Origin of the sequence: Janthinobacterium algoris, from assembly GCF_051380935.1 — a bacterium.
In the GTDB taxonomy this organism is placed as follows: Bacteria; Pseudomonadota; Gammaproteobacteria; order Burkholderiales; family Burkholderiaceae_D; genus Janthinobacterium.
Map to the genome: position 1 here is coordinate 56,734 of NZ_JBNYXZ010000013.1, position 57,671 is coordinate 114,404.

At 59.7% G+C, this 57,671-nt stretch carries 45 protein-coding genes and 1 tRNA gene (1 of these 46 running past the window's edge); 44 read left to right on the plus strand and 2 right to left on the minus strand.

From position 1 onward, the window contains the following. Nucleotides 1–390 precede the first annotated feature (390 nt). The 6 genes from ACQ4W7_RS19225 (at nt 391) to ACQ4W7_RS19250 (ending at nt 8,522) form a co-directional block, all read left to right on the plus strand. The gene (locus tag ACQ4W7_RS19225; protein WP_436532546.1) at nt 391–1,680 is read left to right on the plus strand and encodes an extracellular solute-binding protein; all 1,290 of its coding nucleotides are present in this window, start codon (nt 391–393) and stop codon (nt 1,678–1,680) included. Between the two features lie 7 nt (nt 1,681–1,687). Continuing rightward, on the plus strand, nt 1,688–2,683 hold the full coding sequence (locus tag ACQ4W7_RS19230; RefSeq protein ID WP_436532548.1) for a carbohydrate ABC transporter permease: 996 nt from the start codon (nt 1,688–1,690) through the stop codon (nt 2,681–2,683). Further along, the gene (locus tag ACQ4W7_RS19235; RefSeq protein ID WP_070282696.1) at nt 2,680–3,498 is read left to right on the plus strand and encodes a carbohydrate ABC transporter permease; all 819 of its coding nucleotides are present in this window, start codon (nt 2,680–2,682) and stop codon (nt 3,496–3,498) included. Before ACQ4W7_RS19230 ends, ACQ4W7_RS19235 begins: the two co-directional genes overlap by 4 nt. A gap of 26 nt (nt 3,499–3,524) precedes the next feature. After that, on the plus strand, nt 3,525–4,898 hold the full coding sequence (locus tag ACQ4W7_RS19240) for a GH1 family beta-glucosidase (protein ID WP_436532550.1): 1,374 nt from the start codon (nt 3,525–3,527) through the stop codon (nt 4,896–4,898). A 1-nt stretch (nt 4,899) separates the two neighbouring features. Then, nucleotides 4,900–5,952 (plus strand): ABC transporter ATP-binding protein, encoded by a 1,053-nt coding sequence (locus ACQ4W7_RS19245; protein WP_426072756.1) that lies wholly within the window; start codon nt 4,900–4,902, stop codon nt 5,950–5,952. A gap of 107 nt (nt 5,953–6,059) precedes the next feature. Then, nucleotides 6,060–8,522, plus strand: coding sequence for a TonB-dependent receptor (locus ACQ4W7_RS19250; protein WP_436532553.1), 2,463 nt, complete (start codon nt 6,060–6,062; stop codon nt 8,520–8,522). A 93-nt stretch (nt 8,523–8,615) separates the two neighbouring features. Here the strand turns inward: ACQ4W7_RS19250 and xseA are convergent, their stop codons facing one another. Then, nucleotides 8,616–9,977, minus strand: a complete 1,362-nt coding sequence (gene xseA / locus ACQ4W7_RS19255; protein WP_436532675.1) for an exodeoxyribonuclease VII large subunit — start codon at nt 9,975–9,977, stop codon at nt 8,616–8,618. A 1,328-nt stretch (nt 9,978–11,305) separates the two neighbouring features. Here xseA and ACQ4W7_RS19260 point away from each other — a divergent pair. The 7 genes from ACQ4W7_RS19260 (at nt 11,306) to ACQ4W7_RS19290 (ending at nt 17,607) form a co-directional block, all read left to right on the plus strand. Beyond that, nucleotides 11,306–11,911: a MotA/TolQ/ExbB proton channel family protein gene (locus tag ACQ4W7_RS19260; RefSeq protein WP_436473959.1), complete on the plus strand. Its 606-nt coding sequence runs from the start codon at nt 11,306–11,308 to the stop codon at nt 11,909–11,911. Continuing rightward, nucleotides 11,908–12,348, plus strand: coding sequence for an ExbD/TolR family protein (locus tag ACQ4W7_RS19265; protein ID WP_436532555.1), 441 nt, complete (start codon nt 11,908–11,910; stop codon nt 12,346–12,348). The genes ACQ4W7_RS19260 and ACQ4W7_RS19265 overlap by 4 nt, the downstream gene beginning before the upstream one ends. 85 nt (nt 12,349–12,433) lie before the next feature. Further along, nucleotides 12,434–13,489: a tetraacyldisaccharide 4'-kinase gene (gene lpxK / locus ACQ4W7_RS19270; protein WP_436532557.1), complete on the plus strand. Its 1,056-nt coding sequence runs from the start codon at nt 12,434–12,436 to the stop codon at nt 13,487–13,489. Beyond that, nucleotides 13,470–13,646 carry a Trm112 family protein gene (locus ACQ4W7_RS19275; protein ID WP_010395789.1) on the plus strand — a complete coding sequence of 59 codons (177 nt, stop codon included), beginning with the start codon at nt 13,470–13,472 and terminating at the stop codon, nt 13,644–13,646. The genes lpxK and ACQ4W7_RS19275 overlap by 20 nt, the downstream gene beginning before the upstream one ends. Before the next feature lie 2 nt (nt 13,647–13,648). Beyond that, nucleotides 13,649–14,404 (plus strand): 3-deoxy-manno-octulosonate cytidylyltransferase, encoded by a 756-nt coding sequence (gene kdsB, locus ACQ4W7_RS19280; RefSeq protein WP_436532559.1) that lies wholly within the window; start codon nt 13,649–13,651, stop codon nt 14,402–14,404. Nucleotides 14,405–14,648: 244 nt separating this feature from the next. Next, nucleotides 14,649–15,305: an adenylate kinase gene (gene adk, locus ACQ4W7_RS19285; RefSeq protein WP_436532561.1), complete on the plus strand. Its 657-nt coding sequence runs from the start codon at nt 14,649–14,651 to the stop codon at nt 15,303–15,305. A 178-nt stretch (nt 15,306–15,483) separates the two neighbouring features. Then, a complete protein-coding gene (locus tag ACQ4W7_RS19290; RefSeq protein ID WP_426072763.1) occupies nt 15,484–17,607 on the plus strand; it encodes a sodium-translocating pyrophosphatase in 2,124 nt (707 codons plus the stop codon). Nucleotides 17,608–17,658: 51 nt separating this feature from the next. On the opposite strand, the gene ACQ4W7_RS19295 is transcribed toward ACQ4W7_RS19290, so the two are convergent. Then, entirely contained in the window at nt 17,659–19,716 is a 2,058-nt protein-coding gene (locus tag ACQ4W7_RS19295) for a TonB-dependent receptor domain-containing protein (RefSeq protein ID WP_436532563.1), read from the minus strand. A 290-nt stretch (nt 19,717–20,006) separates the two neighbouring features. Between ACQ4W7_RS19295 and ACQ4W7_RS19300 the strand changes: the two genes are divergently transcribed. The 31 genes from ACQ4W7_RS19300 to ACQ4W7_RS19450 form a co-directional block, all read left to right on the plus strand. Beyond that, nucleotides 20,007–20,441: a hypothetical protein gene (locus ACQ4W7_RS19300; RefSeq protein ID WP_436532565.1), complete on the plus strand. Its 435-nt coding sequence runs from the start codon at nt 20,007–20,009 to the stop codon at nt 20,439–20,441. Nucleotides 20,442–20,618: 177 nt separating this feature from the next. After that, nucleotides 20,619–21,377, plus strand: a complete 759-nt coding sequence (locus tag ACQ4W7_RS19305) for a 3-hydroxyacyl-CoA dehydrogenase (protein WP_436532567.1) — start codon at nt 20,619–20,621, stop codon at nt 21,375–21,377. Between the two features lie 84 nt (nt 21,378–21,461). Next, nucleotides 21,462–23,246, plus strand: coding sequence for a gamma-glutamyltransferase (gene ggt / locus ACQ4W7_RS19310; RefSeq protein WP_436532569.1), 1,785 nt, complete (start codon nt 21,462–21,464; stop codon nt 23,244–23,246). A gap of 51 nt (nt 23,247–23,297) precedes the next feature. Then, nucleotides 23,298–24,467 carry a patatin-like phospholipase family protein gene (locus tag ACQ4W7_RS19315; RefSeq protein ID WP_426072768.1) on the plus strand — a complete coding sequence of 390 codons (1,170 nt, stop codon included), beginning with the start codon at nt 23,298–23,300 and terminating at the stop codon, nt 24,465–24,467. An 81-nt stretch (nt 24,468–24,548) separates the two neighbouring features. Then, the gene (locus ACQ4W7_RS19320; protein WP_436532677.1) at nt 24,549–28,745 is read left to right on the plus strand and encodes a hybrid sensor histidine kinase/response regulator; all 4,197 of its coding nucleotides are present in this window, start codon (nt 24,549–24,551) and stop codon (nt 28,743–28,745) included. A gap of 93 nt (nt 28,746–28,838) precedes the next feature. Continuing rightward, complete coding sequence (locus tag ACQ4W7_RS19325; RefSeq protein ID WP_436532571.1) at nt 28,839–29,549, plus strand: response regulator; 711 nt, start codon at nt 28,839–28,841, stop codon at nt 29,547–29,549. A gap of 93 nt (nt 29,550–29,642) precedes the next feature. Next, nucleotides 29,643–31,262, plus strand: a complete 1,620-nt coding sequence (locus ACQ4W7_RS19330) for an AMP-binding protein (protein WP_436532573.1) — start codon at nt 29,643–29,645, stop codon at nt 31,260–31,262. Beyond that, nucleotides 31,259–33,655: a bifunctional salicylyl-CoA 5-hydroxylase/oxidoreductase gene (locus tag ACQ4W7_RS19335; RefSeq protein ID WP_436532575.1), complete on the plus strand. Its 2,397-nt coding sequence runs from the start codon at nt 31,259–31,261 to the stop codon at nt 33,653–33,655. The genes ACQ4W7_RS19330 and ACQ4W7_RS19335 overlap by 4 nt, the downstream gene beginning before the upstream one ends. 1 nt (nt 33,656) lies before the next feature. After that, nucleotides 33,657–34,457, plus strand: coding sequence for an SDR family NAD(P)-dependent oxidoreductase (locus ACQ4W7_RS19340; protein WP_426072772.1), 801 nt, complete (start codon nt 33,657–33,659; stop codon nt 34,455–34,457). A 13-nt stretch (nt 34,458–34,470) separates the two neighbouring features. Beyond that, nucleotides 34,471–34,983, plus strand: coding sequence for a MarR family winged helix-turn-helix transcriptional regulator (locus ACQ4W7_RS19345; RefSeq protein ID WP_436532578.1), 513 nt, complete (start codon nt 34,471–34,473; stop codon nt 34,981–34,983). Between the two features lie 2 nt (nt 34,984–34,985). Beyond that, nucleotides 34,986–35,840, plus strand: a complete 855-nt coding sequence (locus ACQ4W7_RS19350; RefSeq protein ID WP_436532580.1) for an enoyl-CoA hydratase family protein — start codon at nt 34,986–34,988, stop codon at nt 35,838–35,840. 1 nt (nt 35,841) lies between these two features. After that, nucleotides 35,842–37,002 (plus strand): acyl-CoA dehydrogenase family protein, encoded by a 1,161-nt coding sequence (locus ACQ4W7_RS19355; RefSeq protein ID WP_436532582.1) that lies wholly within the window; start codon nt 35,842–35,844, stop codon nt 37,000–37,002. 17 nt (nt 37,003–37,019) lie between these two features. After that, nucleotides 37,020–37,412: a RidA family protein gene (locus ACQ4W7_RS19360; protein ID WP_426072776.1), complete on the plus strand. Its 393-nt coding sequence runs from the start codon at nt 37,020–37,022 to the stop codon at nt 37,410–37,412. 122 nt (nt 37,413–37,534) lie between these two features. Next, nucleotides 37,535–38,269, plus strand: a complete 735-nt coding sequence (locus ACQ4W7_RS19365) for a PEP_CTERM-anchored TLD domain-containing protein (protein WP_436532584.1) — start codon at nt 37,535–37,537, stop codon at nt 38,267–38,269. Between the two features lie 65 nt (nt 38,270–38,334). Beyond that, a tRNA-Arg gene (locus ACQ4W7_RS19370) sits at nt 38,335–38,409 on the plus strand. A 172-nt stretch (nt 38,410–38,581) separates the two neighbouring features. Then, nucleotides 38,582–40,474 carry an ATP-binding cassette domain-containing protein gene (locus ACQ4W7_RS19375; RefSeq protein WP_436532586.1) on the plus strand — a complete coding sequence of 631 codons (1,893 nt, stop codon included), beginning with the start codon at nt 38,582–38,584 and terminating at the stop codon, nt 40,472–40,474. Between the two features lie 147 nt (nt 40,475–40,621). Continuing rightward, nucleotides 40,622–41,311: a CAAX prenyl protease-related protein gene (locus ACQ4W7_RS19380; RefSeq protein WP_426072779.1), complete on the plus strand. Its 690-nt coding sequence runs from the start codon at nt 40,622–40,624 to the stop codon at nt 41,309–41,311. Between the two features lie 115 nt (nt 41,312–41,426). Then, nucleotides 41,427–42,623: an XrtB/PEP-CTERM-associated polysaccharide biosynthesis outer membrane protein EpsL gene (gene epsL / locus ACQ4W7_RS19385; RefSeq protein WP_426072780.1), complete on the plus strand. Its 1,197-nt coding sequence runs from the start codon at nt 41,427–41,429 to the stop codon at nt 42,621–42,623. A gap of 8 nt (nt 42,624–42,631) precedes the next feature. Then, nucleotides 42,632–44,014 (plus strand): undecaprenyl-phosphate glucose phosphotransferase, encoded by a 1,383-nt coding sequence (locus ACQ4W7_RS19390; protein WP_426072781.1) that lies wholly within the window; start codon nt 42,632–42,634, stop codon nt 44,012–44,014. Between the two features lie 621 nt (nt 44,015–44,635). Then, nucleotides 44,636–45,622 carry an EpsD family peptidyl-prolyl cis-trans isomerase gene (locus ACQ4W7_RS19395; protein WP_426072782.1) on the plus strand — a complete coding sequence of 329 codons (987 nt, stop codon included), beginning with the start codon at nt 44,636–44,638 and terminating at the stop codon, nt 45,620–45,622. A 56-nt stretch (nt 45,623–45,678) separates the two neighbouring features. Further along, on the plus strand, nt 45,679–46,467 hold the full coding sequence (gene epsE / locus ACQ4W7_RS19400) for a polysaccharide export protein EpsE (protein ID WP_426072783.1): 789 nt from the start codon (nt 45,679–45,681) through the stop codon (nt 46,465–46,467). 59 nt (nt 46,468–46,526) lie between these two features. Beyond that, complete coding sequence (gene epsF / locus ACQ4W7_RS19405; protein WP_426072784.1) at nt 46,527–47,936, plus strand: chain length determinant protein EpsF; 1,410 nt, start codon at nt 46,527–46,529, stop codon at nt 47,934–47,936. 14 nt (nt 47,937–47,950) lie between these two features. Further along, nucleotides 47,951–48,823, plus strand: a complete 873-nt coding sequence (gene epsG, locus ACQ4W7_RS19410) for a chain length determinant protein tyrosine kinase EpsG (protein ID WP_436532590.1) — start codon at nt 47,951–47,953, stop codon at nt 48,821–48,823. Next, the gene (gene xrtB, locus ACQ4W7_RS19415; RefSeq protein WP_426072786.1) at nt 48,823–49,719 is read left to right on the plus strand and encodes an exosortase B; all 897 of its coding nucleotides are present in this window, start codon (nt 48,823–48,825) and stop codon (nt 49,717–49,719) included. The genes epsG and xrtB overlap by 1 nt, the downstream gene beginning before the upstream one ends. A 14-nt stretch (nt 49,720–49,733) precedes the next feature. Further along, on the plus strand, nt 49,734–50,399 hold the full coding sequence (epsI, locus tag ACQ4W7_RS19420; RefSeq protein WP_436532593.1) for an exosortase-associated protein EpsI, B-type: 666 nt from the start codon (nt 49,734–49,736) through the stop codon (nt 50,397–50,399). Between the two features lie 118 nt (nt 50,400–50,517). Then, on the plus strand, nt 50,518–52,113 hold the full coding sequence (locus ACQ4W7_RS19425; RefSeq protein WP_436532595.1) for a hypothetical protein: 1,596 nt from the start codon (nt 50,518–50,520) through the stop codon (nt 52,111–52,113). Next, nucleotides 52,110–53,378, plus strand: coding sequence for a lipopolysaccharide biosynthesis protein (locus ACQ4W7_RS19430; RefSeq protein WP_436532597.1), 1,269 nt, complete (start codon nt 52,110–52,112; stop codon nt 53,376–53,378). Before ACQ4W7_RS19425 ends, ACQ4W7_RS19430 begins: the two co-directional genes overlap by 4 nt. Further along, complete coding sequence (locus ACQ4W7_RS19435) at nt 53,375–54,121, plus strand: glycosyltransferase family 32 protein (RefSeq protein ID WP_426072790.1); 747 nt, start codon at nt 53,375–53,377, stop codon at nt 54,119–54,121. The genes ACQ4W7_RS19430 and ACQ4W7_RS19435 overlap by 4 nt, the downstream gene beginning before the upstream one ends. 41 nt (nt 54,122–54,162) lie before the next feature. Continuing rightward, nucleotides 54,163–55,356: an acyltransferase family protein gene (locus ACQ4W7_RS19440; RefSeq protein WP_436532599.1), complete on the plus strand. Its 1,194-nt coding sequence runs from the start codon at nt 54,163–54,165 to the stop codon at nt 55,354–55,356. Between the two features lie 199 nt (nt 55,357–55,555). Further along, nucleotides 55,556–56,698, plus strand: coding sequence for an acyltransferase family protein (locus tag ACQ4W7_RS19445; RefSeq protein ID WP_436532601.1), 1,143 nt, complete (start codon nt 55,556–55,558; stop codon nt 56,696–56,698). 432 nt (nt 56,699–57,130) lie between these two features. Beyond that, nucleotides 57,131–57,671, plus strand: the 5' portion of a protein-coding gene (locus tag ACQ4W7_RS19450; protein WP_436532603.1) for a DUF4962 domain-containing protein. 1,718 nt of this gene lie beyond the right edge of the window; only the first 541 of its 2,259 coding nucleotides appear in the window; its start codon is at nt 57,131–57,133; the stop codon falls past the right edge of the window.

The following is a 57,671-nucleotide window of genomic DNA, read 5'->3' on the forward strand; positions in this document are numbered from 1 at the left end:
CAAGATGGCTGGTTGTCGGTGCTCTGAAAACCTTTTCATCGAAAGATTACCATAAATGCCCACCGGGGCCGTAGGTCGGCTTAGCCCAAGGGACGCAAGCCGACATATTGTTGGCCATGCACGTCGGCTTACGCGCTGGCGCACCTCGGCGGCCCCGCTAACCCGAGGTATGTGTGAAAACGTTTTCACAAAAAACAACAGCCAGCTTGGCAGCCTGTATTTTCTCCTTTCTCATAGGAGAACACGCGCCACGGGGGCCATCTCGCCACGCTGGTCTCAATAAAAATGACAACTTTTTCGGTTGACTTGATTTTCTTTGCGGTGTTAAATGGATGCATGGTGTGAAAACGTTTTCAAGATAGAAGACGCTCAATAAACGGAGATGAAATAATGAAGTCAAGCATTCTTGTCGCGGCCCCGCTGGCAGCGCTGACCCTGGCCTTTGGCGTGGCCGCCGCGCCCACCGCCGTCCCGCCGGCTGCAGCCCTGCCGGCGCTGGCCCCCGCCACGCTGACCGTCGCCTCGTTCCCCGACCTGGACCGCGCCGTCAAGACGGCCTTGCCCCTGTGGGAAAAGCTGTACCCGCAAGTGAAGGTCAAGCTGGTCAGCCTGCAGATCGATGACCACCATAACTCGATGACGACGGCGCTAGCGGCCGGTGCGCGCCTGCCTGACGTGATGGCCATCGACTTCCGCTATGTCGGCAGTTTCGCCGAATCGAAGGGTATGGAAGACTTGCTGCAGGCGCCTTACGGGGCCGGGCAGTACCGCGCTCAGTTCGTGCCGTTCACCTTTGTGCAGGCCACCAGTTCGCGCGGCACCCTGGGCGCCATGCCGGCCGATCTGGGACCGGGCACCCTGTTCTATCGCAAGGACTTGATGGACAAGGCGGGCATCAAGGAGGCCGACCTGACGCAGTCGTGGGAGTCGTACATTGCCGCCGGCAAGAAACTCAAGGCGGCCACGGGTACCTATCTGCTGGCCGGCGCCAGCGACCTGGCCGACATTGTTATCCGCGCCAACCTGAAAGACGGCGAAGGCATTTATTTTGGCGACAAGGGGCAAGTGCTGGTCGACTCGCCCCGCTTCGTGAAAGCGTTCGAACTGGCCAAGGCGGCGCGCGTGGCCGGCATCGATGCGCGCACCGTGGCCTGGACGGGCGAGTGGGCTGAAGGCTTCAAGCGCGACAAGGTCGCCAGCCAGATGATGGGATCGTGGCTCAGCGGCCACCTGGCCAAGTGGCTGGCGCCGGCTTCCTCCGGCCAGTGGCGCGCGGCGAACCTGCCGGCCGGCGCGCTGGCATCGTATGGCGGCTCCTTCTACGGCATCCCGAAAAAGGCGGCGAACAAGGCGCAGGCGTGGGAATTCATCAAGTTCATGACCGTGAACAAGGATATCCAGCTGCATTCGCTCAAAGAGATCGGCGCCTTTCCCGCCCTCAAGGCGGCGTATGCGGACCCCATGATGGACGAGCCGCAGCCGTATTTCGGCGGCCAGAAGACGCGCTTGCTGGCGCGCGACACGGCAGCGAAAATTCCCGTCATCCGCGTCGACAAGTTTGACGCCGTGGCGCGCGACATCGTCAACATGGAACTGGAAAGCGTGCTGGCGCAAAACAAGGATATCAAGACGGCGCTGGCCGACGCCAAGGCCCTGATCACCCACCGCGCGCGGCGCTAGGATCAGCATGAGCCACTTGAATCTCCCATCGGCATCGCTGGCGCACGAGGCGCCCGCGTCGGCGCGGTCATCACGCAAACGCTACACCATGAAGCAATGGGCGCCGTATATTTTCATCAGCCCCTTCTTCATCCTGTTCGCCGTCTTCAGCCTGTTCCCGCTGCTGTTTTCCATCTACCTGTCGTTCAACCAGTGGGAAGCGGCCAGCGGCGTGGAAGCCATGCAGTGGGTGGGCCTGGATAACTACAAGTACGCCCTGAGCGATCCGTGGTTTTTGCGCTCGCTGGGCAATACCATCTGGCTGGCGCTGGCCTCGGGCGTGCCGCAGCACCTGGTGGCCATTCCGCTGGCGGCCTTCATCCACAACAGCTTCAAGCGCTCGCGCAACCTGGTGATCGGGATTTACTTTTTACCGTTCATTACCTCCAGCGTGGCTATCGCCATGGTCTTCAACACCCTGTTCTCGCGCGACTATGGCCAGATCAATGTGCTGATCCAATGGTGCGCCAGCCTGCCGCTGGTGGGCGGCCTGTTCCCCGTTGAGTCGATCGACTGGCTGGGCAGCTCGCTGTTCATCAAGCCGGCCGTTGCCTTCGTCATCTTCTGGCGCTACCTGGGCTGGAACCTGGTGTTGTATCTGTCGGCGCTGCAGGTCATCCCGAAAGATTTGTATGAAGCGGCGACCATCGACGGCGCCTCGAAGCGCCAGCAATTCTGGTACATCACGCTGCCGCAGCTGCGCCCCATGATCTATCTGGCCGTCACGCTCACCATCATGGGCAATTTGCAGTTGTTCGAGGAGCCGTTCGTGCTGGTGGCCGAATCGAGTGGCGTGAGCCAATCGGTGATGACGACGGCCATCTTCGTCTACAAGACGGCGTTTTCCTCGGGTGACTTCGGCATGGCGTCAGCCATTTCCTGGCTGCTGTTCCTGATCATTGCCAGCACCACCTGGGTGAATAACCGCATCTTCAGCCGCAACGAACGCAAGGAGACCCGATGAAAACTACCCGCTGGACGGCTTACGCCATGGTGGCCATCGGCGCCCTGATCATGGTCGCGCCGTTCTACTTCATGTTCGTCTTCGCCACACATACGAGCGCCGAGATCTACAGCCTGCCGCCGCCGCGCTGGTTCGGCACAGCCCTGCTGAACAACATCGAGCTGCTGCAGGAACGCCTGCCGTTCTGGCGCAATATCGGCATCAGCCTGTACGTGGCCCTGATGACCACCGCCCTGACGTTGTTCTTTTGCTCGCTGGGCGGCTATGCGTTTGCCATGTACGAGTTCCGTTTCAAGCGGCCCTTGTTTACCCTGGTGATGGCATCGATGATCATCCCGTCGTTCATGAACATGATTCCGACCTTCATGTTGATGGATTTCCTCGGATGGCTGGACCAGCCGCGCGCCCTGTACGTGCCGGGAGCGGCCGGCGCGCTGGGCATTTTCCTGATGCGCCAGTACATCGGCACGGCGATTCCGAAAGACTTGATCGAGGCGGCGCGCATCGACGGCTGCGGCGAATTCGCCATCTACTGGCGCGTCGTGCTGCCGCTGATCGGCCCCGCCATGGGCACCCTGGGCCTGATCACCTTCATTAACTCGTGGAACAATTTCATCACGCCGCTGGTCGTCATGCGCTCTGTCGAGAACTATACGATCCCGCTGGCCCTGCGCAGCATGCAGGCGCCGAACAACACGGAGTGGGGCGCACTGATGACGGGTGCCGCCATCGCCGTGCTGCCGCTGCTGCTGATGTTTTTTGTCGCCTCGAAGCGCCTCATAGAAGGCCTCACGCAAGGCGCCGTCAAAGGCTAGCACTCTCTTAATCCACTCACACTGACATGACCACCATGCATAACGACGATACCGACATCAACTTTCCCGCCACCTTTACCTGGGGCGTGGCCACCAGCGCCTACCAGATCGAAGGCGCCGCCGCCATCGACGGCCGCGGCCCGTCCATCTGGGATACCTTCAGTCACGCGGACGGCAAGATCATCGACGGCAGCAATGGCGACGTGGCCTGCGACCATTACCACCGCTACTTTGATGACGTGGAGCTGATCGCCAACCTGGGCGTGAACGCCTACCGTTTTTCCATGTCCTGGTCGAGGGTGCAGCCGACCGGTTCCGGCGCCTGGAACGAAGCCGGCTTCGATTTCTATGCGCGCCTGCTCGACGCCCTGGCCGCCAAGGGACTCGATGCCCATCTGACCCTGTACCACTGGGACTTGCCGCAAGCCTTGCAGGATGAGGGGGGCTGGCTCAATCGCGCCACTTGCTATCACTTCGCCGCCTATGCGGCCGAGGTGGCGCGCCGCTTCGGCCACAAGGTCGCCAGCATCGCCACGCACAATGAGCCGTGGTGCACGGCCGTGCTGGGCCATGGCACGGGCCAATTCGCCCCTGGCATGGCCGACCCGGCCGCCGCCGTGCAAGTGTCGCACCACTTGCTGTTGTCGCACGGGCTGGCCATGCAAGCCATGCGCGCCGTGAATGCGCCGGCCAAACTGGGCATCGTGCTCAATCAATGGACGGCGACGCCGGCCACCGACAGCGCGCAAGACCGCGAGCTGGCCGAACTTGAATATGCGCGCTCGGTGCAGTGGTATATGGATGCCATCTTCAAGGGACGCTACCCGGCCCTGGCCTTGAAACACGTCGACGTTTCTACTTTATCTATTTTTGAAAACGATTTCACAGATATTAAACAGCCCATCGATTTCCTCGGCGTGAATTACTACACGCGCGCTTTCATGAGCGCCGAGACGCCGCCGCGCAAGCCCGAGTGCAAGCTGGGCGTCAACGACATGGGTTGGGAAACTTACCCGCAAGGCTTGACGGAGCTGCTGGTGGGCCTGCACCGCGAGTACCGGCTGCCGCCCGTCTACATCACGGAAAATGGCATGGCCGTCGCCGACAAGCCCGTTGACGGCAAGATCCATGACCAGGCGCGCATCGAGTACGTGCGGCTGCACCTGGATGCCTTGCGCGCCATGATCGCGCAGGGCATCGACGTGCGCGGTTACTTCTACTGGAGCCTGATGGATAACTTCGAGTGGAATTCCGGCTACGCCAAGCGCTTCGGCATGCTGTACGTCGATTACGCCACGCAGCAGCGCAGCTTCAAGGACAGCGCCCTGTGGTACCGCGACTTCATCGCCGCGCAGCGGGCCGCGCATGCCGATGCGCCGGTTTTGGCAGGGGAGCACTGACATGGCCGCCATTTCCCTGCGCGGCATCCGCAAGACCTACGGCGATGGCCCGGAAATCGTCAAGGGCCTCGACCTCGATATCCATGACGGCGAATTCATGGTCTTCGTCGGGCCGTCCGGCTGCGGCAAGTCGACGCTGCTGCGCATGATCGCCGGACTGGAAGACATCAGCGCGGGCCAGCTGCGCATCGGCGATCTGTTGGCCAACGACGTGGCGCCGGCCGAGCGGGGCATCGCCATGGTCTTCCAGAGCTACGCCCTGTATCCGCACATGACGGCGCGCGACAACATGGGCTTTGCCCTCAAATTGGCGGGCAAGCCCGACGCCGAGGTGCGCGCCGCCGTGGGCAAGGTGGCCGAGATTTTGCAGATCACGCACCTGCTTGACCGCAAGCCCAAGGCCCTGTCCGGCGGCGAGCGCCAGCGCGTGGCCATCGGCCGCTCCATCGTGCGCCAGCCCAAGGTATTCCTGTTTGACGAGCCGCTGTCCAACCTCGACGCATCGCTGCGCGTGCAGACGCGCATCGAGCTGGCCAAGCTGCACCAGGAGCTGGGCACCACGATGATCTACGTCACCCATGACCAGGTAGAGGCCATGACTCTGGGCGACCGGGTGGCCGTCTTCCACGGCGGCCACCTGGAGCAGGTGGGCGCGCCCTTGGACCTGTACCGCCATCCGGCCAGCCAGTTCGTGGCCGGTTTCATCGGCGCGCTGCGCATGAATTTCCTGCCGTGCGCCGCTGTGCCTGCCCTGGCCAGCCAGCTCGGTGGCGAGGCCGGCATGCTGGTCGGCATACGCCCCGAACACCTGCGCCTGGTGCCGCGCAATGAAGGCTACGGCGCTACCGTCACCCTGATCGAGCAGCTGGGTGATGCGCAGATCATCCACGCGACGCTTGACGGCCGCATCGATGGCGACACGCATGCGGTGGCCATCAAGCTGCATGGCGAGGCGCGCCACGCGCTGGCGCAGGGCAGCACCATCGGCTTCGCGCCGGAAGAAGGCCATGCTTTTCTGTTTGACACGGCCGGGCGCGCCGTGGCCACCCATTGACCCCGCACGGAGGCGACATGACTTCAGATTGACACTCAAAAAATGTGCAGCAGTAGCCAAAGAGCTATGTGATCATCATTCAACCAGCGGTACAGGAGACAACAACAATGCAACAGCTCAAATGCAATACCATCGCCCTCAGCCTGGCGCATGCGACATTCGCCCAGTGCATTTTGCTCGGCAGCGGTGCCGCCGTGGCGCAGGAGGCGGCCAGTAGCACGACCACCACTGACACGGCAAAACCGGCAGCCGAGCAGATGGACCGCATCGTCGTCACGGCCACGCGGCGCAACACCTTCGTGCAGGAGACGCCACTGGCCGTCACCGCCTTCAACCAGGACACCCTGCAAAACAATCAAGTGAAAGACCTGGCCTCGCTGGCCACCATGGTGCCGAGCCTGGTCGTCGAGCAGCATGGCGATTCGGGCGGCGTGCACGTCTACATGCGCGGCGTCGGTTCGGCCAACCACACGGAGCTGGGCGACCCGGCCGTCGCCTTTTATGTCGATGGCGTGTATTCGCCGCGTCCGCAGGGCGCCACGGCGCTGATGTATGACCTGTCCCACGTCGAGGTGGCGCGCGGACCGCAGGGCACCCTGAATGGCCGCAATTCGACGGCCGGCGCCGTCAACCTGGTATCGGCCGCGCCGAGCACGGCCAAGTTCATGGGTTCGGCCGGCATCACAGTGGGCGACAAGCGCCATTTGCAGACGCAGGGCATGCTCAATATTCCGTTGTCCGACGACGTGGCGCTGCGCATTGCCGCCATCAAGGATAGCCACGACGGCACGGTGGACTTCCGCCGCGGCTCGAACGTCATGCCGGGCACGGCCAAGTATGGCGCCGGCGACCAGATGGGCGTGCGCGCCTCGCTGCTGTGGAAATTCACGCCGCAGCTGCGCGGCACTTTCATCGCCGACTACTTCCTCGACCAGGGCGCCGGCAACGTCTACCTGGCAGCCGAGCCGAAAGGGGGCGAGAAGCTGCGCTCGGCCCTGATCGACACGCCGGGCACCCTGGACCAGTCGATTTTGACCTACAAGGGCAAGCTCAATTACAAGCCGACGGACGCGCTGGACTTTACTTACCTGGGCAGCTGGAGTCGCTACAAGCGCCAGAACAGCAACGATGCCGATGCGGGCCTGTTCCCCGGCTTCAAGTCGGAAAACCGCACCGACTGGGCGCAGTTCGACAGCTATTCGCACGAGCTGCAGGCGCGCTCGGACGACGATGCGCCGTTCCAGTGGGTGGCCGGCCTGTTCCTCTTCAATGAAAAGAACAAGGTGCGCTTCGATATCGACCGCAGCCAGATTTCGCAGGCGGCCGTGCAGCAGGATATCGCCAACGGCGCCGTGATTTTCGTGCAGCCCACCGTCGGCCAGTACGCCTCGTCGATGTCTTTCATCCAGGGCGACCGCCAGCTCAAATCAAAGGCCGTATTCGGCCAGGTCAGCCAGCAGGTGACGGACCAGATCAAGCTGACGGCCGGCGCGCGCTACACGAAAGACCATAAATTCGACATCGGCGGCAAGAATTGGGCATGCCCGAACTGGCCCGCGAACACGCCGCTGGGCACGACCGTGCTCACTGCCGACCAGCTGCGCCAGTTGGTCACGCCGGGCACGGGCCTGGCCAACACGCACAATATCGGGCCGGGCGGCGCCATCACGGCCGCCACCTGCGGCAATACGCCGGGCGACAATACGGCCGACCTGAAATATGGTCAGGCCACCTGGCTGGGACGCATCGAGTACAAGCTGCGCTCCGATATTTTACTGTTCGGTTCCGTGACCACGGGCTTCCATTCGCCGGCCATCGGCGACGGCGGCGCCACCACCAAGCCGGAAAAACTGACCAGCTATGAAATCGGCTTCAAGTCGGACTTGCTGAACCGCGAACTGACCCTGAACCTCGATGCCTTCCTGATGAAGTACAAGGACAAGCTCGAATCGCAGGTGGTCAACAGCGTGCTGGCCAACTTCAATGCGGCCGGCGCCACCGTCAAGGGGCTGGAAGCGGAGTGGGTGTGGCGGCCAACATCGGTCGACCGCCTGACGGGCAATGCCACCTGGCTGAAAGCCGTGTACGATGATTTCATGTCGTGCGACGTCGATGCGGCGCGCGCGAATGGCCAGTCCTGCGGCTCGACGGCGCCCTTGGTGAACGTGGGCGGCAGCACCATGAAGCATGCGCCGAAGTTTTCCACGACCGTCCAGTACGAGCATGATTTCGCTGTCGCAGGCGGCCAGCTCACGCCGCGCGCCTCGGTGCATTATGAAACCATGTCGTACGTGGGAGCGGGGGCCTTCAATGGCGACGTGCCTGGCCACGCAGGTGTCAAGCGCCAGGAAGCCTACACCACCCTGGACCTGAGCTTGCGCTTCCAGCCGGCGAACAAGGCCTATACGGTGGAAGCGTTCGTGCAAAACGCCACCGACAAAGCGGTCAAGCTTGACGTCAATGAAATCTGCACGGACGTGGGCATGCCATGCCAGCCCACGCAGCAGATCTACGGCGCCTTCTACAACGCGCCACGCACGTTTGGCGCGCGCGTGTCGATGAAGTTCTGATGGCGTAAGGTGCAGTTGCAATAGCAGTAGCAGTTCACTCAGTAGGGCAGGTGTTGGGCCGGGGAGTTTCCCCGGCCTTTTTTACTCTAACGCTTATTCCAAAGTGGCCTGCACGCTGGCGATGCCGATCTGCGCGCTGCCTTCGGCCAGGCGCACATTGACATTCTGGCGTGCCTGCAACTGCGCCGGCGAGCGCACGATGGCGCCTTTTTCGTCGCGCAGGATGGCATAGCCGCGTTCCAGGGTGCGCTGCGGGTTGAGCAGTTCCAGCTGCGCCGCCAGGCCGTCGAGGCGGTGGCGTCGCTGGCCTAGCTGCTGCGCCATGGCCGCGCCGCCGCGGCGCTGGGCTTCCAGTAGGCGCGCGCGCGGCGCCGTGACGTCGGGCCGCAAAGCCGCCCAGCGCGAACGCAGGCGTTCCAGCGCGTACTGCGACTGGTTCACGGGCGCGCGCGCCGCATGCGTCATGGCCGTCGACAGGGCCAGCAATTGGAGGCGCTGCTGCTGCAGCTGCGCCTTCGGGTTGAGCAGGCGGCGGCTGTGGCGGTCCAGGGTTTGCGCTGCATCATCGAGGCTGCGGCGCATGGCGCGGCGCAAGTCGGCCGCATCGGCGCGCAGGGAGGCCAACCAGTCGGCGCGCGGCGTGGCCGCCAGTTCGGCGGCGGCCGTCGGCGTGGCAGCGCGCAGGTCGGCCGCGAAGTCGGCGATGGTGAAATCCGTCTCGTGACCGACGCCGCTGATCACCGGCATGGAACAATCGGCGATCGCGTATGCCACGGCTTCATCATTGAACGACCATAAATCCTCGATGCTGCCGCCGCCACGGCATACCAGCAGCACGTCGCACTCGGCCCTTGTTGATGCCGTGCGGATGGCGTGCGCGATTTTTTCCGCTGCCTGCTGGCCCTGGACTTGTGTGGGATACAGGATGATGGACACATGCGGCGCGCGGCGCTTGAGCGCGATCAAGACGTCGCGCAGGGCGGCGGCCTGCGGGCTGGTGACGATGCCGATGCTGCGCGCGAACATGGGAATGGCGCGCTTGCGCTCCTGGTCGAAGAGGCCCTGCGCGGCCAGCTTTTCCTTCAGGCGTTGGAACGCTTCATACAGGGCGCCCACGCCGGCGCGGCGGATGGCTTCCACGTTGATCTGGTAATCGCCGCGCGCGCCGTACAGAGTGACGAGGGCGCGCACTTCCACCTTGTCACCTTCGCGCGGCGTGAAGCCGGCAAACTGGGCGCGTCCACGGAACATCACGGCGCGCACCTGGGCAGCATCGTCCTTCAAGGTGAAATACCAGTGGCCGGAAGTGGCGCGCGTGAAGTTGGAAATCTCGCCAGCGATCCAGGTCAGGGGGAACGAGCGTTCGAGCAGGCGCGCGACAGCCTGGTTCAGGGCGCTGACGGTGAGCACGGGTGGGGCGGCAAAGCCGCTGTCAGTGGGGTTGTCGATCATCATCAAGCTGGGGGAGGGGAGGAACTGTCCACATATTATCGGCGAGGTCATGCTTATGTCATATATCGCGCAAAACAACAAGTTTTATTTCTAAGTATTTGATTTCATGCAGAATTCCCGTATGCCTGATTTGCGTGCACAGGTAAAAAAACCTTTAATATCAAGTACATCAGTGCAGCCCCTGCCACTTACGCACAAAGTTATCCACAGAAAGTGTGCGAAACTTTTTGCCTTGGACAACGATTGCCCTGCAAGCCAATTTGACCAATAAAAATGCCTTGCTACATTTTTGCGCATGGAAATAAAGTCGATAGGAATCAAGCGCTTAGCATGCCATGCCTGGCCTTGCACACAATCTTATCCACAAAAAATGTGCAGAACTCTGGCGCAGCGCCGGATTTATCCACTGAAACGTCGATGGCATGGCTTGCCTGAATTTTGCGCAGTAAAAAAATAGCCATATAAATCAATGGCGTAGCGTTTAAGTATGGGGCTTGCTCACAATCTTATCCACAGAATGTGTGTAAAACTGCATAAACCGTTGCGTGGTTTGTTCCCGTTTTCCACTGCATGCACAGGCCGCATCGCTGCCTTAATTTTCAGCAGTGAAAGAAATCCCTTTAAAATCAATGCTCTTGCCTGGAGTCAATCGGCTTGCTCACAATCTTATCCACAATTTATGTGTGGAACTGCACTTGGGGTGGAAAAGTGTTGTTTGAGGATGCTTTTTGGCATGAAAAACCCGGCCTTTCCCATCTTGCTACATTTTTATGCAGGGTAATAAAAACGATATAAATCAATGCACTTGGTGTCTATTCTTGCGCTTGCACACAATCTTGTCCACAGATTGTGTGCAGAACTTCGACGGTCATCATGCCACTTGCTTCGCTCCAGCTGCCACTTATTTATGCATTGAGTTAATTTTCTTTAAAATCAATGACTTAATTGAATTCCTCGGCTTTGCGCACAATCTTGTCCACAGTAAATGTGCAGAACTCTTCAAGTATTAATTTATTGACATTGACTACTGTCGATAAGCTGCTATGCCTGTATTTTGCGCAGCACGATAATCTCCATGTGAATCAATGACTTGCGTGCTGGACTTCATGCTTGCTCACAATCTTATCCACACAAAGTGTGCAAAACTGTGTGCTGGCCGCGCCCGCCCGCTGCACCGTGTGGGCAAGTGCGCATGCAGGCGCCACTTGCCGCCGGCGCGGCAACGCGCTACATTGCGCCATTCCTGCGCCGACATGCCATCGGACGCCGGCGCTCGGTACAATACAGGCTGTCCGGGCGGTCCATCGCCTTCCCTTTACCAGGAGTTTCTTTTGCTCGCTATATTTCAAGCCGCTGGCTGGCCCATCTGGCTGTTGTTGATCGCTTCCATCGTCGCCCTGGCCTTGATCATTGAGCGCCTGCTGTATTTGCGCCGTGCCAAGATCCTGCCCCGCAAGCTGTTTGATGAAGTGGTGCAGGTGTATCGCAGCGGTAAGATCACGCCGGACACGCTGGCCAAGCTGGAAGACAATTCGCCGCTGGGCGTGGTGCTGGCCGCCGCCCTGCGCAATGTCGACGCGCCGCGCGAGGTGATGAAGGAATCGATCGAAGAGGCGGGCAGCGGCGTGGCCCACACGCTGGAGCGTTTCCTGACGACCCTGGGCACCATCGCCACTCTCGCGCCGCTGATGGGGTTGTTTGGCACGGTGGTGGGCATGATCGAAATCTTCGGTTCGCAAAACGCCAGCGGCTCGAATCCCGCACAATTGGCCCACGGCATCTCGGTAGCCTTGTATAACACGGGCTTCGGCTTGGCCATCGCCATGCCGGCCCTGGTCTTCTACCGCCACTTCCGCGCACTCGTCGACAGCTTCGTCATTGACATGGAGCAGCAAGCGGTCAAGTTCGTCGATATCGTCCACAGTGGCCGCAAATGAACTTCCGCAAAGGCAAGGGGCGTGAGGACCCCGAAATCAACCTGATCCCGTTCATCGACGTGCTGCTGGTGATCCTGATTTTTTTGATGGTCAGCACCACCTACAGCAAGTTTACGGAATTGCAGATCACCTTGCCGACCGCCGATGCCGAGCAAGCCAAGGACAAGCCGCAGCAGATCGACGTCACCATCGATGCCAAGGGCAACTACACGGTCAACCGCGAACCGGTCTCGTTCCGCGACGTGGCCGGCCTGGCCGACGCCCTGCAGAACGCAGCCAAGGCGGCCAATGGCGGCAAGGCGCCCGCGCAGACACCCGTGGTGGTGGTCAACGCCGACCAGTTCGCCATGCATCAGATGGTCATCCACGTGATGGAAGCGGCACGCCTGGCCGGCTATGAAAAGCTGACGTTCGCGGCGCAGGCTGGCGGCAGATAGTGCTCTAAGCCAGGCAACACCGGGGCCGCATCCTCAGGGGCGACCTCGGATGTTTCTTGGGGTTTCCAACTTTACCCCTCACCGCATGCCCACATCCTCCCCCGCCAAGCTTGAATCGACTCTCACCCGCGCCTGGCTGGCGCGCGGCCCGCTGGCGTGCGCGCTGTGGCCCGTTTCCCTGTTGTTCGGCGCCCTGAGTTGCGTGCGGCGCGGCCTGTACCGCGCTGGCGTGCTGCAGTCAAGCCGGCTGCCCGTGCCCGTCGTCGTCGTCGGTAACATTTTTATCGGCGGCACGGGCAAGACGCCGCTGACGATCTGGCTGGTGCAAGCCTTGCGCGACGCGGGCATGCGCCCTGGCGTCATTTCGCGCGGGCATGGCAGCGCCGACCGTTCGCCGCGCGCCGTCACCGCTGCTTCCACGCCGCAGCAGGTGGGCGACGAGCCGCTGCTGATCTTCCAGCGCGGCGGTTGCCCCGTGATGGTGGGGCGCGACCGCGCGCAAGCGGGCAGGGCGCTGCTGGCGGCGCACCCGGACGTCGACGTGTTGGTGACGGACGACGGCTTGCAGCATTACGCCTTGCAGCGCGACGTGGAAATCGTGCTGTTCGACGGTCGCGGCGCCGGCAATGGCTGGCTACTGCCGGCCGGTCCCTTGCGCGAATCGCCGCGCCGCCGGCGCGATGTAACGGTGATCAATGCGCCGGAGCTGGCGCCGGATCTCGTTGCCGGGGTCGCGCCCGCGGGTTCCTTGGTCGTGCAGATGCTGCTCGATGGCGGCGTGGCCGAGCGCCTGGTCGACCGCAGCGAGCGGCTGCCTTTGGCAACACTGGCAGCTGGCGGCCAGCGCATCGTGGCGGCGGCCGGCATCGGCAACCCGCAGCGTTTCTTTGCCATGCTGCGCGGGGCCGGATTGGACTTCATGGAACTGCCCCTGCCCGATCATCACGACTTCCTCGACCAGCCATTTGCGGCACTGGACACGGATGTGATCTTGATCACCGAGAAGGATGCAGTAAAATGTGCGCAAAGTGAACATCTCAAAGATGACCCGAGACTGTGGGTCGTCCCCGTCAGTGCGCGCATCGATAGCGCGCTGGCCCAACAAATTGTGGAGAAATGTCGTGGACGCTCGACTGCTTGATATCCTGGTCTGCCCTGTTTGCAAGGGTCCGCTTGAACACGATAAGAAGGCGCAGGAACTGATTTGCCGCGCCGACCGCCTGGCCTATCCTATCCGCGATGGCATCCCCATCATGTGGGCGGATGAAGCGCGCACCCTGCAAGACGCAGTGGAATAACGATGGCCTTCATCGTCATCATCCCGGCCCGCCTGGCCTCGACGCGCCTGCCGGGCAAGCCGCTGGCTGACCTGGGCGGCAAACCGATGGTGGTGCGCGTGGCCGAGCAGGCGCGGCTCTCGGGCGCCGCGCGCGTCATCGTCGCCACCGATCATGAGAGCATCCGCGCCGCCTGCGCCGCGCATGGCGTGGAAGTGTGCATGACGCGTGCCGACCATCCGTCGGGCACGGACCGCATCGCCGAAGTGGCGCGCACGCTTGATTTGCCACCCGACGCCGTCGTCGTCAACCTGCAGGGTGACGAACCCCTGATCGATCCGTCCTTGCTGGCCGCCTGCGCTGCGCTGATCAGCGCCGCCGTTCCCATGGCCACCTGCGCGCATCCGCTGCACGAGGTGGCAGATGCATTCAACCCGAACGTGGTCAAGGTCGTGCTGGACAAGAATGGCCGTGCCTTGTATTTCTCGCGCGCCACGATCCCCTGGCACCGCGACGGCTTCGCGCAGTCCCGTGAAAACTTGCCGCAAGATTATGTACCGCTGCGCCATATCGGCTTGTATGCGTACAGCAATGCGTTTTTGCAGGAATATCCGCAATTGTCCGCTTCGCCGCTGGAAGCCATCGAGGCGCTGGAGCAGTTGCGCGTGCTGTGGCACGGTGTTGCCATCGCCGTGCATGTCACGGACTCGGCCCCTGCTGCCGGTGTCGACACGCCGCAAGATCTCGAACGCGTGCAAGCGCATTACGGCGCCCTGTAAGCGCTACCCGCAAAACGGCAGGCGTGCAAATATAGTTTTGTGCGTCTGCAGTAAAAACCACATTTTGAAACGTCCGTCTCGCCAATTGCTGGCTTTGATCAATCAGGGCATAGCAAATCGACAGCAAACTGGCGTTTCAGGGATTTTTTGTGGTAAGTTTCGTAGGGAAAGATAGCCATAGCAACATCATCTAAAAATAATTACACATACCACCATCCAAAATCTGCTTTTTAGGAAATTTTCAATGCGTCTGATACTTTTAGGAGCACCCGGTGCCGGCAAGGGCACCCAAGCTAATTTCATCAAAGAAAAATACAACATTCCACAAATCTCCACGGGCGACATGCTGCGCGCGGCGATCAAGGAAGGCACGGAACTGGGCATGGCGGCGAAAAAAGTCATGGATGCGGGCGGCCTCGTGTCGGACGACATCATGATCGGCCTGGTCAAGAACCGCCTGCAGGAAGCCGATTGCGCCAATGGCTACCTGTTCGACGGTTTCCCGCGCACCATCGCGCAAGCTGACGCCATGAAAGATGCCGGCATCAATGTCGACTACGTGCTGGAAATCGATGTGCCTGACGCTTCGATCATCGAGCGCATGGATGGCCGCCGCAGCCATCCCGGTTCGGGCCGTGTGTACCACGTCAAATTCAACCCGCCCAAAGTCGATGGCGTCGATGACATCACGGGCGAACCGCTGATCCAGCGCGACGACGACAAGGCGGAAACCGTCAAGAAACGCCTGGATGTGTACCATAACCAGACCAAGGTCTTGCTCGGTTACTACAACGACTGGGCCAAGTCCGGCCTGCCAGGCGCACCGAAATACCGCCGCATCGCCGGCGTCGGTCCGGTCGAGCAAATCCGCGACAGCGCATTTGCTGCCCTGGCGGAATAAGCAGTTTTTGAAAAGCGGACCTCGGTGTCCGCTTTTTTTGTGCCCGCGCTTCAGCCGGGCGCCGTATCGTTTTCGAGTAGAAGTTTTTTGCAGGTCGTGTTTTCCTGGCTGCGCGTGCCTACCCGGTGCGGTCTGCAGCTGTTGGCAATGACGTCGGATAAAAACAGAAGGGGACGATATGGCAGCCAGTTTGTGGTTTGCGGTAGCCTGCGGCGTGGTCGCAGTCATTTACGGTTTGGTCTCGCGTAGCTGGATACTGAGGCAGGATCCCGGCAACGCGCGCATGCAGGAAATCGCCCTGGCCATCCAGCAAGGCGCGGCCGCCTACCTGGCGCGCCAGTACCGTACCATCGCCATCGTCGGCGTGGTACTCCTGATCGCCATCTATGTGCTGCTTGGCCTGCACACGGCGCTGGGCTTTTTGATCGGCGCCGTGCTGTCGGGCGCCTGCGGTTTCATCGGCATGAATGTCTCTGTGCGAGCCAATGTGCGCACGGCGCAGGCGGCCACCCTGGGCATCAACCAGGCGCTGAACGTGGCCTTCAAGGGCGGGGCGATTACCGGCATGCTGGTGGTGGGATTGGGCTTGCTGGGCGTGACCCTGTTTTACTGGCTGCTGGTGACGACGGGCGCGCCTGGCCTGACGCAGCATGACTTGATCAAGCCCCTGATTGGCCTGGCCTTCGGCGCCTCGCTCATTTCCATCTTCGCGCGGCTCGGTGGCGGCATCTTCACCAAGGGCGCCGACGTGGGCGCGGACCTGGTGGGCAAGGTCGAGGCGGGCATTCCCGAGGATGATCCGCGCAACCCGGCCGTCATCGCCGATAACGTGGGCGACAACGTGGGCGACTGCGCCGGCATGGCGGCCGACCTGTTCGAAACCTATGTCGTGACCTTGATCGCCACCATGCTGCTGGGCGCACTGCTGATGGCCGAAGCCAGCGGCACGGCTATCATCTATCCGCTGCTGCTGGGCGCCGTCTCCATCCTCGCTTCCATCGTCGGCTGCTCGATGGTGAAGACCAAGCCGGGCGCGAAGATCATGTCGGCCTTGTACACGGGGCTGTGGTGGGCGGCCGGCCTCTCCTTGGTCGGCTTTGCCGTGGTGACGTGGCTGCTGTGGCCCGACGACGCCATGCGCTACAAGATGCTGGGCGCCACCGTCGTCGGCATTGTGCTCACGGGCCTGATGGTGTACATCACCGAGTACTACACGGGCACGGATTTCAAGCCCGTGCGCCATATCGCCGAAGCGTCGACGACGGGCCACGGCACGAATATCATCGCCGGCTTGGGGGTGTCGATGAAGTCCACCGCCTACCCGGTGCTGGCCGTCTGCGTCGCCATCCTTGTCTCATACCAGTTGGCCGGCCTGTACGGCATCGCCATCGCCGCCACGGCCATGCTATCGATGGCGGGCATCATCGTCGCACTCGATGCGTATGGCCCGATCACGGATAACGCGGGCGGCATCGCGGAAATGTCGGGCTTGCCCGATTCCGTGCGCGCCATCACCGACCCGCTCGACGCCGTCGGCAACACCACCAAGGCCGTCACCAAGGGCTATGCCATCGGCTCGGCCGGCCTGGCCGCGCTGGTGCTGTTTGCTGACTACACGCATGCACTTGAATCCGTGGGACAGCACATCACCTTTGATTTGTCGAACCCCATGGTCATCGTCGGCCTCTTCATCGGTGGCCTGATACCGTATCTGTTCGGCGCCATGGCGATGGAGGCAGTCGGCCGCGCGGCCGGTGCCGTGGTGGTCGAGGTGCGGCGCCAGTTCCGCGATATCAAGGGCATCATGGAAGGCACGGCGCGGCCTGAATACGACAAGGCCGTCGACATGCTGACGGCGTCCGCCATCCGTGAAATGATCGTGCCGTCCCTGCTGCCCGTGGTGGTGCCCATCGTCGTCGGCATGCTGCTGGGGCCTGCGGCGCTCGGTGGCCTCTTGATGGGAACCATCGTCACGGGCCTGTTCGTGGCCATTTCCATGACCACGGGTGGCGGCGCCTGGGACAATGCGAAGAAATACATCGAGGATGGCCATTTCGGCGGCAAGGGTTCCGAGGCGCACAAGGCGGCCGTCACGGGCGACACGGTAGGCGACCCGTACAAGGATACGGCCGGTCCGGCCGTGAACCCCTTGATCAAGATCATCAATATCGTGGCCCTGCTGCTGGTGCCGCTGTTGCCGGCTACAGGCTGGCTGGCCGTCAAGGCACCGGCGCCCATCCACGCGCCCGCACCGGCCATTCTGGCGCCAGCGACGCCGGCGCAAGTGTTGCCGGCCCAGTAAGGCCAGGCACTCCCGACAGCCCCGCGGCACATGCTGCGGGGCTGTGTCAGGTCAGAAGCGCGACGTCAGGCCGACAAACATACGGCGTCCCGGCACGTAATAGTCGACCAGGCCATCGGCCATCGGCCCTTTCTTGAACAGGTTTTGCACGCCGCCACGCACGGTCCACTGTGGCGTGAGCTTGTACGACACGACCGTGTCGACGATGGTGTAGGCTTTGTCGGCCAGCTTGCCCGCATCGAGTTCCTTGCCCGTGTACTGGGCCGATACTTCGCCGAACAGCTGGTCGTTGACTTGCCAGCCCAGCGCCGAGTACCACGACAGTTTTGGCGTCGACAGCAGGTTGGCGCCCGTGGTCAGGTTTTTCGCTTCCGCCATGTAGGTCACGTTGTTACGCCAGTTCAGGTTTTTGCTCAAAGGGATGGTCAGCGTGCCTTCCAGGCCGCTGGTGCGCGCCTTCTGGATATTCGTCATCTTGGTCCACCAGCGCTGTTGGTAAAAGCCCAGCGGCGCATAGTCGATCTTGTTCTTGAAATCCGTGTGGAAATAGGTCAGGCCCACGTCCCAGCCATTCTGTTCCCACGCCACGCCGATCTCGCCTGCCGTGCTCGTTTCCGGCTTCAAGTCCGCATTGCCCGCCATGTAGCAGCCGCCCGTGATGTAGCCCAAGGGCCGCAGGCCATTGCAGCCACCGCCGCGCGACTGGGTGGCGGCACCCGGTGCATTTTCCTTCAGGCTGGGGGCGCGGAAGCCTTGCGAGACGCCGCCCTTGATGGTCCAGGCCGGCGCCGGGTGGTACACCAGGTACAGGCGCGGGCTGTAGTGGTTGCCGAACTTGCTGTGGTGGTCCAGGCGCAGGCCCGCCGTGGCCGTCAAGTTGTCGCGCAGGAACAGCTGATCTTCCGCAAACAGGGCCGAGGTGGTGCCGGACAAGGTCGCGCCGCTCACGGGATTACCCAGGTAATCGGTGGGAATCGTGCCGATGGTGTCGGTATTCGTCAGTTCCTGGTGCTTCCACTGGCCGCCCATCACCAGCATCTGCTCGATGCCGCCCCAGCCGACCCGTTTTTCCAGGTTCGCGTCCAGCGTGCTGTCCTTGGACTTGGCCACCGTGCCGATGAACTGGTTGTCGAAATCATTGTGGTACAGATTGACCTTGGCCTTGCCGAAATCAAAACGGCCTTCATAGCCGAGGCCGATGCTCTTGCGTATCAGCTTGCTGGCGCCCCAGCCGGAGATCACTGCCTCGCCATCCGCATCGCGTGCGGCCGAATCCATCGCTTGCTGCTTGCCATAGCTGGCATCCAGCGACAGGTTCTGTTTCTTGTCCAGCGCCCAGGTGAGCTGGCCCGAGACAGTCTGGTTGCGTTCGCCGCCGATGCCACCCGCTTTGTCGAATTTTTCATCGGGATTCTGACGCGACTGGCTCACGCCCAGGCGCATGCCGACCGTGTCCGACAGGGGGCCGGCCAGGTTCACGCCCAACTGGTGCGCCGTGCCGCGGTCGCTCTCTTGCGGTTGCGTGTAGTTGGCCGTGGCCGAACCGTTCCACTTGCCCGGCACCTTGCGCGTGATGATGTTGATCACGCCGCCCATGGCGTCCGATCCATACAGCGAGGACATGGGTCCCCGCACCACTTCGATGCGCTCGATCATGTCGGGCGAGATCCAGTTCAAGTCCTGGCGGCCCAGGTCCGGGCGGTAAGCCGTGTCGGCCGAGCTGCCCACGCGCTTGCCATCGACCAGGATCAAGGTGTATTTGTCGGGCAGGCCGCGCAGCTTGATCTTCGATTCCTCGCCCACGGGGCTGGTACCGCCCGTCACGCCGGGGATGCGGCGCAGCAGGGTATTCAAGTCATACACGGGCTGGCGTTCGATTTCCTCGCGCGTGATGACGCTGATACTGGCCGGTGCATCCTTGATGTCGATGGCCGTGCCGGAAGCGGTGACGACCACCGTGTTCATGGTGGGATCGGCGGCCACATTGCCTTCGGCCCAGGCGTTGCTGACGGCCAGCGAGAGCAGGCAGGGCAGGAGCAGGGCGGCGGAATGCATGGCGCGGGAGGGAGTGGACACGGGGGCTACGAAGGCGGGACTACGCTTGGTCATGGTGAACTTTCCGGATGTTGTTATTTCCTGGCTGCCTTCCGGGTGGCTCGGGTATAAATGAATGAAAAGAAAATAAACTGCGCTCGAATTCTGGCAATGAGAATAAGAATCGTTCTTATTGTAATGCCATACTGGCAAGAAGGAAAGTGCTGAAAGGAAATAAAACACCGTTGCAGTGTCCGCACCTGCGATGTGTATCACGTGCAAACGTGAAAGTGTTACCCCCGCTGGCATCTGGGCCGGCGTGTGCCAATAATGAAAGCTGTGCGATGGATACTGGAGGAAGCGGCATGCTCGAGATGATAAAAACGATACCGGCGCTGGCCTGTGCCCTGCTGCTACTGGCTGGTGGTCATGCCGGGGCGCAGCGGCAGGCGGCTCCCGAGCCATTGCCCGTCTGTCAGCTCGACCCGCGCGACAGCGGCAAGCTGGCCGTGGAGCCATGCCGCCCGGCGCCACCCGTGCAGCCGCGCCGTTCCGTGGCGCAGGTGATTGGCCGCATGCCGGCCCAGCCTGTGCCGCCTATTGTGCCTATTGTGCCTATGGCGCCGTTGCCGCCCAGCCAGGCCGTGCCGATGCCGCGCGCGCCGCAGCCCATCGGTGCCTGCGACACAGGCGGTTGCCGCGATGCGGCCGGCGCGCGCTATAACGGCGCGGGCAATGCCACGCTCGATGCCAACGGCCGCATCTGCCACCGCAACGGCGCTTTCATGCAGTGTTTTTAGCCCTGCCATTCGCTGCCGCTGCAAGTTTTCGCTCGGTGGCTACAAAAGTGGCTACAATTGTCGCCGACATTACGTTTACGTAAACGTAATGATGCGTAATGATGCGTAATGCATGACACCATGCACCATGCAAGCAACGGGCGCCGGGAACACGGCTCTTATCACTCAGGAGATTTCATGCAGATTCAGGACAATGTATTCATCATCACGGGCGGCGCATCGGGTTTGGGCGCGGCCACGGCGCGCATGCTGACGGCGGCGGGCGGCAAGGTCGTGCTGGCCGACGTGCAGACCGAGGCGGGCCAGGCGCAGGCCGCTGAATTGAACGGCGTATTCGTGCAGTGCGACGTCACCTCGGAAGAAGACGGCATGGCCGTGGTGGCCGCGGCGACCAAGCTCGGTCCCTTGCGCGGCCTGGTGAACTGCGCCGGCGTGGCGCCTGCCGTGAAAACAGTGGGCAAGGATGGCCCGCATCCGCTGGCGCTGTTCCAGAAAGTCGTCAACATCAACCTGGTAGGCACTTTCAATATGTGCCGTCTGGCGGCCGATGCCATGGCCAAGCAGGAAGCCACCGCTGAAGGCGAGCGCGGTATTATCATCAACACGGCTTCCGTGGCGGCCTACGATGGCCAGATCGGCCAGGCCGCGTATGCGTCGTCGAAGGCGGCCGTGGTGGGACTGACCCTGCCGATGGCGCGCGACCTGTCGCGCAACGGCATCCGCGTCATGACGGTGGCGCCTGGCATTTTTGAAACGCCGATGCTGCTGGGCATGCCGGCCGAAGTGCAGGACGCGCTGGGCAAGATGGTGCCGTTCCCATCGCGCCTGGGCAAGCCCGGCGAATATGCGCAACTGGTGAAAGCCATCGTGGAAAACGTCATGCTGAATGGCGAAACTATCCGCCTGGACGGCGCCATCCGCATGCAGCCGAAATAAGCCCGGTGTGATTTGATGTAGGATACCCCCGTATGGGGCGTACAGCCTTGCTCGGCTGTGCGCCCTTTTTTTATCGGAGAATCCATGATCACATTGAAGCCGCTGGTGCTGAGCTTGACCTTGCTGGGGGCTCTGGTTGCCATTCCCGCCACCTTTGCCTTTGCCGAAGTGCCGCAAAAGGCGCCGGAAATCGCCACCGCGTATGCGGAAAAATCGGGTTGGGCGGCGCAGAAATTCATGGTCGCTGCGGCCAATCCACTGGCCGCCGATGCCGGCTACCGGATGCTGAAAAAAGGCGGCAGCGCCATCGACGCGGCCATCGCCACGCAGCTGGTGCTGACCCTGGTCGAACCGCAATCGTCGGGCATCGGCGGCGGCGCCTTCCTGCTGTACTCCACGGCGAAGGGCGTGCAAGCGTTCGACGGGCGCGAAACGGCGCCCGCCGCTGCCGACGAACACCTGTTCCAGAATGCCGACGGCAGCCCCGTCTCGCGTGCCACCGGCGTGGTGGGCGGGCGTTCCGTGGGCGTGCCGGGGGTGCTGCGCATGCTGGAACTGGCGCACAAGGAACATGGCAAGCTGCCGTGGGCGACTCTGTTCGGCCCTGCCATCCGCTTGGCGCACGGCGGCTTTCCCGTCAGCCAGCGCCTCAACGGCCTATTAAACTGGGACCAGGCCCTGAAGCGCGACCCCGTCGCCGCCGCGTATTTCTATGACCCGGACGGCAAGGCTTGGCCCGTCGGCCATGTGCTGAAAAACCCGCAACTGGCGCGCACCCTGCGCGAGATCGCCGGTGGTGGCGCCGACGCCTTTTACCAGGGCCGCATCGCGCGCGACATCGCTGCCAAGGTGGCGTCGCATCCCACCAATCCGGGCAAGCTGACGGCGACCGACATCGCCGGCTACCGGGCCAAGGTGCGTGAACCCGTCTGCAGCGACTACAAGGCCTGGACCGTGTGCGGCATGCCGCCGCCATCGTCGGGCGGCATCGCCATCGCGCAGATGCTGGGCATGCTGGAAGTGAAGGATATCCGCCCGTATGCGCCCGTCGACGGCGTGCTCGATGCGCAGGCCATCCACCTGTTCTCGGAAGCGGGGCGCCTGGCTTACGCGGACCGCAACCGCTACGTGGCCGACACGGACTTCGTGCCGTTGCCGGGCAAGGGCATCGCCTCCATGCTGGATAAAACCTACCTGGCGCAGCGCGCGTCCCTGATCGGCGACAAATCCATGGGCCGCGCCTTGCCCGGCACGCCGCCCGGCATGCAGGTCGCGTGGGGCATGGACAACGCCTTGCAGCGCCCGTCGACCTCGCACCTGGTGGCGGTGGACGCCTTTGGCGGCGGCCTGTCGATGACCACCAGCGTGGAAGACGCCTTCGGTTCGCGCCAGATGGTCGACGGCTTTTTGCTGAATAACCAGTTGACGGATTTCTCTTTCGATTCGCGCGATGCGGATGGCCCGATCGCCAATCGCGTACAAGCTGGCAAGCGTCCGCGCAGCGCCATGTCGCCCACGCTGGTGTTTGAAAAGGGCACGCACAAGCTGGTGCTGGCGACGGGATCGCCGGGCGGCTCGTCCATCATCAATTATGTCGCCAAGGTGCTGGTCGGCACCATGGACTGGGGCCTGAACGTGCAGCAAGCCATCAGCCTGCCGAACTTCGGCAGCCGCAATGGCCCGACGGAGCTGGAAAAGGGCCGCGCGCCGGCAGCCCAGGTCGAGGCGCTGCAAACCATGGGCCACGAGGTGCGTGTCATCGAGCAGAATTCCGGCTTGCAGGGCATCATGCGCCTGAATGCGCACGGCAAGGATTTCTGGTTTGGCGGCGCGGACCCACGGCGTGAAGGCATGGTCAGAGGCGATTGATTCACCCCGAAACTTTTCCACAAAGTATCAAGACCCTGCTAATCTGCCGGCATGGGAATGCAAAATAAAACAGGCTTGATACTCACGGGAGGGGGCGCCCGTGCCGCCTACCAGGTGGGCGTGCTGCAGGCGATTTCGGCGATACTGTGGGAAGCGGGCTGGGCGCCTGCGCGCAACCCCTTCGACATCATTTGCGGCACCTCGGCCGGCGCCATCAACGCCACGGCGCTGGCCTGCCGGGCCGACAACTTCGGCGAAGGCGTGCAAAAGCTGCTCGACGTGTGGCAGCACATCCAGGTCGAGCAAGTCTACCGCGCCGATTCGCTGGGCGTGATCCGCTCGGGCGCGCGCTGGCTGTCGCTGCTGTCGTTCGGCTGGCTGCTACGCCAGTGGCATGCCTCGCCGCCCAATTCCCTGCTCGACAATACTCCGCTGGTCAGCCTGCTGCACCGCATGCTCGACCTGCCGCGCCTGGACGCGGCGCTGGCCGACGGTTTGCTGCATGCGCTGGCCGTGACGGCGTCGTCGTATTCAGGCAGCCGCCACATGACGTTTTACCAGACGGCCGCCGAGATCGCGCCCTGGGTGCGCACGCAGCGCCTGGCCTTGCAAGACCAGATCGGCGTGGAACACTTGCTCGCTTCGGCCGCCATCCCTTTTATTTTTCCCGCCGTGCCCCTGTATATAGGTGGCCAGCGCGAGTACTGCGGCGACGGATCGATGCGCCAGCTGGCGCCGATCTCGCCGGCTATTCACCTGGGTGCGAACAAGGTGCTGGTGGTGGGGGCGGGACGCATGACGGAACCGGCGCCTGCCGCGTCCGAAGCGGCGCGCTACCCCAGCCTGGCGCAGATCGCCGGCCACGCGCTGTCGTCGATCTTCCTCGATGGCCTGGCCGTCGACATCGAGCGCCTGAACCGCATCAACCTCACCTTGTCGATGCTGCCGCCTGAATTGATGGGCAAGACGGCATTGAAACCGGTGGAGTTGCTGGTCATCGCACCGTCCGAACGACTCGACGCCATCGCCAGCCGGCATATCGGCAGTTTGCCCCGTCCTATCCGCACCATGTTGTCGGGCATCGGCGCGGCCGAAGCGCGCGGCGCGGCATTGGCATCGTATTTATTGTTCGAATCGACGTATACTAATGAGCTGATCCGTCTTGGACAGCGCGATACGCAGGCCCGCAAGGACGATGTACTGGCGTTTTTTGGTTCTTGAGACGGCCCCCGGAAGAATAACCGGAGTTTTCGCGTTTTTTTTGACAGGACGATTGTGCTGGTATTTCGACGTGCTTGCGAAGTGGTATTGCTGTTGTCTTTACTGCTGCCGGGCGGCCCGGCCGCGGCGGCGCCTGCGCCCACCCTGCGTTTCGACCAGCTCAGCGTCGAACAGGGCCTGGCGCAGGAATCGGTGCTGGCCATCGCCCAGGACCGGCAGGGCTATATGTGGTTCGGCAGCCAGTCTGGCCTGAGCCGTTACGATGGCTACCGCATGGTCGTCTACAAGAATATCGAGGGCGACAAGACCAGCCTGGCCGACAACTGGGTCGGCAAACTGCATGTCGATAGCCAGGGTCAGCTGTGGGTGGGCACCGACAACGGCTTGGACCGCTTCGATGCCGCCAGCCAGACCTTCATTCACTATGTCCCGGCTGAAAAGAGCAAGCGCGGCAACGGCAACCGGCATATCCACGCCATTCTTGACGATGGCGCGCGCGGCTTCTGGATCGCCACCTCGGACGGCTTGCAACATTTCGACCCCGCCACGGGCGCCTTCCGAACCTGGCACCATGAAGAAGGCAATCCGCACAGCCTGGGCGACAATGAAATCAAGGCGTTGGTGCTGGACGCGCAACAGCGCCTGTGGATAGGCACCGTCACGGGCCTGGACATGCTGGCGCCGGGCAGTGACCGCTTCGAGCATTTCGCCGTCGACACGGAGCCCGGTTCGAAGTACAACGTGATCCAGTCGCTGCTGGTGGACCGCCAGCAGAATCTGTGGATAGGCACCATGGCCGGCGCCGAGCGCTGGCGCCTGGGCGGCGCCGGGCAGGCACCGCAGGCACGCCTGCGCCTGAATGAAAAACAGGGCTTTTCCGCCATCCGCGTCGCCAGCCTGTACCAGGATATCGACGCCACCGTCTGGCTGGGCAGCAACGCCGATGGCCTGTTCCGCTGGCTGCCCGAGAGTGACACCTTCCTGCAGTATCGCCACCAGACGGGTGACAAATTCAGCGTCGCCGACAACCAGCTGTCGTCGCTTTACCGCGACCGCGCGGGCACCTTCTGGGTCGGCTCCTGGTACAACGGCGTGAGCCGGGTGGACCTGGGCAGCGGCGGCTTTTCGCGCATGGCGCGTGCTCCCGGCGATGTGGTCGCGCTGGCGGACAAGAAAGTGCGCGCCGTGGCCGATGCGGGCAATGGCAAGTTGTGGCTGGCCACCAAAGGCGGCCTGAAACTGTACGATATGCGCGACGGCAGCTCGCGGCTGTTCGACCTGCGCAGTTCGCCCGGCATGTCGCGCGACGAGCAGGTCACCACCCTGTACAAGGCGCCCGATGGCACTCTGTGGGTGGGCGGCTCGACGGGCTTGCACCGCTTCGATCCGGTACTCGGGCGTTTTTTTACCATGCGCTTTGCCGCCGGCGATCCGAACAGCGACACCATCCGCAATGTCGTGAGTGACCGCAGCGGCATGCTGTGGGTCTCGACGCGGGGCGGCGTGCACCGTTTCGACCCCGTTAGCAAACGCTTCACCACCTACCGTCATGATCCGGCCAACCCGAACAGCTTGTCCGACAACATGGTGCGGCCCGTGCTGGAAGACGGCAAGGGGCGGCTGTGGATAGGCTCCTTCCACGGCCTGGATTTGCTGGACCGCGCCAGCGGCCAGTTCCGGCATTTTCGCCATGATCCGCAAAACTTGCATAGCCTGAGCCACGACGAGGTGCATTTCCTGCACGAAGACAAGGGCGGCGTGCTGTGGGTGGGCACGGCCAATGGCTTGAACCGGATGGACATCGATGCGAAGGGCGAGATCCGCTTCCGGCGCTTCGTGCGCAAGGATGGCATGGCCGATGATGCCGTCGCCAGCATCCTGGGCGACGATAACGAGCAGCTGTGGCTGAGCACGAATAGCGGCATCACGCGGCTCGACATGCGCAGTGGCCTGTTCCGCAACTACGACAGCGCCGATGGCACGGTGGAAGGCTCGTACTTCGATGGCGCGGCCCTGCGCGCGGCGGATGGGACCATGTATTTCGGCGGTTTCAACGGCATGACGGCGTTCGTGCCACAGGATATCCACGACAACCGCGTGCCGCCGCTGGTGGCCATCACGGAGCTGCAGATATTCAACAAGCCGGTGTCCATCGGCCGCGGCGAGTTCGCGCACGTGCTCAGGACGGCGATCGACCATACGCGCAAGCTGGTGCTGACCAGCCGCGAAAGCGTCTTTTCGCTGGAATTTGCGGCCCTGCATTTCGCCGCACCCCAGCGCAACATGTTCGCCTACCGGCTCGAAGGCTTCGACCAGGACTGGGTCATGACGGATGCGGGGCGGCGCTTTGCCACCTACACCAACCTCGATGCGGGCAATTATGTGTTTCGCGTCAAGGCGGCCAACAAGGACGGCGTGTGGAACGAGAGCGGCGCCACCTTGGCCATCACGATCCTGCCGCCATTCTGGAAAACCTGGTGGTTCCGCACCCTGATGGCGGCGCTGCTGCTGGGCGCCGTGTATGGCGCTTACCGCCAGCGCGTGCGCGCGCTGCGGCGCCAGCAGAATGAGCTGGAAAAGCAGGTCAGCGAACGCACGGCCGAGTTGCAGAGCAAGGAAATCGAAGTGCTGGCCCAGTCGGAAAAGCTGGCGCAAGTCAACAGCAGCTTGACGAAAAACGAGGAAAGCCTGCGCCAGGCCAAGCGCAAGGCCGAAGACGCGACGCGCCAGAAGTCGGAATTTTTGGCCAACATGAGCCACGAAATGCGCACGCCGCTGGCCGGCGTCATCGGCATGCTGGGCTTTGCACTGCGCGACGAGCAGCTGCACGACGCCACGCGCGAGCAGATTTTGCGGGGCCAGGCCAATGCCCAGTCGCTGCTGGTGATCATCAATGACTTGCTCGACTTTTCCAAGATCGAGGCGGGCAAGCTGAGTATCGAAAACATCGACTTCGCGCTCGGTGCGGCGATCGAGACGGTCGTCAGCCTGTTCGAGGAGCAGGCGGCAGCGCGCAGCATCGGTTTTGCCATCGATTTCGCGCCGGACCTTCCGCCCTTCGTGGTGGGCGACCCGACCCGTTTGCGCCAGGTGCTGGTCAACCTGGTCGGCAATGCCTTCAAGTTCACCCAGCGCGGCGGCGTCAGTGTGTGCGTCGAGCGGGCCGGCGTGACCAGCGGTAGCGGCGGGCGTCGTGTCAACCTGATCCGCTTTACCGTCAGCGACAGCGGCATCGGCATCGATGCGGACGCGATGGCGCGCCTGTTCCAGAAGTTCGAGCAGGCCGACGCCAGCACCACGCGGCGCTACGGCGGCACGGGGCTGGGCCTGGCGATCTGCCGCCAACTGGTCGAACTGATGGAGGGCGAGATCGAGGTGGCCAGTACGCCGGGGCAGGGCAGCACCTTTGCCTTCACCTTGCCGCTGGCCGATGGCGTGGCGCCGCCGCAGGTGCCACAGGTGGCGCTGGCGCCGCACAGCCACCAGTTGCGCGTGCTATGCGCCGAAGACTTCCCCACCAACCAGATCATCATCCGCGTCATGCTCGAAGAGCTGGGGCACCGAGTCGACGTGGTCGCCAACGGCGCGCTGGCGGTGGCAGCGTGCGTGCATACGCGCTATGACCTGATCCTGATGGACGGGCGCATGCCGGAGATGGATGGCGCCACGGCGACGCGATTGATACGCCTGGGTGGCTGGCCGGACCAGCCCGTGCGTGACCAGGATCTGATGATCGTGGCCCTGACGGCGAACGCCAGCGAAGAAGACCGCAGCCGCTATCTGGGTGTCGGCATGGATGATTTCCTCAGCAAACCAGTGGCCGAGGCGGCGCTGCATGGCTTGCTGGCGCGCGCCATAGAGCGCCAGTTGCAGCGCGGTTTCATGTTGCCGCGCATGCCGTCGAACGTGCCGCACGGCGTCTTGCGGGGGCGGGCCGAGCTCGATGCCTTGTTCGGCATCGCGCCGGCAGTCCCTATCGCGGCGCCGTCCCCATCCGGCAGCAGCGGCGAACTGCAACAGCGCATCCGTGTCGCCTTCGTCGCCGACCTGGAGGGACGCCTGCGCGAACTCGACGCCGCCCTGGCGGCGCAGGACAAGGATAACGCCGGGCGTCTGCTGCATGGCTTGAAGGGCAGCGCCGCCTATCTGGATGAAACGCAGCTGCACATGCTGTGTACGGAACTGGAAGAGGCGGCGGACGGCGGCCGCTGGACGCAGGTGGCCTTGCATTTGCCGCAATTGCGCGCACTGTTGGCGCACATAGCCGTTTCGGGCTAAAAAATGTAAAATAGGCAATGCCGGCAATGGAGCGCGCGGCGAAACTGGGTAGTATACGGCCAGGCCCCGACGCTGCCGGCAATGGAGAAAGCAATGAAAGTACTGGTGGTTGACGATGATGTCGTGTCGCGCATGGTATTGATGCATCTGATCGACAGCTGCGGCGTGCACGATATCGTGGAAGCCGAAGATGGCGCAGCGGCGTGGGAGCAGCTCGAACGGGGGTTGCGCCCGTCGCTGTGCTTCTGCGATTTGCGCATGCCGCGCCTGTCCGGCATGGAGCTGCTGCAGAAAATCCGCGCCGACAGCACGCTTGATGCCATGCCGCTGGTGCTGGTATCGTCGGCGAATGACCAGGGCACGGTGCGTGACGCCGTGCAGGCAGGTGCTGCCGGCTATATCGTCAAGCCCTTCCAGCCGGAGCAGGTGCGCCAGCATATCGATGCCTGTTTTGACGTCTCCGCCTTGCCGGCCGAGGCGCCGCGCGACACGCTGCAGCGCCTCGGCATCGACAGCGAACGCCTGCTGGCCTATCTGACCGGCTTCCAAGGGCAGGTCGGCGCCGCCAGCGAACAGGTCGACGCCTTGCTGGCGCGCGGCGAGCCGGCGCAAGCGCGCAAGCAGCTCGAACGACTGCACCTCGGTTGCCGCACCCTGGGTTTGCATGGCGCGGAAGCTGGAATGATGTCCCTGCTGCAGGCATCGGTGCTCGACGGTGACCAGCTGCAAACGGCGCTGGCCGCGCTGGCGCGCAGCGTGGCGCAGCAGGCGCGCCGGCTGCGACAGCAAGACGGCGCCGACTGAATCTGCTGTTTTCCGCTTGCTGGAAAAATACTTTAGGTTTAAAGTATCTGCTTCCGGGCCTTGTGCACACGCCCGTCACCAGCCAGGATGAGCATGAGCAGCGACCCTTCGCCTAGCACCGCATCTCCCGAGGACGATTTTGCGCGCACGCATTTGCCGCCGCGCGCACTCTGGCCGCAGCTGTGCCTGGACTTGCCCGAGCTGCAGTATCCGCCGCGTCTCAATTGCGTCGCCGTGCTGCTCGATGCCGCCGTCGCCAGCGGTGGCGGCGAGCGCACCGCCATCCTTGCCGACGGCCAGCGCTGGACTTACGCACAGCTGGCGCGGCAAGTTGACCGCATCGCCCACGTGCTGCAGGCTGATCTGCGCCTGATTTCCGGCAACCGCGTGCTGCTGCGCGGCGCGAATACCCCCATGATGGCTGCCTGCCTGCTGGCCGTGCTGAAGGTCGGCTGCATCGCCGTGCCCACCATGCCGCTGCTGCGTGCGCGCGAACTGTCCGCCATCCTCGCCAAAGCGCAAGTGAACGCCGTGCTGTGCGCGCAGGGTTTGCGTGGAGAACTCGATGGTATGCCAGACTTGCCGCCCATGCTGTGTTTTGGCGACGATGGCGCCGAACTGGAACAGCGCATGGTTGCCCACGATGCGCCATTTTCCGCATGCGACACGGCGGCCGACGACGTCTGCCTGATCAGCTTTACCTCTGGCACGACGGGCGTGCCCAAGGGCACCATGCATATGCACCGCGACCTGCTGGCCATTTGCGACTGCTTTCCCCGCTCCATGCTGCAGGTGCGCGCTGACGATATCTTCATCGGTACGCCGCCGCTGGCGTTTACCTTCGGCTTGGGTGGCTTGCTGCTATTCCCCCTGCGCTTTGGCGCGGCCACCGTGCTGCTGGAAAAACTCACGCCCGAGGCCCTGCTGCGCGCCATCGGTGCATACCAGGCCACCATCTGCTTCACTGCACCGACTTTTTACCGCCAGATGGCGCCGCTGGCCGCGCAGCACGACCTGCGCAGCCTGCGTTTGTGCGTCTCGGCCGGCGAGGCGCTGCCGTTGGCCACGCGCGATGCCTGGCAGGCGGCGACGGGTCTGGCCATGACGGACGGTATCGGCGCCACCGAGATGCTGCACATCTTCATTTCCGCCACGGGCGAGGGCCTACGCCGCGGCGCCATCGGCAAGGCCATCCCCGGCTACCAGGCGTGCATCGTCGACGATGCTGGCGTGCCGCAGCCGCCCGGCGTGACGGGCCGCCTGGCCGTGAAAGGTCCCACCGGTTGCCGCTACCTGTCCGACCCGCGCCAGCGCGAGTATGTGCAGAACGGCTGGAACCTGACGGGCGACACCTTCGAAATGGACGGCGACGGCTATTTCTATTACCGCTCGCGCAGCGACGACATGATCGTCTCGGCCGGCTACAACATCGCCGGCCCGGAGGTGGAAGAGGCGCTGCTGCGCCACCCGGGCGTGGCCGAATGTGGCGTGGTCGGGCGCGCCGATGCCGAACGTGGCCAGATCGTCGAGGCGCACGTGGTGCTGAAGGAGGGTTTTCAGGCCAGCGACTTGCTGGCAGCCGAATTGCAGGACTTCGTGCGCCAGCAGATCGCCCCGTATAAATACCCGCGCGCCATCCGCTTCCTGCCTTCCCTGCCGCGCACGGAAACGGGCAAGCTGCAGCGCTTCAAACTTCGCACGGACACCCCATGAATATTGTCTGCATCGGCGGCGGCCCCGCCGGCCTGTATTTCAGCCTGCTCATGAAAAAGCAGAATCCCGACCACCGCATCACCGTCATCGAGCGCAACCGCCCGTACGACACGTTTGGCTGGGGCGTGGTGTTTTCCGACCAGACCCTGGGCAACCTGGCGAATGCGGACGAGCCGACGGCGCGCACCATCCTGCAAGCGTTCAACCACTGGGACGATATTGAGATCCACTTCAAGGGTGAGACCGTGCGTTCTGGCGGCCATGGTTTTTGCGGCATCGGCCGCAAGCGCCTGCTCAATATCCTGCAAGCGCGCTGCGAGGAACTTGGCGTGCAGCTGGTGTTCGAGACGGAAGTGCAGGACGACCAAGCCATCGCGCGCCAGTACGGTGCCGACCTGGTGATCGCCAGCGATGGCTTGAACAGCCGTATCCGCACGCGCTATGCGGCCAGCTATCAGCCCGAGATCGACCAGCGTCATTGTCGCTTCGTCTGGCTGGGCACGCGCAAGAAATTCGAGGCCTTCACGTTTGCCTTCCGCCAGACGCCATACGGCTGGTTCCAGGCGCATATCTATCAATATGACGGCGATACCTCGACCTTCATCGTCGAAACGCCGGAACACGTGTGGCGTGCGGCGGGGTTAGATGCCATGAGCCAGGAAGAGGGCATCGCCTTTTGCGAAGCGCTGTTCGCCGAGGAACTCGATGGCCAAGGTTTACTGAGCAATTCGCCGCACTTGCGTGGCTCGGCGCAGTGGATCACCTTCCCGCGCATCGTCTGCCGGCAATGGGTGCACCGGCAGAATGGCGTGCCCGTCGTGCTGATGGGCGATGCTGCCCACACGGCGCATTACTCGATCGGTTCCGGCACCAAGCTGGCGCTGGAAGACGCCATCGAGCTGGCGCGCTGCTTTGGCCAGCATGCCGAGACGGCTGCGGCGCTGGCCGCCTACCAGCAGCTGCGCGCCATCGAGGTGCTGAAAATCCAGAGCGCGGCGCGCAATTCCATGGAGTGGTTTGAAAACGTCGAGCGCTACAGCGCCATGGAAGCGCCGCAGTTCGCCTATTCCATGCTCACGCGCAGCCAGCGCATTTCGCATGAAAACCTGCGCCTGCGCGATCCCGCGTACGTGGCAAACTATGAACTATGGCTGGCGCGGCGCGCGGGCGAGCAGGCTGGCGTTGTGTTTCCGCAAGAACCTTTGCCGCAAGCGGCCTTGCCGCCCATGCTCACGCCCTTCCGGCTGCGCGGCGTGCTGCTGAAAAACCGCATCGCCGTCTCCCCGATGGCGCAGTACAGCGCCGTCGATGGCGTGGCGGGCGATTACCATCTGATGCACCTGGGCGCGCGCGCCGTGGGCGGTGCGGGTCTCGTGTTTGCCGAGATGACGTGCGTGTCGGCCGACGCGCGCATCACGCCCGCCTGTCCCGGCATGTATAGCGAAGCACACACGCAGGCCTGGCGGCGCATCGTCGATTTCGTGCATGCCAACAGCGACGCGAAAATCGCCCTGCAACTGGGCCACGCAGGGGCGAAAGGTTCGACGCGGCCCATGTGGGATGGCATCGACCTGCCGCTCAGGGAGGGCAACTGGCCGTTGATCTCGGCCTCGGAACAGCAATACCTGGCCGGCGTGTCGCAAACGGCGCGCGCGGCCACGGAGGTCGACCTGGCGTGCATCGAACAGGACTTCGTGCGCGCCACCTTGGCAGCGGCCGTTGCCGGTTTCGACTGGCTGGAACTGCATTGCGCGCATGGTTATTTGCTGTCGAGTTTTATCTCGCCGCTGACCAACCGCCGCACGGACGAGTATGGCGGCAAGCTGGAAAACCGCTGCCGCTATCCGCTGCGCGTGTTCCGCGCCATGCGCGCCGCCTGGCCGCAAGATAAACCCATGAGCGTGCGCATCTCGGCCCACGACTGGGTCGAGGGCGGCATCACGCCCGACGATGCGGTTATCATCGCGCGCCTGTTCAAGCAGGCGGGCGCCGACCTGATCGACTGTTCCTCGGGCCAGGTCAGCAAGCTCGAACAGCCCGTGTATGGGCGCATGTTCCAGGCGCCGTTTGCCGACCGCGTGCGCAACGAGGCGGGCATCGCCAGCATGGCCGTCGGCTCGATTTTCGAGGCCGACCACGCCAACAGCATCATCGCTGCGGGGCGTGCCGACCTGTGCGCCGTGGGCCGCCCGCACCTGGCCAACCCGGCCTGGACCCTGACGGAGACGGCGCGCATCGGCTACAGCGGCTCCGGGGCAGGCGCAACCTGGCCGAAACAGTACCGTCCGGGCCAGCAGCAACTGGAACGCAATCTGCAGCGCGAGCGCCAACTGGCCGCCGCCAATACGGGCCTCACCCCGCAACAGGTGGCCGCGCGGCTGCTGGAAGGATGACATGAACAAGGAACAACTGGATGGCGCATTGGCCGGCAAGCACGCACTGGTGACGGGCGCCGGCAGCGGCATCGGCCTGGCTTGCGCGGGTGCCTTGCTGGACGCGGGCGCCAGGGTCACCCTGGCCGGGCGCGATGGCGCGCGGCTGGCGCGCGCGCACATGCAACTGGAAGAGGCGGGCCACGCGGGCAGGGTGGCCATCTGCGTGCTCGACGTGAGCGTGGAAGCGTCCGTGCAGGCGGGCTTCGCGCAGGCGGCCGCGCATTTCGGCCGCATCGATATATTGATCAGTAACGCGGGCCAGGCGCATGCGGCGCCGTTCGGCAAGACGGACGCCGCCATCTGGCAGCAGATGCTGGCCGTGAACCTGACAGGCGTGTTCCACTGCTGTCAGGCCGCCATGCCCGGCATGCTCGAAGCGGGCTGGGGCCGCATCGTCAACGTGGCGTCGACGGCGGGCTTGAAAGGTTATCGTTACGTCAGCGCCTATGTCGCCGCCAAGCATGGCGTGATCGGCCTGACGCGCGCACTGGCGCTGGAAGTGGCGCCGCGCGGCGTCACCGTCAACGCCGTTTGCCCCGGCTACACGGAAACGGAAATGGTGGCGCAGGCCGTGCAGAACATCGTGCGCAAGACGGGGCGCGGCGAAGACGCGGCGCGCGCGGAACTGGCGGCTAGCAACCCGCAGCAGCGGCTGGTGCAGCCGCAGGAAGTGGCCGATGCGGTGGCCTGGCTATGCCTGCCCGCGTCGGCCGCCATGAATGGACAATCAATTGCCGTCGCCGGCGGTGAAGTCATGTAACTGAATGAAGATCATGGATAAAGAAAGCGCTGACGCGCAAGAACAACCTGTGCTCGACCTGGCCAGCCGGCTGACGCAGGATCACCACCAGTCGCTCAAGCTGTGGCTGCGCATGCTCTCGTGCACGGTGAAGATTGAAAACGAGGTGCGCACGCGCTTGCGCGCCACCTTCGGCATCACCTTGCCTCGCTTCGACTTGATGGCGCAGCTCGAGCGCTTTCCCGATGGCTTGCGCATGGGTGAACTGTCCAAGCGCATGATGGTCACGGGCGGCAATATCACGGGCATCACCGACCAGCTGGAGCAGGAAAAACTGGTGGCGCGCGTGGTCGATCCGAAGGATCGCCGCTCGTACAGCGTCAAGCTGACGCCAGCGGGCCGGCGCGCGTTCGACGAGATGGCGCGCGTGCACGAAGGCTGGATCGCCGAACTGCTGCACGGCGTGACGCCGGATGACAAAACCCGATTGATCGACCTGCTGTCGCAGATGAAGCAGCAGTTGAATAACACTACCCTTAAGGATTGAGCATGCGCCATCTACCCGGCCAGCCGCAAGACCTGCCTGGCAACCGCGCCAGCTTGGGCCATTACGCCGCGCGGCATTTTCTGTTTTCCGTCGAAAGCGGCGTCGCCACCTTGACCTTGCACCGGCCCGAGCGCAAGAATCCGCTCACCTTCGATTCGTACGCGGAGCTGCGCGAGTTGTTTCGCGCGCTGGCGCATGCGGACGACGTCAAGGCCGTGGTGATCACGGGCAGCGGCGATAATTTCTGCTCCGGCGGCGACGTGCACGACATCATCGGCCCCCTGACGAAGCTCGACATGCCAGGCTTGCTGGCGTTTACCCGCATGACGGGCGACGTGGTGAAGGCCATGCGCGCCTGCCCGCAACCCATCATCGCCGCCATCGACGGCATTTGCGCGGGCGCCGGCGCCATGCTGGCGCTGGCTTCCGATATCCGCATCGGCACGGCGCGCAGCAAGACGGCCTTCCTGTTTACCCGCGTGGGCCTGGCCGGCTGCGATATGGGCGCCTGCGCCTTGCTGCCGCGCGTGATCGGCCAGGGTCGTGCCGCCGAACTGCTGTACTCGGGGCGCTGCTTGCCGGGGACGGAGGCTGAACGATGGGGCTGGCTCAACCGCCTGGTCGAGCCGGAAGAACTGGCGCAGGCGGCGCAGCTGTTCGCCGCCGGCCTGGCCAGCGGCCCCACCTTCGCGCACGGCATGACGAAAAAAATGCTGCAACAGGAGTGGAACATGGGCGTCGACGAAGCCATCGAGGCGGAAGCGCAGGCGCAAGCCATCTGCATGGCCACCAACGATTTTCACAGAGCCTATCACGCCTTCGTGGCGAAGGAAAAACCCCAGTTCGAGGGCGATTAAGATGAAAAATACACGCGACACGACTTACCTGGACTGGCCGTTTTTCGAAGCGCGCCATGCCGAACTTGAGCGGGACCTCGATGCCTGGGCGGCGCAGCACCTGGATGGCGCCCATGGCGCCGACGTCGATGCGGCTTGCCGCGCGCTGGTGGCGCAACTGGGGAAGGGCGGCTGGCTCGCGCATGCTACCGGCATCGATGGCAAGATCGACACGCGCGCCATTTGCCTGATGCGTGAAACCCTGGCCCGGCACAACGGCCTGGCCGATTTCGCCTTTGCCATGCAGGGACTCGGTTCCGGTGCCATCGGCCTGTTCGGCAGCGCGCAGAACAAGGCGCGTTATTTGCCCGACGTGGCCAGCGGCAAGCGCATCGCCGCCTTTGCCCTGTCCGAACCGCAGGCCGGCTCCGACGTGGCGGCCATGCAGTGCGCGGCGCGCCGCGACGGCGACGAATATGTGCTCGACGGCGAAAAGACGTGGATCTCGAACGGCGGCATCGCCGACTTTTACGTAGTGTTCGCCCGCACGGGCGAGGCGCCTGGCGCGCGCGGCATCAGCGCCTTCATCGTCGATGCCGACAATCCTGGCCTGGAAATCGCCGAGCGCATTGCCGTCATCGCGCCGCATCCGCTGGCGCGCCTGCGTTTTGCCAATTGCCGCGTGCCCGTGTCGCAGCGCCTGGGCGAGGCGGGGCAGGGCTTCAAGGTGGCGATGGCGACACTGGACGTGTTCCGCACGTCGGTGGCCGCCGCCGCGCTGGGGTTTGCGCGGCGCGCCTTCGATGAAGCGCTGCGCCACGCCACGGCGCGCCAGATGTTCGGCCAGACGTTGGCGGACTTCCAGCTGACGCAGGCCAAGCTGGCGCAGATGGCCACCGGCATCGACGCCGCCGCGCTGCTCACCTACCGCGCCGCCTGGCAGCGCGACCAAGGCCGCAAGGTGACGAAGGAAGCGGCCATGGCCAAGCTGACGGCCACCGAGACGGCGCAGCAGGTTATCGACGCGGCCGTGCAACTGTTCGGCGGCATGGGCGTGGTCAGTGGGCACCCCGTCGAGCGCCTGTATCGTGAAATTCGCGCCTTGCGCATCTACGAGGGCGCCAGCGAGGTGCAGCAATTGATCATCGCGCGCGAACTGCTGCGCGAGGCGAAACACGAATGAATAACCAGGAAAGCAATATGCAAGTTTTACAACCACCAGGATGGGCCAGGCCGCGCGGCTATGCGAACGGCGTGGCCGCCAGCGGACGCACGGTGTACGTCAGCGGCATGATAGGCTGGGATGCACAGGGCCAGTTCCATACGGACGACTTCGCGGGGCAGGTGCGGCAGGCGCTGCAAAATATCGTCGCCGTGCTGGCCGAGGCGGACGCCTTGCCCGAGCACATCGTGCGCATGAACTGGTATGTACTGGATAAGAAGGAATATGTGGCGGCATATCCACAAATCGGCGTTGCTTACAGGGAAATCATCGGCAAGCATTTTCCATCCATGACCGCTGTGCAAGTGGCGGGGCTGATCGAGGATAGGGCGAGGGTCGAGATCGAGGTGACGGCGGTGCTGCCCGGCTGAATTTCTGCTATGAAATATTGTGTATTAGCATCTAAATAATAAATATTAAAACATTATCTATCGTGTTATATTTGGCAACCGGAAAATACGCCGGTTTTAAATACTGACAGTCGAGGTAGAGGATGCTCAATAATTTCAGAACGGCAAGAGGTGTGGTGGTGGCGGTGGCTGGTATGGTTTTTTGCCTGGGTGCGCAGGCGGGGCCTGGTATGTCGCTACTCTCCCCCGGCTATCAGGCGCGGTTGGAAACTTGGCTCGGTGAAGGCCATCTGGCGCTGACGAACATTTACAGCAAGGCAACGGGTGACACCTCGCTCGATTTTCACAAGGCATCCGATGGCAAGGGGCGCACTTTTTCCGTCATGGAGGCCACGAATTCATCGGGCAAGACGTGGCTGGTGGGCGGCTACAATCCACAAAGCTGGAGTTCCACCGATGGCACGCATGTCACCATGGACGACAGCCAGCGTACCGCCTTTTTGTTCAATTTGACGTCAGACTTCATGCTGCCGCAATTGAAGCAGTATTTTAACGGCGACGGTATCGGCAAGGACCAGACCTACAATCAGGCCAATTACGGCCCCACTTTTGGTTACGGGCACGATTTGTATGTGCCGCAAGACCTTACGCATGGCGGCAGTTCCTTTCTCTATACCTATAATTATCTGGGCCAGCCATCGACCGGCGTCAGCCTGCTCGACGGGTCCGTCTGGCATGGGAATGACGTAGTTTTCGGTGCCATCCAGGTATTTTCCATCAGCGCCGTGCCGGAACCTGCCACCTATGGACTGGTTCTGGCAGGATTGCTTGTGTTGCTGGTGCGCCAGCGCGGCAGGGTGGCGGCACGCGTTGTCTGACGGGGCACTGCTCGCTTGTCACGCTGTTAATGACAAGCGCTTCCCTGTATAATGCCGCTGCGCGTGTCGCCATCGTACAATGGATAGTACAAGGTCCTCCTAAGACTTAAATGCAGGTTCGATTCCTGCTGGCGACACCACGTTTCCACGCAACGCGCGTCGGCAGCCTGTGATAATCCAGGCGGTAATTACTGGTCGATGGCGATTGAAGTCCAAGTTATCGGTACAATGCGTGCTTCATTCATCTAATCGGCGGCTGTTTTGCACACCACGCGGTGTGCGCGAGACGGCGCCCGAGCACTCTTACTCATTATGGCTGTCATTTCTCTTTCATCGGCGCAACTTGCGTTCGGTCACGTCGCGCTGCTCGATCACGCGGAATTTTCACTGGAAACCACGGAGCGGGTCGGCCTGATCGGCCGCAACGGCACGGGAAAATCTTCGCTGTTGAAGGTTATTTCGGGCAAGTTCAAGCTCGATGACGGCTTGCTGGTGATGCAACAAGGCATCAAGATCGCCTATGTGGAGCAGGAGCCACAATTTGATCCGGACATGTCCGTGTTCGACGCCGTCGCCTCCGGCATGGGCGAATCGCAGGCATGGCTGAAGGAATACGATGCGTTGACGGGCCAGTTTGGCCAGGGTAATGACGACGAATTGATGGAGCGCATGCACGATATCCAGGTAAAACTCGATGCGGCCGATGCGTGGAGCTTGCCAAACAAGGTGGAAACCGTGCTCGACCGTTTGAATTTGACGGGCGACATGCTGATGAAAACCCTGTCGGGCGGGATGCAAAAGCGCGTGGCCCTGGCGCGCGCGCTGGTGTCGGCACCCGACGTGTTGCTGCTCGATGAGCCCACCAACCATTTGGACTTCAGCTCCATCCTGTGGCTGGAAGGCTTGTTGCGCGACTTCAAGGGTAGTGTGCTGTTCATTACCCATGACCGATCCTTCCTCGACAACGTTGCCACGCGCATCATCGAGCTCGACCGCGGCCGCTTGCTGTCGTATCCGGGCAACTTCACGGCTTACCAGACCCGCAAGGCGGAGCAGCTGGAAATCGAAGAAGTGGAGAACGCCAAGTTCGACAAGTTCCTGGCGCAGGAAGAAGTGTGGATACGCAAGGGCGTCAAGGCGCGCCGCGTGCGCGACGAAGGCCGCGTGCGCCGCCTGGAAGCGCTGCGCCTGACGCGCAATGCGCGCCGCGACCAGCAGGGACAAGTCAAGCTGGACGTATCGGCCGGCGAACGCTCGGGCAAGATCGTGGCGGATCTGGAAAACGTCTCGAAGATTTATGGCGACAAAGTCATCGTCAAGGATTTCAGCGCTACCATCTTGCGCGGCGACAAGGTCGGCCTGATCGGCGCCAACGGCGCCGGCAAGACCACCTTGCTGAAGATGATCCTGGGCCAGGAAGAGTCGGACACGGGCACCATCCGCCTGGGCACCAAGCTGCAAGTGGCGTATTTCGACCAGATGCGCACGCAGCTGAACGAAGAGGCAAACCTGATGGAAACCATCGCGCCAGGCAGCGACTGGGTTGAGATCAATGGCCAGCGTCGCCACGTGATGACTTACCTGAACGACTTCCTGTTCGCGCCGGAACGTGCCCGTTCGCCCGTCAAGTCGCTGTCCGGTGGCGAGCGTAACCGTTTGCTGCTGGCGCGCCTGTTCGCCAAGCCGGCCAACGTGCTGGTGCTCGATGAGCCGACCAATGACCTGGATATCGATACCCTGGAATTGCTGGAAGAGTTGCTGGAAGAATACACCGGCACCGTCTTCCTCGTCAGCCATGACCGCACCTTCCTCGACAACGTGGTCACGCAAGTGATCGTCGCCGAAGGCGAGGGCAAGTGGCGCGAATTCGTCGGCGGTTACACGGACTGGGAGCGCGTGCGCACCTTGCCGATCGCCACGGCGCCAGCCAGCAAGCCGGTGGTGAAGGTCGATGCTGCCGCACCGGTCGCCAAGCAGAAAAAGCTCAGTTACAAGGAACAGCGCGAGCTGGAAGAGTTGCCTAAACTGATCGCCAAGCTGGAAGATGAGCAATCGGTGCTGGCCGCCGAACTGTCGCACCCGGACTTTTACAAGAAGACGCCGGCCGAAGGCAAGCGCCTGAACGCGCGCGTGGCCGAGATCGAAGGCAAACTGCTGGAAGCGCTGGAAAAGTGGGAACAGATCGAGGCACGCGCCAACGGTTGATGCTTTTTGCCTACCCTGTTGTAATTAAGTTAGAATATTTGCCACGGCAACAGTTCCGCTTGATATAATTATATAATTATATTTATTACATCGGAGGATGCATGTTTGTCATGAAAAACACGCGTTCCGGACCACGGCGTCCGGCGCGTGGTTCCACCTCCGGTGCGCATCAACATGTTTGACCGCGCCGCCTTGCCACGGGTAGCGCCATTCCTGGCCTACCTCTCCTTCATCTTCATCGCCGACATGCTCGGTCGCCTGGGCGTTGCCGCGCAGGATTTGCGCTGGCTGTACGCTGTCAAGATCGGCGTCGTACTGGGCATGTTGTTGTACTGGCGCCGCAGTTACACGGAATTACGGTGGACGCCGCTGGGCGCGCGCGCTATGGCCGTGGCGTTGGCCACCGGGCTTGTTGTTTTTCTGTTGTGGATTAACCTTGATGCAGGCTGGATGATGATCGGCAGTGCCGAGGGCTTTGATCCGCGCAATGATGGTCAGATCGAATGGAGTCTGGTGGTGCTGCGCATCGCTGGTGCGGCCCTGGTGGTGCCCGTGATGGAAGAGCTGTTTTGGCGCTCCTTCCTGTTGCGTTGGATCGACGCCCCTGATTTCCTGAAATTTCAGCCACGCCTGGCCAGCGCCAAGGCAATTGTTGTCAGCGTGGTACTGTTTGGTTTTGAACACAATTTATGGCTGGCTGGCATCGTTGCTGGCGCCGCGTATAGCCTGCTGTACATGCGTAGCCAATCGCTGTGGTCGCCTATTCTTGCGCACGGCGTGACGAATGGCGTACTAGGTCTCTGGATTATTTCTGGTGGATACTGGACTTACTGGTAATATTGCCAACTAACTGTTTGCTCTTTCAAAGACAATACCCATGTTGAATTCCTTGCCTCATAGCCCAGCCTCTGCCGGGCAACCTAGAATGCAACGCAAGCGATTGGCCTTGGCCATGGCAAGCATCTTGCCTGCGTCGCTGATGCTGCTTGGTGGCGTGACCTGCAGCGTACCGGTCTGGGCGGCGATCAGCGACACGATTTCCCCCTTCATTGCGACAACTTATTCATATGATAATAATTTGTTCCGGCTGGACGACAGTGCTGCCGGTTTCGACGGTACGCGTTCCGATACTTCGCGCCAGGTGCAAGCGGGATTTCTGATCAGGCGGCCGATCGGGCGGCAACTGTTGACGGGCCAGGTAAAGTGGTCGCGCGTCTATTTCGATCACTTTGATCAGCTCGACTATACGGGCAAAGACTACCTGGCCGACCTGGAATGGCATATTGCCAATCATCTCGAAGGCCATGTGGGCGGCAGTTATTCGCAGACCCTGACACCGTTCAGCGACTTGCAAAGCACGGAGCGCAACTTGCGTACGACACGCCGTGAATATGTCAATGGCGGCTGGCGCTTTCATCCCAGCTGGCGCGTGCGCGGCGGTTTTTCGCGCGACAAATACACCTATGATGCCATCGCGCAGAAATTTTCGGAGCGCCAGGAAGATGCATACGAGCTCGGCCTTGATTACCTGCCGGCCAGCGAGAGCCGCATCGGGGTGCAGTTGCGCCATCTGAAAGGCACGTATCCTAACCGGGCCAGCCTGGCCGCCTTTGGTGTGGAACAAGGGTATGAGCAGGATGAGGTCAAGGCCAATATCTATTGGCGTGTTAGCGGCATTACGCAAGTGCAGTTGCTCGGCGGCTGGGTGAAGCGCAAAAACCAGCTGTTCAGCGGACGCGATTCCAGTGGCGCCAACGGACGCGTGATCGTGTATTGGGCGCCGCTGGGAAAAGTACGGTTTACTGGCAGCCTGTGGCATGAGTTTGCCGCCGTGGAAAATTCATTGATTACCAGCAGCTTGAATAACGGCGCCAGCCTGGCAGCGGCCTGGGATATTTCCGCCAAGGTCAGGATGGATGCCCAGGTGCGGCGCGAGAAGCGCGATTTTTCCGCCGTAAGTGGTCTGTCATTGCCCGTCGATGTCAGCGATACGACCCGCACCGCGACCGTGGGCCTGACGTATGCGCCACGTCCGAATATCCAGTTGGGCGTGAATGCCTTCCGTGACACACGCCGAGGTGCGCCGCTTATTAATACCAGCAGTTATCACGCTAATGGCATTTCCTTCAATGCCAGTGCGCAGTTCTGAAGAGCATCATGACGGTTAATGATATACCCCTGATTTCGTTTTTCCAGCGCGTGCTTGACCCTGTGATCATCATGGGAACGCTCTATTTGCTGTCAGTACTGTCGGGTACGCCGTTTACTGGCTACTCCCTGGTACTGATGATATTGGCTTTTTTTATTTCCTCGTCGGTATTCCAGTATGTCGATCCGTACCGGACCTGGCGCAGCGGCCGCATGCTAGCTTATGCCCGCGATGTCTTCGTCGGCTGGGCGATCACCGCGCTGATCCTCGTGTTTCTGGGCTCCGCCACGGGCCTGGCGTTCCATTACAGCCACGACCTGGTCATGGCCTGGTTCCTGCTGACGCCGTTCGTGCTGCTGGCTAGCCATCTGGCGGCGCGGCGTGTCGTCGCGGATCCGGGGCGTGATAGCGAGGTGCGTTCCGTGGTGATCATCGGTGCCAATGATGCCAGTTTAAAATTTGCCAGCACGGTGGAGCGCAATCCCAACCTGTTCATGCAGGTGCGGGGCTTCTTTGATGACCGTACCGATGACCGCTGGCCGGAGAAGATGCGTGAACCCATGCTGGGCAAAATGGCCGACATCGCCGTCTATGTGCGCGAACATAATATCAAGATGATATTCATCAGCCAACCAATTTCAGCCCAGCCGCGCATCCGCAAGATGCTCGATGAACTGCAGGATACGACGGCATCCGTGTATTTCTTGCCGGATATTTATATCTTCGATTTGATGCAGGCGCGCTTCGACAATGTGGGCGGCATGCCGGTGATCGCCATTCGCGAGTCGCCGTTCACTGGTTTTAACAGCATGGTCAAGCGTGGGAGCGATATCGTACTGGGCTTGCTGATCCAGATTATGCTGTTGCCGGTGATGCTGGTCATCGCCATCGCCGTCAAGATGACATCGAAGGGGCCCGTGATTTTTCGTCAGCGCCGCTACGGCCTGTATGGCGAGGAAATTATCGTGTATAAATTCCGTTCGATGACGGTCAGCGAGGATGGTGACAAGGTCGTGCAAGCCACCAAGCACGACCAGCGCGTCACGCCCATCGGTGGTTTTTTACGCCGCAGTTCGCTTGACGAATTGCCGCAATTTATTAATGTATTGCAAGGGCGCATGAGTATTGTCGGTCCCCGTCCACATGCGGTGGCGCATAACGAGCAGTACCGTAAATTGATCAAGGGCTACATGTTGCGCCACAAGGTCAAGCCCGGCATCACGGGGTGGGCCCAGGTCAACGGTTTGCGTGGCGAAACGGAGACGTTGGACAAGATGGAAGCGCGCATCCATTTTGACCTCGATTACCTGCGTAACTGGTCACTGTGGCTCGATTTGTGGATCATCATGCGGACCGTGAAAGTCGTGCTGAAGCGTGACAATGCGCATTGATTGCAGTCGGGTGGAAAATGATGTGCGATTTAGTTTGCGCTCAGTCAATACGCGATAAAATATGCCCAGTCAGGTAGCGTTGTGTGCAGTCAGGTATAACCCAGGTGGAGGGTAGCTCGGTGATACGTTCAAACGTCAACGACAGAGTGCACTGGCAATGCATGCTCCCAGTGTCACGGCCGCCCATATGGGGGCAGCCTATCTCATCATTGTCGCTGAGCGGACGTTTATTGCGACCTGCATGCCCCTTGAATCGGCCTCATCCTCGCCGTCATCCGCTGTTAGCGGCCCCCAAGTTCAGCCGCTTGTGATCAAGATGTATTACGAGCCCAGGCGCTATCGCTCTGAACCGATCCACATTGAAGAGTATTTTCTCTTGTGTAACTTATTTATTGGCTCGACAATGGAAATAGTTGTATTAAAAGCCTCCTAGTAGATTTTTAAGCAAAAATGTTTCCATATTGGCTTGCATCTTGTGTATCATATTTACAATATTAATAATTGTTTGCATAGCTTGCTAGTTGCTGATGACTTGTGTCATTTTGGTAAAACGATATGTCTGTGCTATCGCGCTGCGTTGCAATAAATTGTTTTTTTAATAATGAATCCGAAGGAGTAATCTTGAATCATTTTCACAACTCTCGTTTGACTATGCCCAAGCCAGCCGGCAACACCCGATTGTTGTGCGCTGTGCTGGTGCTTTTTGCTGCTGCCGGGTTGTCCGCTTGCGGAGGTAAGGAAAAAAAGGCCGGTCAGGCATTGGCGAGCGTTAACGGCGAGGAAATTACAGTACTGCAGCTGAATGAGGAATTACAGCGTGCCAATGTTCCTGCAGTGCAACAGGAAGCGGCCAGCAAACAATTGCTGGAATCGTTGATCGACCGCCAGCTATTGCAGAACGAGGCGATCAAGGACAAGATCGACCGTGATCCGAAGGTCGTGCAAGCCGTTGAGCGTGCCAAGGCGCTGATCGTTGCTCAAGCCTATATGCAAAAACGCATAGGCGCCATCAACAAGCCCTCGTCGGCGGAAGCGGAAGATTACTTTAACAAGAATCCTCAGTACTTTAGCCAGCGCAAGCAGTTCGACATGCGTGAACTGATCATCGCTTCGTCCGACATGAATGATGGCTTGAAGAAGGCGATGGATGACGCGAAAACGCTGGAAGAGGTTGCGGCATGGCTGGATGCCAACAAGGTCAAATATGGGCGTACGCAACTGTCGCGCACCAGCGCTGACCTCGCGCCTGAATTGAGCAGCAAACTAGCCGGGATGCCAAAAGGCCAGTTGTTCATCATCCGCGAAGGTGATCGTACCCTGCTCATTTCCCTGGCCGACATCAAGGACAACCCCGTGACGCTGGCGCAGGCGGCGCCGCAGATCGAACAGTTCCTTTTCAATAAGAAGAACAAAGAGGCCGCGGACGCCGAGTTGAAGCGTTTACGCGCCAGCGCCAAGATCGAGTATCTGAACAAGACGGACAAGCCGGCATCGGCTTCGGCGTCCGCCTCAGCCGCTGTTGCCGCTTCAGTGCCAGTGGTGGCGCCAGCGGCGCCGGCGGCCGACAATAGCGACGTGAATGCGCGCGGCGTGGCAGGCCTGAAGTAAGAGCAGGCAGGGATCTTTCGGATTTAACAGAAGTTTTTAAAAGGATAGAGCAAATCATGAAACGACTTGCGATGTGGGCAGCCGCCGTACTGATGGCTTGCAGTGTTGGTGTGGCAGGAGCCGCCGAGGTGTTGCTTGGCGCCGGTGATGTATTGAAAATTTCCGTGTATGGCAGTCCAGATTTGGGTTTGGAGACACGTGTCAGCGAGGCCGGCAGCATTACCTTTCCGCTGGTTGGCAGTGTTGCCGTAGGGGGCCTGTCGGTTGCGGCTGCGGAAAAGAAACTGGGGCAGGCGCTGGAGAGCGGTGGCTTTCTGCGCAAGGCACAGGTCAATATCATTGTCACTGCCCTGCAAAGTCAGCAAGTGTCCGTGCTGGGGCAAGTCAATCGCCCGGGCCGGTATCCGATTGAAGGCAAGCGCAGCCTGCTCGATATCCTTGCCATGGCAGGCGGCCAGAATACGGATGGAGGTGACGTCGTTAGCCTGATCCGCAAGCGCGGCGGCACCACCACTAAGGAAACCATCGATATCGTCGACATGATGCGCAGCGCCGATCTGGCCCGCGATTTCGACCTGACCGGCAACGATGTGCTGTACGTCGAACGGGCGCCACGGTTTTACATTTATGGCGAAGTGCAGCGTCCTGGGGCGTTCCGCCTGGAACGCTCGATGACGGTGCTGCAGGCCTTATCCGTTGGTGGTGGATTGACGCAGCGCGGCACCGAGCGTGGCGTACGCATCAAGCGCCGCGATGCGGCAGGTGTCATGCAAATAATCGACGCCAAGCATGACGACATCATCCAAATCGATGACGTGGTGTATGTCAAAGAAAGCTTGTTCTAAGCTGCGTAGTTCCGGCGCTATGGCCAGGCTGGCTTTGTTTATTAATATGAGAGTTGACCATGAATTTCCACCAGTTTCTGCTCGTCTTGCTTGCCCGCAAACGGATTTTACTATTCACTTTGCTTATCACAGTCGGGGCGACGATGGTGGTGAGCCTGCTGTTGCCCAAGACGTATAAAGGCACGGCATCCCTCCTGATCAACTACAAGGGCGTCGATCCCGTCACGGGCTTGGCATTGCCGATGCAGTTGTTGCCAGGTTATATGGCGACGCAAATTGATATTATCAGCAGCAAGAATGTGGCGCTGAAGGTCGTGGATAATTTGCGTCTGGCGGACAATCCTGCCGTCGTTGCCCAGTTTAATGAAGCCACGCAAGGCAAGGGCACCGTGCGCGATTGGTTGGCGGATCTGCTGCTGGCGAAGCTGGAGATCGTACCGTCGCGCGAAAGCAGCGTGGTCGATATCAGTTTCAAGGGTAACGATCCGCAGTTTGTCGCCGTTATTGCGAATGCATTTGCCGATGAATACCAGAAAACCAGCATTCAGCTGAAAGTCGACCCCTTGAAAAAAGTGGCCGTTTATTTCAATGAGCAAACGAAGCTGCTGCGCGACAGTCTCGAAGTGGCGCAAAGCCGCCTGTCGAAGTACCAGCAGGAGCATGGCATCGTCAGTGTCGATAACCGTCTTGACGTTGAATCGAATCGCTTGAATGACCTGTCGGCACAGCTCGTGGCCGCACAAGGACAGGCGATGGAAGCATCCTCGCGTCAGCGCATGGCCGAAGGCAATGCCGGTTCCGAGTCGCCGGACGTGGCGTCGAACCCGTTGGTGCAGAATCTGAAGTTGAGCTTGGCAACGGCTGAATCGAAGCTGGCCGAGATGGCGCAGCGTCTGGGACGCAATCATCCACAATATGAAAGCCTGAACGCCGAAGTCGAGCGCATGCGCCGGGAATTGGCGGACGGCACGCGCGTGACGTCGAGCTCGGTGAGCAAGAATGCCGGTATCCTGCAGCAGCGCGAAGGCGCCGTGCGTGCGGCACTGGCGGCGCAAAAGGACAAGGTTCTGGAATTGAACCGTACCCGTGACGAAATGGGCGTCTTGCAAAAAGATGTGGAAAGTGCCCAGCGCGCCTTCGATATCGCCTCGCAACGCTTCTCGCAAACCCGTATCGAGGGGCAATCGGAGCAGTCGGATATCTCCCTGCTCAACCCTGCCGTGGCACCGATCAGGCCGGCCGGTCCGAAAGTGATGTTGAACACGTTGTTGGCCCTGTTTCTGGGCGGCTTGCTGGGCGTGGGGTTTTCCTTGCTGGCCGAGATGCTGGACCGTCGCGTACGTTCCGAAGCCGATTTGAGCGATTTGTTGCAGTTGCCTGTGCTTGGCTCGATCGACTGGAGCGCGCCGACGCGTCCGCGCTTGAACCGCTTCAAATCGTTGTTGCCCCGCAGCTTGCGTCTTAATTAAGTATTGGAAATAATATGAATCCAGCATTGCAACCGCTAGTATCCGCGGCGCCGCGGACGGCCGATTCCAGCATCGGTGGGCTTTTGCTCGCATCAGGCAAGATTACGCCGGAAAGTGCCGAACGTGTCCTGCGCATGCAAAAGGAATTGGGCATACGTTTCGGCGAAGCTGCCCAGCGCCTGGGTCTGGTGACGGAGGCGGATATCCAGCAAGTCCTGGCGCGTCAGTTCGACTATCCCTATCTGCAACAGGGGGAGGGCAAGTATTCCGACAAGCTGATCGCCGCTTATCAGCCATTCAGCCCGCAAGTGGAAACGCTGCGCGCCATCCGCAGCCAGCTGATGCTACGCTGGATGGCGTTGGGCCGCAAGTCGCTGGTGGTTGTGGGCGTCAACGGTGGCGATGGCACCAGCCTGTTCGCGGCCAACCTGGCTGTGGTATTTTCCCAGTTGGGTGAACAGACTTTGCTGGTCGACGCAAATCTGCGCAACCCCAGCCAGCACGAGATATTTGGCCTTGCCGGACGGCAGGGCTTGTCGGATATCCTGGCGGGACGTGCCGAGCGCGATGTCATTACGCGTATCGAATCGTTCGTCGATCTGTCCGTGCTGGGGGCCGGCACCTTGCCGCCGAATCCCCAGGAACTGTTGAGCCGCCCCGCGTTTTCTTCCCTGCGCACGGAACTTGAGTCGTCTTACGATGTGGTGCTGTACGACTCGGCAGCCTTTTCACTGGGCTCCGATGCGCTGGCCCTGGCCGCCCGGACCGGCGGCGTCCTGCTGGTGGCGCGCAAGAACCACACGCCTGTCGGCGACATCAACGCCATGACCGAACAGATGCTGCACAGCGGCGCACAAGTGGTCGGCTCGGTACTGGTCGATTTCTGATGAATACGAGCACTCGGCCGAACCTGGCGTCCGTCTTGCCGCGGCGCGACCAGTTGCTGGAATGGTTGCCTATTGTCATTGGTTTTGCGGCACTGTATATCCCGTCATTTTATACCCTGTTTACTGGTATATGGATGACCGAAGAGCAGGCGCATGGGCCGATTATCCTGGTACTTTCAGTCTGGCTCATCTGGCGCCAACGCGAGCAGATATTGGCTGTTGCCCAGCAAGACCGTGCATCCGTAGCCGGCTGGCTGCTTTTTATCGCCGCGCTGCTGCTTTATATCGCCGGTCGTTCGCAGCAGATTCTTGCCTTCGAGATTGGCTCATTCGTCATGATCACGGCAGCCATCCTGGTGCTCAAGCTGGGAGTGGGAGCGCTGCGAGCCGCCTGGTTCCCATTCTTTTTCATGTTGTTCATGATTCCGTTACCAAGCTCGGTTGTCAGTACCTTAACGTTACCAATGAAGATGGCCGTCTCGTATGTATGTGAGCATATTCTGTTTTGGGCCGGCTATCCGATCGCACGTACAGGTGTGATCCTGCAAATTGGCCAGTATCAGCTTTTGGTCGCCGATGCCTGTGCCGGGCTACAAACCTTGCTCACGCTGGAAGCCTTGGGTTTGTTCTACCTGAATCTGGTGCGCCATACCTCGGCTATCCGCAATATCGGTCTGGCGATCCTGATTATTCCTATTTCCTTTACGGCCAATGTCATGCGCGTCGTGGCATTGACGTTGATCACTTATTATTTTGGCGATGCGGCAGGGCAGGGTTTCCTGCATGGTTTCGCGGGGATGGTGCTGTTCGTGAGTGCCTTGGTACTGATTTTGAGTCTGGATTCTTTACTGCAATGGTTAGCGCGACACTGGAACGCCCGAAAGGTGGCATCATGAGGAAAAGTTCGATAATGGGTCTGATCATGGGTAGTTTGATGCTGATCGCTGCCCTTTGCACCAAGGCCGTCACGCCAACATTGCGTCTGTCCGATACGCGCCCGAAAATCATCCTCGCCACAGCGATTCCAACGAAGTTTGGCGATTGGCAGGAGGATGCAAGTCAGGTCGCCGCAGTGGTCAATCCTACCACTGTCGCAGAACTCAGTAAAATCTACGCTGAAACCTTGTCGCGCACTTATGTTAATCGGCAAGGCAATCGCATTATGTTATCGATTGCCTATGGCACTGACCAACGCGATAACCTGTCCGTACATTTCCCGGAAGGTTGTTATGGCGGCCAGGGCTTTGCAGTCGGTCAAACCAGCCAAGTCGTCTTGCCGACGGTCGCAGGAAGTATTGCGACGTCGCGTACAGTGGCAACGCTTAATTCCCGCGTCGAACCTATTACATATTGGGTTGTCGTTGGCGACAAGGCAGTACCCAATTCATGGGAAGTCAAAAAAGTCAAACTGGCTTACGCACTGCAGGGCATGATTCCTGATGCGACATTGATGCGTGTGTCGAGTATCGGCGAGGATATCGACCAAGGCTACCAATTGCAGCAAGCATTTATAGATCAGTTGTTGCAATCCATGCCACCCGACTTGCGCGACCATTTTTCTGGTACCTCGCACTAAGGTAATCCCGGCATAGGCGCTGTGCGCGATTGGTTGGCATAGCTCGTCGCTATAGCAGACAGCACTTCTGGCGGTTCACATTATTGAGTCCAGCGTACGCGCTGTGCATGGAATACATATGAGTTTTTCTTTCCATAAACTGGGTTTGAAAGCAGGCAATACGCGGGATGCGCAGTCCACGCGTCGCAAGGCCAGGCAGGGCATGCCTGTCTTTACTGCTTTCCTGTTAGCCCTGGCTGGATTGGCGACGGCGCTTTTGCTTGGCATGGTCATCGCCCTGGGGGCGATTCAGCTAACGATCATGTTGGCTGGCTTGTTAATCTTTATACCAATCCTGCTGTTTGTCGATACTAAAAAACTATTGCCACTGTTGTTTATAGTTGTTTTTTTTGCATCTGGCACGGCACAATATTTTTTCAATCTGCGTCTGGCAACCTGGATGGCCAGCGGCTTGGCTGCGCTCTTCTTCGCACGGACGATTCTGGAAAAGACGCTGGCCAATCAATTGCTCAAGGATCAGGTCGGTGAAAGCTTTGCCGGCGCCACGCGTATAGTTGTCGCAGCCTGGATTTATCTGGCGTTTTATGCGTTTAGTATTTTTATGGGGCATGCATCAACCGCTCAGTTAATTTCCGTTCTACGTTTTTGTTTGCCCATGTTTGGCGTTCTTTTTGCTATGTACTGGTTTGAATGGTCTGATCGGCGTTTACTTGTCCTGTGGGGAATGATCGTGGTGATTGCGCTGGCACAGCTGCCATTAGCTCTCTACCAACATTTTTTTAATATAGCTACCATGGGCTGGGATAGCGTAGTGGGTTCTTTCGGTGGCAACATGAGCCCGGTACTTGTGCTGTTTACCGTTGTGGCGATGCTCTACGTGCTAGCGCGTTGGGTACAAGGCATCACTCCTGTTTCGCATGTGGTTGGCATGTTTATCATTGGCCTGGCTATTATTCTGCTGGGCGAAGTGAAGGCGGTCTTTATTTGGCTACCTTTTGGGGTGTTCTGGGTGGTGCGGCGTAAGGTGTTGAAAAATATCCTGGTTTTCGTGATGTTCGTGGCCTTGATGTGCAGTATCAGCTCTGGCATCTTCATGGCTTACCATGCTTTGTACTGGGGGAACCATACGAAAACTGACACCATGGAAGAAAAGATTAACAGTGTCGGCGGGTATGTGGTGGATCCCAATGGCATCAATTATGTTACAGGGGAAATCAGTCGCGGTGCCTCGTTGGTATTGTGGTATCTGGATCCGGTTCCAAGTATCCAGGAACGCTTGATTGGTTACGGTCCCAGCGCAAGTTCAACGAGCCAGAACGTCGGGCGTGGCTATGTCGCGGCACGTTATCGTAATTTGCAACTTGGCGCTACTGGACTGGCGAGCTTGCTGTGGGATGTGGGAATCCTGGGCACCTTGGCCTATCTTTCCATTTTTATATTGGGGATACTGCAAGGCGCGCGTTATGTGGCGCGCAGCCAGGCCGGTCCCGAGCGGCTGGCAATGGCTGATGCCAGTACTGTGACCCTGATATTGCTTGTAAGTACGCTGATCTACAATCGGACCATGATTGATGAACCCTCCATACAGTTGCTGTGCTATTTTTCGCTAGGATGTATCGTTCAATTTTCTCGCTACGGCAAACCTGTCGCTAATACGGCGAAGGTGCATTCTCAGTCCATGCCGGGCCAGACTCCGCATGGCGTTCTGGCATGACTGTATCGAGCAAGGTATTTAATAATCTGCTCAAAAATAGCTCCATGATGTTCTTGCTGAATGTGGCTGGAGCCGGAGTGAGCGTTATTACCATTCCTGTCATGCTTGCCATTGCCGGCGTGGAGTCATATGGTCATTTGGTACTTGTGCAATCGATCGCCCTGGCTGTATTTACCGTCTGCGGATTTCAGTACTGGCAAGGGATGCTGATAGTTATGCCGGGGCACAGTATTGATGCCGCCACTTTGCGTATTGCCGTTGTAAGAAGTCTAGGCTATGAAATGCTCGCGATGGCTGCTGTCATACTGGTGGTGGCGGGGCTGACTCTATTTTCCTTGCCTCAATTAAAAGAGTTTTCCACTGTAAATTTATTATTATTATCCCTGGCTGCGATTTTCCCCGTCATTGGCACCCATAACGCATACTTCCGGTTGGTCAATCAATACAAGGTATTGATGTATGCAGGTTTCCTGGCCAATTTACTCAAGTTGCTGGTATTGGTCGTAGTGTCCCGCTATCAGCCTACGCTGTCGAGTATGGTGCTGGCCTACACACTGCCGGAGGTCATCCGGTGTATTGTGTTGTTTGTGCTAATTTTTCGCAATCGTAGCGGTATTGAAGGTACTTTGCCCGGCACTGATTTGCGCCCGGCACGCCTGGTCGAGGTGGGAAAGTGGGGGACCTTGCAGGCGATCTGTGACTTACCTGTGGCGCAACTCGACCGCATCATCATTGGATTGACGCTGCCGGGTTACAACTTGGGTGTTTATAGTATCTTGAAGCGGATCTATGCGCTGGTCAATATGGCTACGGCGCCGTTTTATTCGACATCGATTCCCGAGTTTGCCGCTTTTGCCAATGCCGGCGATCTGAAGGGGGCGTTCGAACTGTGGATAAAAACGATGAAGATGCTGTTTGTGGTAACGGCTTCTGCCGGTGCCATCTGTTATTTGAGTAAATTTATCTGGATGCCATTGGTGTTTCCTGTACTGCAGGATTATGTGCTGGAATTCGCCGTGGTTCTCTTTACAGCCGTGATGGCGGGCACTTTCGTGACAACGCATTCGTTTTACTGGGCGTTGGGGAAATTGCGTCAATCAACGATTATCTCAGTAGCTACAAATCTCCTGTATTTGGTGGAGTTGTCAATATTGACGATGTATTTCGGCCTGTCTGGTGCTGTACTTTCCTTTTTGATTCACGTCACATTCGTTGCTGCAATCAAAATTATCTTGCTACGAAAAATTGCTCTGAGAAATCAATGATTCCTAAAGTTATACATTACTGCTGGTTTGGTCGGGGTGAGATGAGTGTATTGCATCGCCGCTGTGTTGATTCATGGAAGAAATATTGTCCAGAGTATGAGTTGAAGTTATGGAACGAGGATAATGCCAATATAGACAATGATTATTGTCGAGAAGCCATTATTCAAAAAAAATGGGCGTTCGTTGCCGATTGGGTGCGCTTTGACGTCCTCTCCAAATATGGTGGTATCTACCTTGACACGGATTTGGAGTTGATTACTTCGCTCGATCTCTTGCTCAACTTGCATGGATGTCTGATGGCCCGCGAAACCTGCAAGGATGTGGGAGCGGGCTATGGCACCGGCTTTCTCGCATGCGAAGCCGGCAATCCTGTGATGATAACTGCCCGTGAACTTATTTTGGGTGAGTTGATAAGGCAGCGCCTTTTTGCCACATCACCGGTGGTGCTAAAAAAAGCGGTGGAACTTGATCTCGGCGGGAATAGCACGCAACTGGATCCAGTTACTTTTTATCCGTTTAATCCGTATGACCGCAACAACTCGCAGAACGCCATGCAGTTAATGTACAGCGATATTACTTCTCAGACTATTGGTATCCATCACTACGGTCTGAAAGCATCATGGGTGGACAGCCGCGTCAAGCGACTGATCTTCAAGATAGTCAAACGCATGGCGTTGCAGCGTCGTTGGGATATTTCTTTTAGACCATTTGACCACGTAAGCAGTATTGCTAATGCAACGTAATGATACTGGGCTGTATTTCTATATTTGTTCTGAAAGTAATAATGGACGTTGTAAGTTTTTTGCCTGCCATGGCGAGTCTGCTGCTGGCATTACTTTGTTGTGCTCTCATTGCTAAAAGATGGGGAGCGCCACCACTTGCCGGACGCTATGCGTCAATCGATGGCTTGCGTGGTTACCTGGCATTTTTTGTATTCTTGCACCATGGTTGCATATGGTACTTTTATGTGCGCTACGGCGCATGGAATGTGCCGCCATCGGCTCTCTATACGAATTTTGGACATGCCAGTGTCGCCATGTTTTTCATGATTACCGGTTTCTTGTTTTATGCAAAATTACTCGCTGCGCGTAGTAGGGGAGTCGACTGGGGGAAGCTGTATGTCTCCCGGATTTTGCGCCTGACACCGCTGTATCTGTTTGCCATGGTGCTCTTGTTTATTACCGTCGCTTGTCTTTCTGGTTTTCGCAGGCAAGAAACATTGCCCGCATTATTGATGCATGCCGCACAATGGCTAATGTTTACTTCCCTGGATGCACCAGATCTGAACGGCATTAAAAATACTACACACATTATGGCAGGCGTCACATGGTCGCTGCCTTACGAATGGCTGTTTTATCTTTTGTTGCCATTATTGGCTTTACCCCTGCGCATCATGCCGCCGTGGCCATATTTGCTGACGAGTACCTTGGTGTTTTTGAGCGTGCTGACAGCCGCGATAATAAGACAGGCCCCTGTTCACCACTTTTTGGCATTCTTGGCGGGAATGACTGCTGCCGTACTAGTCCTTTCACCTACCTTTTGCCGACTTTGTGAAAGCCGACTTGCAAGCATTTTCACTGTTGTCTGTATCGTCACCGCCTGCCTGGCCTTCGCTTCTGCGCATGAGTTTGGATCATTATTGCTTCTATCCATAGCTTTTGCAATGATTGCGGGCGGGGCCAGCATATTTGGCATTCTGCATACTGCCGTATCACGCACTTTTGGTGAATTCGCATACAGTATTTACTTGTTGCATGGTTTGTTGCTGTTCGTGACGTTTCATTTTGTAATTGGCCGCGAGCGTGCCATGACATTTTCTCCCTTGTTGCATTGGTCAATCATCTTATTGTTGACCCCGTTACTAGTATGCATTTGCTTCATGACATTTAGACTCATCGAGCAGCCGGGTATGCGACATGTCAATGCTGTAACAGCATATTTTCGCCGGATATCCCGCCATGCCAAATCAAGTGTCTGACTCGCTTGCCGCCCAAAGCGTGGCCGATGCCCGCTACCAAAGGAATCGCGTTTGGATCGTCGTGGGCAAGCAGTAGCCCAGTAATGGCGGCATGTCGCTCCGATTGCCAACTATCGTTCCCGATGTGCTTGCTCGCAAGGCCTGGAATGCCTGCTACTTGAGAGGCGAATTTTTTAACCTTCGTTAGTCGAGCTAGTCTATGCAGAGAATTCCTTCGAACACATCAATCTGGCTCAATGTCATGCGCGCCTTGTCAGCCCAAGCTGTTGTTATCGGGCATGCCAATTACCTGTTCTTTGACCACGCCGCAGGTACAACTGGTGCGCTTGCATGGTTGGTGAACATGTGCGGCTCTGGAGCCCACAAAGCAGTTATCATGTTTTTTGTCATGAGTGGTTTCCTGATTGGCGGGCCGGTCATTGAGGCAATGCGATCACAACGCTTCGATTCGTTCAAGTATTTCATCGATAGATTGACTCGATTGTGGATAGTTATCCTGCCCGCCTTATTAATGACAGCCTTGCTCGATGGGTTGGCTTTTAAATACGGTGGCGGTGACGCTTTACTTTCCAGCCGCGCCCCCTTTTTTCCTGAGTGGTGGAGCAGCTTGGAGCCAGACTCTATCAAGACATTTGTATTGAATGCATTTTTTTTGCAAATGATTATCGGTTTTCAGTATGGAACGAATCTTTCGCTGTGGAGTATTTCCAATGAATTCTGGTATTACATCTTATTGCCGGCTGGCTTGGGTATATTTGTTTTCAAGAAAAATGCGAGAATTTTATGCCTGCTCTTGAGTTTTTTTGTCGTATTTTTATTTATTTATTCGGCAAAGCCGAATGATGAGGGTAGACCGCTGGCCTATTTTATGATGTTTGTAATTTGGATGATAGGAGCCGCTGCTTATTGTTTTTACGAGAGTATATGGCGGCGCTTCTTCGCGGCTTTTTTTCTTGTTGTCGGAGTTTTCATGTTTATTTTGTTTAAACGTATTTACCCAGATGCCCTCGGTTATGATTTCGCGCTTGGATTTTTTACGGTTTTTCTTGTTTTGATATCAATGGATATTTCTGCCAATTATCTGAAAAAACTGTCGGATTTTTTTTCCGGATATAGCTTTTCTTTATACGCACTACACCTGCCATTGACTTTCTGTATCATGAGTTTCGACCCCCAGTTGGCAGCGCCACAGCCTATTCGCTACGATACGGTGCTTCGTTTCATGCTGTATTTGTTGGCGATTAATGGCGCATCCATTCTCCTCTGGGCGCTAACCGAACGGCACACGGCTACCGTGAGGCGGTTTGTGTTTGCAAAACTGACAAGTCCGCGCGTTGCCTGAGATTGGATATGTGTTCTTCTCACATTTTAATAGCTTGAATTTTCTGTTGCATAGAGTATATGGTGGTTAGTCGCTGTGGAATATGTGGCAAAATATATAAATATTCCATTAAATTATCATTTTCCATTCGCCGCATTTAATTCATCTTGAAATATTTCATCGGAAATATATTTGTCTAATAATGTTTTATTTGTTGCAATTATCGTATCCAAGTTTTTGTTTTATCCCATTGTTATGACTATTTGTTGGATCAGGACAACGCTATAATCTTATATCCGGTGTATAGTTGGGCGATTAAGAAGCAGGTGAAATAGCGGTTAGTGCTAATACATAATGATTATGCGGTTTGCATTTTTATGCGGCAGCCTAGCCGGCCCGATGAGGTGATATCGCTTCCTGTCGTATCCGATTATTTTTTTGTAGGAGCCAATAATGGTTGATCATAAGTTATTTTTTTCAGTTGCTCTTGGACTGGCGCTGAGTGTGATGGCTGGAGCCAGTCAGGCTGACTGGGCCGAGTCGAAAGAGGTGTTCATTGTCCGGCCTGCGCCAGTCGACCGGCAGATACAGGCGCAAAATCCGCCTGCCTTTGGGTGGGCACAATATCCTGGTACAACCGCGCCACCGTCCTATGTTGTTGAAGTTTTAAAGAATGGTGTCGTGTTCGCCACATATACGGCTAAGCGTACCTTTTACCTGCCGACGACGGCATTTGGCGCCGGCCAGTACAGCTGGCGCGTGCGTCCCAGTACCAATACCGATTGGTCGACGCCGCGTACCTTTACGATAGATAGCTCTTCACAAGCGTTTGAAGTGCCCGACAACGAGTTAATCAGGAGCAAAGTGCTGGCGCATCCTCGTCCTCGGCAGCAACGCGCGGATTTTCTGCCTTTGAGTGCTTGGACACCGGCCTTGCGCACAGCGCGCGGGGCTGCACTGACTCGCCTTACGGCACAGGTAACCAGTCTCATGC

Coding starts and splice junctions, on each gene's coding strand:
- ACQ4W7_RS19350 (WP_436532580.1), top strand. CDS start 34,986: ATGCGCCATCTACCCGGCCAGCCGCAAGACCTGCCTGGCAACCGCGCC.
- ACQ4W7_RS19425 (WP_436532595.1), top strand. CDS start 50,518: ATGAGTTTTTCTTTCCATAAACTGGGTTTGAAAGCAGGCAATACGCGG.
- ACQ4W7_RS19435 (WP_426072790.1), top strand. CDS start 53,375: ATGATTCCTAAAGTTATACATTACTGCTGGTTTGGTCGGGGTGAGATG.
- xseA (WP_436532675.1), bottom strand. CDS start 9,977: ATGATGATCGACAACCCCACTGACAGCGGCTTTGCCGCCCCACCCGTG.
- ACQ4W7_RS19355 (WP_436532582.1), top strand. CDS start 35,842: ATGAAAAATACACGCGACACGACTTACCTGGACTGGCCGTTTTTCGAA.
- ACQ4W7_RS19290 (WP_426072763.1), top strand. CDS start 15,484: ATGGCAGCCAGTTTGTGGTTTGCGGTAGCCTGCGGCGTGGTCGCAGTC.
- ACQ4W7_RS19305 (WP_436532567.1), top strand. CDS start 20,619: ATGCAGATTCAGGACAATGTATTCATCATCACGGGCGGCGCATCGGGT.
- lpxK (WP_436532557.1), top strand. CDS start 12,434: ATGCCCACATCCTCCCCCGCCAAGCTTGAATCGACTCTCACCCGCGCC.
- ACQ4W7_RS19390 (WP_426072781.1), top strand. CDS start 42,632: ATGACGGTTAATGATATACCCCTGATTTCGTTTTTCCAGCGCGTGCTT.
- ACQ4W7_RS19300 (WP_436532565.1), top strand. CDS start 20,007: ATGCTCGAGATGATAAAAACGATACCGGCGCTGGCCTGTGCCCTGCTG.
- ACQ4W7_RS19340 (WP_426072772.1), top strand. CDS start 33,657: ATGAACAAGGAACAACTGGATGGCGCATTGGCCGGCAAGCACGCACTG.
- ACQ4W7_RS19345 (WP_436532578.1), top strand. CDS start 34,471: ATGGATAAAGAAAGCGCTGACGCGCAAGAACAACCTGTGCTCGACCTG.
- ACQ4W7_RS19335 (WP_436532575.1), top strand. CDS start 31,259: ATGAATATTGTCTGCATCGGCGGCGGCCCCGCCGGCCTGTATTTCAGC.
- kdsB (WP_436532559.1), top strand. CDS start 13,649: ATGGCCTTCATCGTCATCATCCCGGCCCGCCTGGCCTCGACGCGCCTG.
- epsG (WP_436532590.1), top strand. CDS start 47,951: ATGAATCCAGCATTGCAACCGCTAGTATCCGCGGCGCCGCGGACGGCC.
- ACQ4W7_RS19375 (WP_436532586.1), top strand. CDS start 38,582: ATGGCTGTCATTTCTCTTTCATCGGCGCAACTTGCGTTCGGTCACGTC.
- epsE (WP_426072783.1), top strand. CDS start 45,679: ATGAAACGACTTGCGATGTGGGCAGCCGCCGTACTGATGGCTTGCAGT.
- ACQ4W7_RS19440 (WP_436532599.1), top strand. CDS start 54,163: ATGGACGTTGTAAGTTTTTTGCCTGCCATGGCGAGTCTGCTGCTGGCA.
- ACQ4W7_RS19265 (WP_436532555.1), top strand. CDS start 11,908: ATGAACTTCCGCAAAGGCAAGGGGCGTGAGGACCCCGAAATCAACCTG.
- adk (WP_436532561.1), top strand. CDS start 14,649: ATGCGTCTGATACTTTTAGGAGCACCCGGTGCCGGCAAGGGCACCCAA.
- ggt (WP_436532569.1), top strand. CDS start 21,462: ATGATCACATTGAAGCCGCTGGTGCTGAGCTTGACCTTGCTGGGGGCT.
- epsI (WP_436532593.1), top strand. CDS start 49,734: ATGGGTCTGATCATGGGTAGTTTGATGCTGATCGCTGCCCTTTGCACC.
- ACQ4W7_RS19240 (WP_436532550.1), top strand. CDS start 3,525: ATGACCACCATGCATAACGACGATACCGACATCAACTTTCCCGCCACC.
- ACQ4W7_RS19365 (WP_436532584.1), top strand. CDS start 37,535: ATGCTCAATAATTTCAGAACGGCAAGAGGTGTGGTGGTGGCGGTGGCT.
- ACQ4W7_RS19245 (WP_426072756.1), top strand. CDS start 4,900: ATGGCCGCCATTTCCCTGCGCGGCATCCGCAAGACCTACGGCGATGGC.
- ACQ4W7_RS19250 (WP_436532553.1), top strand. CDS start 6,060: ATGCAACAGCTCAAATGCAATACCATCGCCCTCAGCCTGGCGCATGCG.
- ACQ4W7_RS19230 (WP_436532548.1), top strand. CDS start 1,688: ATGAGCCACTTGAATCTCCCATCGGCATCGCTGGCGCACGAGGCGCCC.
- ACQ4W7_RS19225 (WP_436532546.1), top strand. CDS start 391: ATGAAGTCAAGCATTCTTGTCGCGGCCCCGCTGGCAGCGCTGACCCTG.
- ACQ4W7_RS19295 (WP_436532563.1), bottom strand. CDS start 19,716: ATGACCAAGCGTAGTCCCGCCTTCGTAGCCCCCGTGTCCACTCCCTCC.
- ACQ4W7_RS19445 (WP_436532601.1), top strand. CDS start 55,556: ATGCAGAGAATTCCTTCGAACACATCAATCTGGCTCAATGTCATGCGC.
- ACQ4W7_RS19330 (WP_436532573.1), top strand. CDS start 29,643: ATGAGCAGCGACCCTTCGCCTAGCACCGCATCTCCCGAGGACGATTTT.
- ACQ4W7_RS19235 (WP_070282696.1), top strand. CDS start 2,680: ATGAAAACTACCCGCTGGACGGCTTACGCCATGGTGGCCATCGGCGCC.
- epsL (WP_426072780.1), top strand. CDS start 41,427: ATGGCAAGCATCTTGCCTGCGTCGCTGATGCTGCTTGGTGGCGTGACC.
- ACQ4W7_RS19430 (WP_436532597.1), top strand. CDS start 52,110: ATGACTGTATCGAGCAAGGTATTTAATAATCTGCTCAAAAATAGCTCC.
- epsF (WP_426072784.1), top strand. CDS start 46,527: ATGAATTTCCACCAGTTTCTGCTCGTCTTGCTTGCCCGCAAACGGATT.
- xrtB (WP_426072786.1), top strand. CDS start 48,823: ATGAATACGAGCACTCGGCCGAACCTGGCGTCCGTCTTGCCGCGGCGC.
- ACQ4W7_RS19315 (WP_426072768.1), top strand. CDS start 23,298: ATGGGAATGCAAAATAAAACAGGCTTGATACTCACGGGAGGGGGCGCC.
- ACQ4W7_RS19360 (WP_426072776.1), top strand. CDS start 37,020: ATGCAAGTTTTACAACCACCAGGATGGGCCAGGCCGCGCGGCTATGCG.
- ACQ4W7_RS19325 (WP_436532571.1), top strand. CDS start 28,839: ATGAAAGTACTGGTGGTTGACGATGATGTCGTGTCGCGCATGGTATTG.